At 58.7% G+C, this 56525-nt stretch carries 51 protein-coding genes, 1 tRNA gene, 2 rRNA genes and 2 pseudogenes (2 of these 56 only partly in view); 17 read left to right on the top strand and 39 right to left on the bottom strand.

Going from position 1 to position 56525, the window contains the following annotated elements; genetic code table 11:
* Window positions 1-520, bottom strand: the 5' end (the start) of a protein-coding gene (gene hmgA / locus PZN02_RS08085) for a homogentisate 1,2-dioxygenase (RefSeq protein ID WP_280661061.1). Its footprint begins 842 nt before the window's first position; the window shows 520 of its 1362 coding nt (coding positions 1-520); the start codon lies at window positions 518-520; its stop codon lies off the left edge, out of view.
* Between the two features lie 77 nt (window positions 521-597).
* On the opposite strand from hmgA, the gene PZN02_RS08080 reads away from it, so the two are divergent.
* A complete protein-coding gene (locus tag PZN02_RS08080) occupies window positions 598-1062 on the top strand; it encodes a MarR family winged helix-turn-helix transcriptional regulator (protein ID WP_280661060.1) in 465 nt (154 codons plus the stop codon).
* Here the strand turns inward: PZN02_RS08080 and PZN02_RS08075 are convergent.
* Window positions 1059-1538 (bottom strand): Lrp/AsnC family transcriptional regulator, encoded by a 480-nt coding sequence (locus tag PZN02_RS08075; RefSeq protein ID WP_136508637.1) that lies wholly within the window; start codon window positions 1536-1538, stop codon window positions 1059-1061. The two genes, PZN02_RS08080 and PZN02_RS08075, sit on opposite strands and share 4 nt — an antisense overlap.
* A gap of 132 nt (window positions 1539-1670) precedes the next feature.
* On the opposite strand from PZN02_RS08075, the gene hppD reads away from it, so the two are divergent.
* On the top strand, window positions 1671-2783 hold the full coding sequence (hppD, locus tag PZN02_RS08070; protein WP_280661059.1) for a 4-hydroxyphenylpyruvate dioxygenase: 1113 nt from the start codon (window positions 1671-1673) through the stop codon (window positions 2781-2783).
* A 79-nt stretch (window positions 2784-2862) separates the two neighbouring features.
* On the opposite strand, the gene PZN02_RS08065 is transcribed toward hppD, so the two are convergent.
* Window positions 2863-3651, bottom strand: a complete 789-nt coding sequence (locus tag PZN02_RS08065; protein WP_280661058.1) for a helix-turn-helix transcriptional regulator — start codon at window positions 3649-3651, stop codon at window positions 2863-2865.
* Window positions 3652-4666: 1015 nt separating this feature from the next.
* Here PZN02_RS08065 and PZN02_RS08060 point away from each other — a divergent pair.
* From PZN02_RS08060 to PZN02_RS08040, 5 genes are all read left to right on the top strand, one after another.
* Window positions 4667-5371 carry a fibrinogen-binding protein gene (locus PZN02_RS08060; protein ID WP_280661057.1) on the top strand — a complete coding sequence of 235 codons (705 nt, stop codon included), beginning with the start codon at window positions 4667-4669 and terminating at the stop codon, window positions 5369-5371.
* A 148-nt stretch (window positions 5372-5519) separates the two neighbouring features.
* Complete coding sequence (locus tag PZN02_RS08055; RefSeq protein WP_280661056.1) at window positions 5520-7604, top strand: hypothetical protein; 2085 nt, start codon at window positions 5520-5522, stop codon at window positions 7602-7604.
* A 21-nt stretch (window positions 7605-7625) separates the two neighbouring features.
* A complete protein-coding gene (locus tag PZN02_RS08050) occupies window positions 7626-9716 on the top strand; it encodes a type I secretion system permease/ATPase (protein WP_280661055.1) in 2091 nt (696 codons plus the stop codon).
* Window positions 9713-11062, top strand: coding sequence for an HlyD family type I secretion periplasmic adaptor subunit (locus PZN02_RS08045; protein WP_280661054.1), 1350 nt, complete (start codon window positions 9713-9715; stop codon window positions 11060-11062). Before PZN02_RS08050 ends, PZN02_RS08045 begins: the two co-directional genes overlap by 4 nt.
* Before the next feature lie 11 nt (window positions 11063-11073).
* Window positions 11074-11568 (top strand): hypothetical protein, encoded by a 495-nt coding sequence (locus tag PZN02_RS08040; protein ID WP_280661053.1) that lies wholly within the window; start codon window positions 11074-11076, stop codon window positions 11566-11568.
* A gap of 21 nt (window positions 11569-11589) precedes the next feature.
* On the opposite strand, the gene PZN02_RS08035 is transcribed toward PZN02_RS08040, so the two are convergent.
* The 3 genes from PZN02_RS08035 to PZN02_RS08025 all read right to left on the bottom strand — a co-directional run bounded on the left by PZN02_RS08035 (window position 11590) and on the right by PZN02_RS08025 (window position 13426).
* Complete coding sequence (locus PZN02_RS08035; protein WP_280661425.1) at window positions 11590-12372, bottom strand: bifunctional allantoicase/(S)-ureidoglycine aminohydrolase; 783 nt, start codon at window positions 12370-12372, stop codon at window positions 11590-11592.
* 185 nt (window positions 12373-12557) lie between these two features.
* Window positions 12558-12719 (bottom strand): hypothetical protein, encoded by a 162-nt coding sequence (locus tag PZN02_RS08030; RefSeq protein ID WP_280661052.1) that lies wholly within the window; start codon window positions 12717-12719, stop codon window positions 12558-12560.
* A 203-nt stretch (window positions 12720-12922) separates the two neighbouring features.
* Window positions 12923-13426: a hypothetical protein gene (locus PZN02_RS08025; RefSeq protein ID WP_280661051.1), complete on the bottom strand. Its 504-nt coding sequence runs from the start codon at window positions 13424-13426 to the stop codon at window positions 12923-12925.
* A 308-nt stretch (window positions 13427-13734) separates the two neighbouring features.
* Here PZN02_RS08025 and PZN02_RS08020 point away from each other — a divergent pair, with 308 nt between their 5' ends.
* Entirely contained in the window at window positions 13735-14262 is a 528-nt protein-coding gene (locus tag PZN02_RS08020) for a tetratricopeptide repeat protein (protein ID WP_280661050.1), read from the top strand.
* Window positions 14263-14522: 260 nt separating this feature from the next.
* Here the strand turns inward: PZN02_RS08020 and PZN02_RS08015 are convergent, their stop codons facing one another.
* The 14 genes and pseudogenes from PZN02_RS08015 to PZN02_RS07950 all read right to left on the bottom strand — a co-directional run bounded on the left by PZN02_RS08015 (window position 14523) and on the right by PZN02_RS07950 (window position 27172).
* Window positions 14523-15092, bottom strand: a complete 570-nt coding sequence (locus tag PZN02_RS08015; protein WP_280661049.1) for a hypothetical protein — start codon at window positions 15090-15092, stop codon at window positions 14523-14525.
* Window positions 15093-15211: 119 nt separating this feature from the next.
* On the bottom strand, window positions 15212-16516 hold the full coding sequence (locus PZN02_RS08010) for an ATP-binding protein (protein ID WP_280661048.1): 1305 nt from the start codon (window positions 16514-16516) through the stop codon (window positions 15212-15214).
* Between the two features lie 15 nt (window positions 16517-16531).
* The gene (locus tag PZN02_RS08005) at window positions 16532-17479 is read right to left on the bottom strand and encodes a type II secretion system F family protein (protein ID WP_280661047.1); all 948 of its coding nucleotides are present in this window, start codon (window positions 17477-17479) and stop codon (window positions 16532-16534) included.
* A 7-nt stretch (window positions 17480-17486) separates the two neighbouring features.
* Complete coding sequence (locus PZN02_RS08000; RefSeq protein ID WP_280661046.1) at window positions 17487-18440, bottom strand: type II secretion system F family protein; 954 nt, start codon at window positions 18438-18440, stop codon at window positions 17487-17489.
* A complete protein-coding gene (locus PZN02_RS07995) occupies window positions 18437-19888 on the bottom strand; it encodes a TadA family conjugal transfer-associated ATPase (protein ID WP_280661045.1) in 1452 nt (483 codons plus the stop codon). The genes PZN02_RS08000 and PZN02_RS07995 overlap by 4 nt, the downstream gene beginning before the upstream one ends.
* A pseudogene (locus tag PZN02_RS07990) lies at window positions 19888-19995 on the bottom strand (L,D-transpeptidase family protein); the annotation flags it as partial. The gene PZN02_RS07995 and the pseudogene PZN02_RS07990, both read right to left, overlap by 1 nt.
* A gap of 47 nt (window positions 19996-20042) precedes the next feature.
* Window positions 20043-21185: a pilus assembly protein gene (locus PZN02_RS07985; protein ID WP_280661043.1), complete on the bottom strand. Its 1143-nt coding sequence runs from the start codon at window positions 21183-21185 to the stop codon at window positions 20043-20045.
* A 27-nt stretch (window positions 21186-21212) separates the two neighbouring features.
* Entirely contained in the window at window positions 21213-21833 is a 621-nt protein-coding gene (locus PZN02_RS07980; RefSeq protein WP_280661042.1) for a TadE/TadG family type IV pilus assembly protein, read from the bottom strand.
* Window positions 21827-22309 (bottom strand): TadE/TadG family type IV pilus assembly protein, encoded by a 483-nt coding sequence (locus PZN02_RS07975; protein ID WP_280661041.1) that lies wholly within the window; start codon window positions 22307-22309, stop codon window positions 21827-21829. The genes PZN02_RS07980 and PZN02_RS07975 overlap by 7 nt, the downstream gene beginning before the upstream one ends.
* Complete coding sequence (locus tag PZN02_RS07970) at window positions 22306-23910, bottom strand: TadE/TadG family type IV pilus assembly protein (protein ID WP_425336276.1); 1605 nt, start codon at window positions 23908-23910, stop codon at window positions 22306-22308. The genes PZN02_RS07975 and PZN02_RS07970 overlap by 4 nt, the downstream gene beginning before the upstream one ends.
* Window positions 23911-24000: 90 nt before the next feature.
* The gene (locus PZN02_RS07965; protein ID WP_425336288.1) at window positions 24001-24357 is read right to left on the bottom strand and encodes a pilus assembly protein; all 357 of its coding nucleotides are present in this window, start codon (window positions 24355-24357) and stop codon (window positions 24001-24003) included.
* A complete protein-coding gene (locus PZN02_RS07960; protein WP_280661039.1) occupies window positions 24323-25813 on the bottom strand; it encodes a type II and III secretion system protein family protein in 1491 nt (496 codons plus the stop codon). The genes PZN02_RS07965 and PZN02_RS07960 overlap by 35 nt, the downstream gene beginning before the upstream one ends.
* A 63-nt stretch (window positions 25814-25876) precedes the next feature.
* Complete coding sequence (gene cpaB / locus PZN02_RS07955; protein ID WP_280661038.1) at window positions 25877-26875, bottom strand: Flp pilus assembly protein CpaB; 999 nt, start codon at window positions 26873-26875, stop codon at window positions 25877-25879.
* A 90-nt stretch (window positions 26876-26965) separates the two neighbouring features.
* Window positions 26966-27172 carry a hypothetical protein gene (locus tag PZN02_RS07950; protein ID WP_280661037.1) on the bottom strand — a complete coding sequence of 69 codons (207 nt, stop codon included), beginning with the start codon at window positions 27170-27172 and terminating at the stop codon, window positions 26966-26968.
* Between the two features lie 319 nt (window positions 27173-27491).
* On the opposite strand from PZN02_RS07950, the gene PZN02_RS07945 reads away from it, so the two are divergent.
* The 3 genes from PZN02_RS07945 (at window position 27492) to PZN02_RS07935 (ending at window position 29786) form a co-directional block, all read left to right on the top strand.
* The gene (locus PZN02_RS07945; RefSeq protein WP_280661036.1) at window positions 27492-28013 is read left to right on the top strand and encodes a prepilin peptidase; all 522 of its coding nucleotides are present in this window, start codon (window positions 27492-27494) and stop codon (window positions 28011-28013) included.
* A gap of 316 nt (window positions 28014-28329) precedes the next feature.
* The gene (locus PZN02_RS07940) at window positions 28330-29115 is read left to right on the top strand and encodes a sterol desaturase family protein (protein WP_280661035.1); all 786 of its coding nucleotides are present in this window, start codon (window positions 28330-28332) and stop codon (window positions 29113-29115) included.
* Window positions 29112-29786: a methyltransferase family protein gene (locus PZN02_RS07935; RefSeq protein ID WP_280661034.1), complete on the top strand. Its 675-nt coding sequence runs from the start codon at window positions 29112-29114 to the stop codon at window positions 29784-29786. Before PZN02_RS07940 ends, PZN02_RS07935 begins: the two co-directional genes overlap by 4 nt.
* Before the next feature lie 86 nt (window positions 29787-29872).
* Here PZN02_RS07935 and PZN02_RS07930 read toward each other — a convergent pair whose 3' ends face one another.
* On the bottom strand, window positions 29873-30085 hold the full coding sequence (locus tag PZN02_RS07930; RefSeq protein WP_280661033.1) for a hypothetical protein: 213 nt from the start codon (window positions 30083-30085) through the stop codon (window positions 29873-29875).
* 81 nt (window positions 30086-30166) lie between these two features.
* On the opposite strand from PZN02_RS07930, the gene PZN02_RS07925 reads away from it, so the two are divergent.
* The gene (locus PZN02_RS07925; protein ID WP_280661032.1) at window positions 30167-32728 is read left to right on the top strand and encodes a GcvT family protein; all 2562 of its coding nucleotides are present in this window, start codon (window positions 30167-30169) and stop codon (window positions 32726-32728) included.
* A gap of 76 nt (window positions 32729-32804) precedes the next feature.
* Here the strand turns inward: PZN02_RS07925 and PZN02_RS07920 are convergent, their stop codons facing one another.
* The 3 genes from PZN02_RS07920 to PZN02_RS07910 form a co-directional block, all read right to left on the bottom strand.
* Window positions 32805-32963 carry a hypothetical protein gene (locus PZN02_RS07920; protein WP_280661031.1) on the bottom strand — a complete coding sequence of 53 codons (159 nt, stop codon included), beginning with the start codon at window positions 32961-32963 and terminating at the stop codon, window positions 32805-32807.
* A gap of 107 nt (window positions 32964-33070) precedes the next feature.
* Window positions 33071-33901, bottom strand: a complete 831-nt coding sequence (locus PZN02_RS07915) for a helix-turn-helix domain-containing protein (protein WP_280661030.1) — start codon at window positions 33899-33901, stop codon at window positions 33071-33073.
* A 10-nt stretch (window positions 33902-33911) separates the two neighbouring features.
* Window positions 33912-34163, bottom strand: coding sequence for a DUF1127 domain-containing protein (locus PZN02_RS07910; RefSeq protein WP_280661029.1), 252 nt, complete (start codon window positions 34161-34163; stop codon window positions 33912-33914).
* A 213-nt stretch (window positions 34164-34376) separates the two neighbouring features.
* Here PZN02_RS07910 and PZN02_RS07905 point away from each other — a divergent pair, with 213 nt between their 5' ends.
* Complete coding sequence (locus tag PZN02_RS07905) at window positions 34377-34631, top strand: hypothetical protein (RefSeq protein WP_280661028.1); 255 nt, start codon at window positions 34377-34379, stop codon at window positions 34629-34631.
* Window positions 34632-34702: 71 nt separating this feature from the next.
* On the opposite strand, the gene PZN02_RS07900 is transcribed toward PZN02_RS07905, so the two are convergent.
* Window positions 34703-34945 (bottom strand): hypothetical protein, encoded by a 243-nt coding sequence (locus PZN02_RS07900; RefSeq protein WP_280661027.1) that lies wholly within the window; start codon window positions 34943-34945, stop codon window positions 34703-34705.
* A gap of 126 nt (window positions 34946-35071) precedes the next feature.
* Here PZN02_RS07900 and PZN02_RS07895 point away from each other — a divergent pair, with 126 nt between their 5' ends.
* Window positions 35072-35872 (top strand): alpha/beta hydrolase, encoded by an 801-nt coding sequence (locus PZN02_RS07895; RefSeq protein ID WP_280661026.1) that lies wholly within the window; start codon window positions 35072-35074, stop codon window positions 35870-35872.
* 183 nt (window positions 35873-36055) lie between these two features.
* Here the strand turns inward: PZN02_RS07895 and PZN02_RS07890 are convergent, their stop codons facing one another.
* The 5 genes from PZN02_RS07890 to PZN02_RS07870 form a co-directional block, all read right to left on the bottom strand.
* A complete protein-coding gene (locus PZN02_RS07890; RefSeq protein ID WP_280661025.1) occupies window positions 36056-36553 on the bottom strand; it encodes a cupin domain-containing protein in 498 nt (165 codons plus the stop codon).
* 834 nt (window positions 36554-37387) lie between these two features.
* Window positions 37388-40489 carry an HsdR family type I site-specific deoxyribonuclease gene (locus PZN02_RS07885; RefSeq protein WP_280661024.1) on the bottom strand — a complete coding sequence of 1034 codons (3102 nt, stop codon included), beginning with the start codon at window positions 40487-40489 and terminating at the stop codon, window positions 37388-37390.
* Entirely contained in the window at window positions 40482-41648 is a 1167-nt protein-coding gene (locus tag PZN02_RS07880) for an AAA family ATPase (RefSeq protein ID WP_280661023.1), read from the bottom strand. The genes PZN02_RS07885 and PZN02_RS07880 overlap by 8 nt, the downstream gene beginning before the upstream one ends.
* A 1-nt stretch (window position 41649) precedes the next feature.
* Window positions 41650-42843 (bottom strand): restriction endonuclease subunit S, encoded by a 1194-nt coding sequence (locus tag PZN02_RS07875; RefSeq protein WP_280661022.1) that lies wholly within the window; start codon window positions 42841-42843, stop codon window positions 41650-41652.
* The gene (locus PZN02_RS07870; RefSeq protein WP_280661021.1) at window positions 42840-44381 is read right to left on the bottom strand and encodes a type I restriction-modification system subunit M; all 1542 of its coding nucleotides are present in this window, start codon (window positions 44379-44381) and stop codon (window positions 42840-42842) included. The genes PZN02_RS07875 and PZN02_RS07870 overlap by 4 nt, the downstream gene beginning before the upstream one ends.
* A 586-nt stretch (window positions 44382-44967) precedes the next feature.
* Between PZN02_RS07870 and PZN02_RS07865 the strand changes: the two genes are divergently transcribed.
* Window positions 44968-45219 carry a hypothetical protein gene (locus PZN02_RS07865; RefSeq protein WP_280661020.1) on the top strand — a complete coding sequence of 84 codons (252 nt, stop codon included), beginning with the start codon at window positions 44968-44970 and terminating at the stop codon, window positions 45217-45219.
* Window positions 45220-45884: 665 nt separating this feature from the next.
* Here PZN02_RS07865 and PZN02_RS07860 read toward each other — a convergent pair.
* From PZN02_RS07860 to PZN02_RS07840, 5 genes are all read right to left on the bottom strand, one after another.
* Window positions 45885-46634 carry an ATP-dependent metallopeptidase FtsH/Yme1/Tma family protein gene (locus PZN02_RS07860; RefSeq protein ID WP_280661019.1) on the bottom strand — a complete coding sequence of 250 codons (750 nt, stop codon included), beginning with the start codon at window positions 46632-46634 and terminating at the stop codon, window positions 45885-45887.
* Window positions 46627-48663 (bottom strand): AAA family ATPase, encoded by a 2037-nt coding sequence (locus PZN02_RS07855; RefSeq protein WP_280661018.1) that lies wholly within the window; start codon window positions 48661-48663, stop codon window positions 46627-46629. The genes PZN02_RS07860 and PZN02_RS07855 overlap by 8 nt, the downstream gene beginning before the upstream one ends.
* Window positions 48663-49079 carry a hypothetical protein gene (locus PZN02_RS07850; RefSeq protein WP_280661017.1) on the bottom strand — a complete coding sequence of 139 codons (417 nt, stop codon included), beginning with the start codon at window positions 49077-49079 and terminating at the stop codon, window positions 48663-48665. The genes PZN02_RS07855 and PZN02_RS07850 overlap by 1 nt, the downstream gene beginning before the upstream one ends.
* Window positions 49080-49157: 78 nt before the next feature.
* A complete protein-coding gene (locus PZN02_RS07845) occupies window positions 49158-50069 on the bottom strand; it encodes a hypothetical protein (RefSeq protein WP_280661016.1) in 912 nt (303 codons plus the stop codon).
* Between the two features lie 536 nt (window positions 50070-50605).
* On the bottom strand, window positions 50606-51691 hold the full coding sequence (locus PZN02_RS07840; protein ID WP_280661015.1) for a hypothetical protein: 1086 nt from the start codon (window positions 51689-51691) through the stop codon (window positions 50606-50608).
* 656 nt (window positions 51692-52347) lie between these two features.
* On the opposite strand from PZN02_RS07840, the gene PZN02_RS07835 reads away from it, so the two are divergent.
* Together PZN02_RS07835 and PZN02_RS07830 are read left to right on the top strand one after the other, a co-directional pair.
* A complete protein-coding gene (locus tag PZN02_RS07835; RefSeq protein ID WP_280661014.1) occupies window positions 52348-52866 on the top strand; it encodes a hypothetical protein in 519 nt (172 codons plus the stop codon).
* Between the two features lie 119 nt (window positions 52867-52985).
* Window positions 52986-53798, top strand: a pseudogene (locus PZN02_RS07830) (recombinase family protein); the annotation flags it as partial.
* A 197-nt stretch (window positions 53799-53995) separates the two neighbouring features.
* Here the strand turns inward: PZN02_RS07830 and PZN02_RS07825 are convergent.
* From PZN02_RS07825 to PZN02_RS07810, 4 genes are all read right to left on the bottom strand, one after another.
* Window positions 53996-54283: a hypothetical protein gene (locus tag PZN02_RS07825; protein WP_280661013.1), complete on the bottom strand. Its 288-nt coding sequence runs from the start codon at window positions 54281-54283 to the stop codon at window positions 53996-53998.
* A 536-nt stretch (window positions 54284-54819) separates the two neighbouring features.
* Window positions 54820-54896, bottom strand: a tRNA-Met gene (locus tag PZN02_RS07820).
* Between the two features lie 206 nt (window positions 54897-55102).
* Window positions 55103-55217: ribosomal RNA gene (rrf, locus tag PZN02_RS07815) — 5S ribosomal RNA — on the bottom strand.
* 219 nt (window positions 55218-55436) lie between these two features.
* A 23S ribosomal RNA gene (locus PZN02_RS07810) occupies window positions 55437-56525 on the bottom strand; it runs 1710 nt beyond the window's last position.

Genomic DNA, 56525 nt, shown 5'->3' with positions numbered 1-56525 from the left:
CGGTTTCCGGCACGATCAAAAGTTCGCCGTCGGCATTGAAGAAATAGTCGTCGACCATGTCGGCATTGAAAGTGTAGGTGTGCGCCGCCATCCCCGCCTGCGTGAGGACATCGCCGGCGGTGGTCATGGTACGGATACCTTCCAGGAAGTTCAGCTTCTCCGAAGGCGTCGGCAACGGGCTCCAGCGCAGTTGACCGAGCGCCAGCGAATGCTCGGCAATGTGCGGCGCCGTCTTCCAGTGCGGATAGTCGATCTTCTTGAAACGTCCGGTGTGCCTGACGCTCGGGCGAATGCGGTAAAGCCAGGAACGCTCGTTGGTGCCGCGCGGCGCGGTGAACGGAGAACCGGAAAGCTGCTCCGCGTATAGTCCATATTCGCATTTCTGCGGGCTGTTCTGGCCCTGAGGCAGCGCGCCAGGCAAGCTTTCGGTCTCGAAATCGTTGCCAAATCCGGGCATGTAGGAGAGCGCCCGTTCCGCACCCGTGCCGGCTTCGTGTTGCTTTTCCGCCTTTTCCAACATGACTTGCACCTCCTCTTCTCCTCGCTATATTGGTTGCAATCGTAACTATTGATTTTGTAACTATCAAGGAAGACGCCATGGCGCGGGATGGGTTCGAACTCGAGAACTTCCTGCCGTATCGGCTCAACCGGGCGGCGGAATTCGTGGCCCTGCGCTTTGCCGCGCAGTACAAGGCACGTTACCAGCTTACCCGTCCCGAATGGCGAACGCTCGCCGCGCTCGGGAGTTCCGGCCGCAGCATGACGGCGACCGAAATCGGCGCGCATTCCACCATGCACAAGACGAAGGTTAGCCGCGCCGTCTTCAGCCTCGAACAGCGACGCTGGCTGAAGCGCGAGGAGGACGGTCGCGACCGCCGGTTCGAGCATCTGGCGCTGACGCCCGCAGGTGAGCAGGCCTACAAGGAACTGACCGAACTCGCCAGCCGCTATCAGGCCGAGCTGCTTTCGATGCTCGGAACAGAAGACATGGCGGCGCTTTCCACGGGCCTGCGCGCCGTCGAACGCGCGATGAAGAAATCGGCCGCGCCAGAAGGTGGCTAACCCTTCACCCGCTCCGGTATCGGCAGCCCTTCGAAACTCTTCAGCGTTTCGAGCACGATCGATGTCTTCACGTGCTGGACGCTGTCATGCGGCAGAAGCACGTCGTTGACGAAACGCGAAAGCCCGGCGAGGTCCGGTGTCACGACGCGTAAGTGATAGTCCATCTCCCCCGTCAGCGCGTAGGCCTCCAGCACTTCGGGCAAACCGGACACCAGCTTGCCGAAACGCTTGGCATTGTCGCGATTGTGCGTGGCGAGCGTCACCGAGATCACCACCATCAGATCGAGCCCCAGCTTCTGCCGGTCGATCTGCGCCTGATAGCCGGTGATATAGCCTTCCGCCTCCAATCGCGACCGCCGACGCGAACATTGGGACGGCGAAAGCGCGATGCGCTCGGACAATTCGTTGTTGGTCAGATGCCCATCGCGCTGCAGTTCGCCGAGGATCTTGAGATCAAATCCGTCAAGCTGCTCCATTCATGCGCCCTCGCCCACTCTGCCGCACAATTCATGCGTTGAATCGCCGAATTCACGCAAGAATACAAGCATCATGCATCCGATTTGCGCCATACTCCAGCAAAGTTTGGAAGAATGAAGAGGAGGCTTCCGATGGGCCCGTTCCCGCACGACGCACCACCCCCGAAAATCAGCGCGGACAACCCCGCCGGGACGGACGGTTTCGAGTTCGTCGAATTCGCGCATCCCGAGCCGGAGAAGCTGAACGAGCTTTTCACCCGCATGGGATATATGGCCGTCGCCAAGCACCGGACGAAGGACATCACTGTCTGGCGGCAGGGCGACATCAACTACATCGTCAACGCCGAGCCGGGCTCTCATGCCATGCGCTTCGTCGACAAGCACGGCCCTTGCGCTCCGTCGATGGCCTGGCGCGTCGTCGACGCGAAGCATGCATTCGAGCACGCCGTTTCCAAGGGCGCCGAGCCCTATACCGGAGGCGACAAGTGCCTCGATGTTCCGGCAATCGTCGGCATTGGCGGCTCGCTCCTCTACTTCGTCGAAACATACGGCGAAAAGGGCTCGGCCTATGATGCCGAGTTCGAATGGCTGGGCGAGCGCGATCCGAAGCCCACGGGCGTCGGCTTCTACTATCTCGACCACCTGACCCATAACGTCTATCGCGGCAACATGGACAAGTGGTGGGCGTTCTACCGTGAACTGTTCAACTTCAAACAGATCCACTTCTTCGACATAGACGGCCGCATCACCGGCCTCGTCAGCCGCGCGATCACCTCGCCTTGCGGCAAGATCCGCATCCCCTTGAACGAGTCGAAGGACGACACCAGTCAGATCGAGGAATATCTGAAGAAGTACAAGGGCGAAGGCATTCAGCACATCGCGGTCGGAACCGAAGCAATCTACGACGCGACCGACAAGCTTGCGGAAAATGGTCTCAAATTCATGCCCGGACCACCGGAGACCTACTACGAAATGTCGCGCGAGCGCGTCCACGGCCATGACGAGCCGATCGAGCGGATGAAGAAACACGGCATCCTGATCGATGGCGAAGGCGTGGTGAATGGCGGCATGACGAAGATCCTGCTGCAGATCTTCTCGAGGACCGTCATCGGACCGATCTTCTTCGAGTTCATCCAGCGCAAGGGGGATGAAGGCTTCGGTGAGGGCAATTTCCGCGCCCTGTTCGAATCGATCGAAGCCGATCAGATCCGCCGCGGCGCACTTGGACCGCAGGCGGCCGAATAGGTCTTCGGTATCGAGACAAACAGAAGGGCCCCTCGCCGGCAGCGAGGGGCCCTTTTGTTCGAAAAGCCGCGAACTCTCGTCAGTTCCAGCGCGAACCGAGCCGCGCTTCGGACATACCGCGGTCCGCCTCATGCGTGAAATAGCGGGACGCGGCTTCCGTCCGGTTACGCACGTTCATCTTCTTGTAGATGTTGCGCACATGGACCTTTACGGTGTTTTCCGACAGACCGAGACGATCGGCAATGATCTTGTTCTGTGTCCCCATGCAGATCAGATCGAGAATCTGCACCTCGCGCGCGGTCAGCACACCCATGCGAGCATCGCGCTTCGGCTCCGGGGCAACAAAGGCTTCGACAACCGCTTCCCGCCGGGCGCGAAGGGTCTCGCCGGCGAGTCTTACCGGCGCAAGGCGCCTGACCAGCGCCGCCGGAAAATGTTCACCGCCCTTCATCAGAAGATCGATAACGGTCAAGCAGACGTCCAGATGAAGATTGAGAGGCAGCACGCCGTGGATCAGTCCTTCATCGACAAAGCTGGCGATCGATGAATCGAGCACCTCCGCATCCTCCACCACGAGCCCGATCGCGGCCTTCGGGTGGAATTCATGGATCATCCTGAGAACGGACGGAAACGTCGCCACCGGCAAGCGATAAAGCATCACCAGCGTGACGTCGACGAGGTTGCCGTCAAGCAGGCTGTCGGGATCGGACAGGCTGACGACGTCCTGGCCCTGAAACCGCGCGCCGACCGCCTGCATCAGGCATTCGGCGAACAGATCCACCTTGGCGAGCATTACGATTTTACTTTTCGTGGTTAATACTTTGTTGTTGTCTTCAAAATTGCTCAGGTTCGAGCTCGTACGATACATTTATCCCCTCCTTGGGAATTCCCATTTATTTTAATGGGTGTTCCAACCCCACTTGGAGCAGCCCGCGTTTGAAAATTTCTTCAAATACTGCGCAAAAAAAACGAACAAAAAATTCGCTATAGCTAATGTATCGTAAAGATGGGGGAGGCGAAACCACCCAAAAGGGTTAGATGCTCCTCACCTTCGCGTCTAAATCGTCCGAAAACGAACCAATTTTGGGCCAATCGGCCTCGAAAGGCCCCGGACCAAACACCCCCTGGTTTTCGAGGGGAATTCCAGACGATCGTAGTGACCGCAAAAGCGGGCGATGGGTGCCCGCCTTTGCTCGGCTAGGACGGAGGAGCAAGGGCGAGCCGTCGACATAGCTACAATGGATTATGCGCCACCACATCGAAGGTGGTAGACGTGTTCGGGGCAACCCAAAATTGGCAGGCCACGACTTTTGCCGCGCGCGCACGACGGCGTCGATCGATGCCAATTCCTAACAATTTGAATTAGCCCATGAAATCTTGTTATTCGCTGATCAGCCGTTTAATCGCGGGCGCCGCGGCGAACCGAACCACCTTCAAGCGCACTGCGCCAGATTCGCAAGTATTAACATTATCTTAACCTCATCGATCGGCACGGCTAAAGATTCAAAAAAGCCATTGAATACAAGAGACTAACCACAATTGATGTCTTTCGTTCATCCGCATTCAGGCTCACACTACCATCGTCGCGCTTGAGTTTGCACGACCCACGGACTGCTTTTGTATCATGCGTCGCAGCCGCGGAGTACATATATCGAGCTGCTACTCGACATATGATGTAACCGGTATTTGTAGTACGTAGCAATTTATGTAGAAGTACATACAAGCAATTATACTATGAATACAAAGGGAAAATATCGGAACCCAACAGACGAATTACATTTTATACTGATTCGTCTGAACTTCAAAAGAGAGCCAGCTCCGCAAAAATCCTATAAAAGATGAAAGGGTTTCGGTGCTGGCTCCCTCTGCGAAGGGAGTTGTAGATGACCGATACCCCGTTAAAGGATTTTCGGGCCGACAACAGTATCAACACCGATGACGACTTGAAGATTGGCGTGCTTGCCGACGGGCTTGCGAGTGGCAGCGTCCATGCCAAAAACGTCGACTTCGACGCGACAAGCCATCGCAGCATTGCCGACGGCAACAACATCACCAGCAAGATCGACGCAAAAGAAACCGGTGAGGACAACCATCCTTCCGTCAGCGAGCCTCCGGCACTGGACGACACAAGCGGCTTCGGCAATGTCGGCATCGCCACTGACGTCACCTTCAATCTCGGCGACGACCTTTCCTTCAGCCTGAACCTCGATCGCATCCTCGATCATTCGCTGAGCGCCGTCGGAAACGACACCGGGTTCACCATCGTGCAGGCAAACAGCCTCGCCGATCAGGATCATGCCTATAGCGTCAAGATGAACAACGCCAATCCCGACAACGCTTCGAATGCGGATGGCGGGCATGCGGAGAGCGGCGACGGCATGCACTTCGGCACGAGCTCCGACTGGGATCTCAAGGTCGGTCACGAGGTTGATGCCAGTGCCAAGGCCGATGCATCCGTGACCCTTGCAAGCGGGGAGTTCCATCAGGAGATCGTTCAGGGCGCGAACCTCCTTAGCAACGCCGTCGATGTCAATGTCGTCGGCGGCGACTTGGACGTGACCTCTACTGGGCAGGACAGCGACGGTTGATTGATCCTTGGAGACGAAGAAATGTGCGCTGGCCGGCCGCGCTGGTGCACAGATGGATGGTTGATTTGGGGTCGGTTCAGCGCGCCTTGGCAATCGCCAGTCGGCCCGCCGAGGTCTCCCTTTGCTGCCGGAGGGAAGGATCGGGGTAATGCACGCGGAGAAGGTCAACGAAATCGTTGCGCATTTCCTTGGGCTGTTCGAGACGGCGACCGACGAGGCACGCATAAGGCATCAATATCTGCAAGGCAGTGAAACCCGGAAGCCTGCGCCTGAGGACAGCGGCGGCGACACACCACTACCCGATTTCAAGTGCTCTTTCGAACTGAAAGACTACGATCCGGACATTTCGTATCAACCATCAGGCTACCGCCTCGAGGGCTTCGATATCGTCGGACGCTCGCAATTCTCCGACGACACGTCCCCTGATCCCGTCTCGCTGGACGACTTGACCATCCAGCCCAGGCTTTTCAGCACCGTCGCAGGTCCGTCCGGCATCGCACCGGACCACATGGCGCCGCACCATGCGGCACCGGAGCAGGCGCCGGTCGTCCAGGGGGACGCGGGTTCGGTCAGCGGTCAGATTCTGCAGGTCAATCTCCTTCACGACGACGACGTCCTCGACATGAGCGGTTCACCGACGGCGGCCGGTGACGCGAGCTACGTCACCGAAAAGCTCGCGGAATACGTCGAGGAAGCGACGAACGCCTCACCGCTCGCGCAATTGGGCCAGATCGACAGTTCCGGGGCGCTTGCGGCGCTTGCCGCGCATCTCAAGGCCCTCGCCGCGACTGTGCGCGCCGACGAGCCGCAGCAGTCGGACGACCACGCTACGCCCGTGGACCAGACGTTATCCGCGACAGTCGCTCCGGCCGATTTGCCGGAAGATGACCGCGGCACAGAGGTTCGCGCAGCGGACGACATCGAAGGCGTCCACGTGAACGGCGCGCATGTCGAGGTTCTTCCGGAACTCGCCAACTTTCTGCCCCCCGGCGCGAATGGCGCCATTCAGCCGAACAGCGACAACGGCAGCGCGCTAGAAGTCGAGGCGGGGGCCAACAAGGTCAGCAGCTTCGCAAGCATCGTCAGCGCCAGCGCAACCGCATCGGTCACGGTTGTGATGGGCCACTACCATCAGATCGACGTCATCTCACAATCCTACGTCTACGCCGACAACGACAAGGTGAATGCCTCCTTTGCCGAGGGCGCTTACGAAGCCGTCTCGCAAACCATCGCCATGAACATCGCGAATTTCGAGCGTCATGAGTTCGACGCGCCGGCAGGGGAGATGGCAGGCGCCGCAGATCAATTGTCGGCCTTCCCGACGAGCTGGCGCGTCAACGTCATCGAGGGCGATCTGTCGATCGTCCACTGGATCGAACAGTATAATTACGTCAGCGACAACGACACGGTCTCCATTACGACCAGCGGCGCGGAAACCACCGTGCTCACAGGCGGTAACGTCGCGGTCAATTTCGCCTCGTTCGTCGATTTCGGCAGCCAGTACGACCTTGTAATCGTGGGTGGCCATATCCTGGACATGAACCTCATCAGCCAGGTTTCGGTCCTGTACGACAACGATCAGATCCAGGGGATCTCCGCCGGCAACGGCATCACTCTTGATGAAGGCGGCAATCTCGTCTGGAACGCGGGATCGATCGAGAACATCGGCGACAACGAGCGCTTCGAGAGCGTGCCGGACTACATGCACCAGGTCGTCGACAATATTCGCGAGGGCACGGATGACGTGCCGGAAGCACTGGCGAACGACCAGGACTTCGCAGGGTACTCGAGCCTGCACGTCCTCTACATCACCGGCAATCTCTATGACGTCAACGTCATCAAACAGGTCAGCATTCTCGGTGACGCCGACGCCATCACCTACACGGCCGGCGGCACGCCGGAAGAAGGGCTCGACACCGAGGTGACCGTTCACGTCGGCAGCAATACGGTGGTCAACGTCGCCCAGATCATCGACTACGACAGTTTCGGCCAGACGACCTATGTCGGCGGCGAGGTCTACTCCGACACGATTCTCATTCAGTCCGGGATTGTCGACATCGGCCGTGATGGCGACACGCTGCGCTTCCAGCCGGACGGCCTTGCAAACGAGGTCATTGCATTTGTCGGCGAAGACGATCCGGCACCCACCGGCGAGCGCGTCGGCGATACCGCCAACGGGACATCGTGGAGCGACGGTCAATGGAACGACGTCATGCACACGGTGCTGACATAACGACGATCGCGAGGGAGTGCCATGAACGATCTGTCCAAACGGTATGTCGATGAAGGCAAACCGTTGTCGCGCTCGGCACCGGAGCTGAATCTACCTGGCACGCCCAAGGTTCCGCCAATCTCTACCTTCGAGGAACCCACAACATCCGATCAGGACGCCGAAGGCCCATCGCATCCGGAACAGCCGGGCACCGAAAGGAAAAAGACGCGCGGCAACGAAAGCGGCAAGCGCGACGAGATCAAGAGCCGGCCGGGGCCGCTGTCGCCGACGATCAACAATGAGCCAGGCCCCTTCAGGGAGGGCGAGCGCCGTCCGACCGCGCGTGACGCCGACGGCAGGGACGCAGCCGACAATGGCGGAGAGGGAAAGGACGCATTTCACAAGCGCACGGGACCGGTAAACTTCGCTGCAAGCCTGCAAAACTGCCTGGCGGCCGTCCAGCACAACATGCTGATCGTCGTCGTCTTCACCGTCGCGATCAACGTCCTCGTGCTCGCCATCCCGATCTACCTGTTCCAGATTTCCGACCGGGTTCTGACAAGTCGGTCGCAAGACACTTTGCTGATGCTGACGATCGCCGTCGTCGGGGCGATTGTTCTGCAGGTGGTTCTCGATTCCATTCGCCGCTTCATCCTGATGCGGACCGCCGTCGAGATCGAAGTCCAGCTCGGCGCACCGATCCTCAGCGCCGCCGCGCGAGCATCGCTGCACGGCAGCGGGCGAGACTACCAGGTGCTGAGCGACCTGCAGCAGCTTCGTGCCTTCATCACGTCGGGTACGCTGGTCTCGTTCCTTGACGCACCTCTGACCCCGCTTTTCGTGGTCGTCGTCTACTTGATCCAGCCTCAGCTTGGGCTGATCGTCATCTCGTGCTGCGTCGTTCTTTTCATCATTGCCTATCTCAACCAGAAGGCAACGACGCGATCGTTCAGCGAGGCCAACAGCTACCTCGGCCGCGCCAATTTTCATCTCGATTCGATGTCGCGCAATGCGCAGATCATCAATGCGCTGGCGATGATTCCGGAGGCGGTGAAGATGTGGGGGCACGAGACGGCCGCCTCGCTCAAGGCGCAGGTCTATGCCCAGGACCGCAACATCATGTTCGCCGGCGCCTCGAAGGGCGTGCGGATGTTCACCCAGGTGGCGCTCCTGGGCTGGGGCGCGCATTTGGCGATGATGGGCCAGCTGACGGGTGGCATGGTCATCGCCGCCTCCATCATTGCCGGCCGCGCACTCGCACCGGTCGAAGGTGCGATCGAGGGCTGGAACCAGCTCAATCACTCGCGCGCGGCCTATGGCCGGATCAGGCAACTTCTCCTGGGCTCGCCGCTGAATTTCCCCCGGCTGCGTTTGCCAAACCCGGAGGGCCGACTCGACGTCGAGCGCATTCTCTTCGTGCCGCCGCCGCAGAAACGCGTGATCTTGAACGGCATATCCTTCTCGCTCTCCAAAGGAGAAGCGCTCGCGATCATCGGCAACTCCGGCTCCGGCAAGACGACGCTCGGCAAGATGCTGGTCGGATCGATCCTGCCGACATCCGGCAGCGTCCGGCTCGATCTCATGGACTTGAGAAACTGGGACCAGCGTCAGTTCGGCGAAAGCATCGGCTATCTGCCGCAGGACGTGCAGCTCTTCCCCGGCACGATCAAGGCGAACATCTGTCGCATGCGCGACGATGTCGAGGATGCGATGATCTACGATGCGGCCGTGCTTGCCGACGTGCATGATCTGATCGCCACGTTCCCCCAAGGCTACGAGACAGTGGTCGCTGCGGACGGCGCTCCCCTCTCCGGCGGACAGAAGCAGCGCATTGCACTCGCACGGGCCTTCTTCGGCAATCCCAAATTCGTCGTCCTCGACGAGCCGAATTCCAATCTCGACAGCAATGGCGAGGCAGCGCTTGCCCGCGCGCTTCTCCATGCGAAGAACCAGGGCATCACGACCGTGACCGTCACCCAGCGCCCGGCACTCTTGCAATGCGTCGACAAGATCATGGTGCTCAACGAAGGAACCGTTGCCATGTTCGGCGCGCGAAACGAAGTTCTCGCCGCACTTGGCGCGGCGCCGAACCACGACGGGGCACAGTCACGTATTCGCGGAGGTCGCCAATGAGCAAGCGCAGGAAAAGCGCCGATCCGCACAATGCTGCGGAGTGGTATTCCGAGGTCCCCCGCTCGATCAGGCTCCACAGCTTCGCGGGTCTTGCCCTGATCGCGGCGTCCTTCGGCGGCTTCGGCTATTGGGCCTTTGCCGCACCGCTGGCAGCGGCGATCATCGCCCAGGGAAGTTTCGTCGCCAACGGCAACAACAAGATCATCCAGCACCTCGAAGGCGGCATCATCGAGCAGCTGCTGGTCAACGAAGGAGAGAAGGTAAGAGCCGGAGATATACTGGTGAAACTCGACCAGACCCCGGCGCGCGCCAATGCGCGCATGCTCAACCTCAAGCGCCTTCGCCTGGAAGCGGTGGTCGCGCGACTTCGCGCGGAAGCGATGGGCAGCGACACCTTCAAGGTACCGGATATCGTCGCCGAGCAGGCGGACGATGGAGACGTGCGGGCGATCATCGAAAGCCAGAACGTTATTTTCCAGAGCAAGAAGATCAAGCTGCGGGATCAACTGAACCTCATCGACCAGAACATTCGCTCTCTCGAATTTCGCGCCAGGGGCTACGATCTGCAGCGGGCGTCCTTCAACAAACAGATGGAGATCCTGGCGGAAGAGCGCGAATCCAAGAGCAGGCTGGCCGAACGCGGCCTGATCAGGCGGCCGGAACTCCTGGCGCTAGACCGGGCGATCGCCGACGCGATGGGCGAAATCGGCAGGCTCGAATCGGAGGTGAGAGAGAGCCTCACCCAGATCGATCGCTATCGCCAGGAAGCTGTCATTGCCATCAACACCAACAAGCAGACTGCACTGGACGGTCTGGAAGGGGCCGAAGCCGACCTTGATGCCGTGCGCCAGCAGGTCCGCGAGGCGGCCGAGGTGCTCGACCGTGCCACCATTCGTTCCCCCGTCGACGGGACTGTCGTGCGCAGCTATTTCCATACCGCCGGCGGCGTGATCGCGACGGGCAAACCGATCATGGAGATCCTGCCGGCCAATGTGCCGCTGATCATCGAGGCCCAGGTGCTTCGAACGGCCATCGATCAGCTTAAGGTCGGCGAGGATGCAACGATACGCCTTTCCGCGCTGAACCGCCGCACGACGCCCGTTCTGAAAGGCAAGCTCTTCTATGTCTCGGCCGATTCCATCGAGGAAGTGGCCGGCGGACAGCAACGCGACGTCTACATCGTCCGCGTGGAGGTACCTGCCAGCGAGATCAATCGCATTCATGGTTTTCACCCGGTACCCGGGATGCCGGCCGAGATCCTGATCACCACATCCGAACGAACGTTTTTCGAATACCTGACGAAGCCTATCACCGACAGCATGTCGCGGGCATTCAAGGAGACCTGAGGGGAAGCGTCATGGCGGCAGCTCAGGAAGTGCTTTTGCTGGTTGGTCGCTTGAACTACGTCTGGACCAACACCGAAAGCCTGTTGATTTACATCATCGCGCACCTGCTGAAGGTCGACAAGGAATCGGCCATCATCGTCTTTCTGACACTGAATACCACGCGCGCGCGAATCGACCTCACGGAGCGCCTGGCGAAGCTGCCGGCAACCCCGCCCGAAACGCGCGACAAGGTCCTGTCGATCACCGAGCGGCTGAAACAGCAGTCGAAAATGCGCAACAAGTACAGCCACTGCATCTACTCCTTCGATGAGCAAGGAGAGATATCGAGCACGCAGTTGATGCGCCTGGTCGAAGGCGAGAAGGAGATTCGCTACGGCAAGGTGGAACAACTCGATGCGCGCGAAATGGCGCGTCTGGAAAACGCGATCCGTGAGATCACCGACATCAGCAAGGCGCTCTGGTCGTTCATCCGCTCGCGCCCCAATTTCGACGAGCGGCTGATCTGAGACCGCTCGCCTACTGCCTGCCTATCGCGACAGGCGCATATGCCGATTGACGTCCTTGTAAAGCAGATAGCGGAAGTTGCCCGGGCCTCCGGCGTAGCAGGCCTGCGGGCAGAAGGCGCGCAGCCACATGAAATCGCCCGCCTCGACCTCGACCCAGTCCTGGTTCAGCCGATAGACGGCCTTGCCTTCGAGAACATAGAGCCCGTGCTCCATGACATGGGTTTCCGCGAACGGAATGACCGCACCCGGCTCGAAGGTCACGATGGTCACGTGCATGTCGTGGCGCATATCCGCCGGATCGACGAACCGCGTCGTCGCCCATTTGCCGTCAGTTCCGGGCATGGGCGCGGGCGTGATGTCGGCCTCGTTAGTGAAGAATGCCTCCGGCGCATCGAGCCCTTCGACGGCCTCGTAGGCCTTGCGGATCCAGTGGAACCGCGCGGGCACGTTCCCATGGTTGCGCAGCCGCCAGGCACTTGCCGGGGGAATGAAGGCAAAACCGCCCGGGCGAAGCACATGCGACCTGCCGTCGAGTTCGACGGTAACCTCGCCTTCCATCACGAACAGCGCGCCTTCGGCCGCGGAATCGAGCTCGGGCCGATCACTGCCGCCGCCCGGTCCGACCTCCATGATATATTGCGAGAAAGTTTCGGCGAATCCGGACAGTGGACGCGAGAGGACCCAGAGGCGGGTGTTTTCCCAGAAGGGGAGGTAGCTTGTGACGATATCCATCATCACGCCCTTCGGAATCACCGCATAGGCTTCCGTGAAGACAGCGCGCCCGGTGAGGAGTTCCGTCTGCATGGGCGCGCCGCCCTTCGGTGCGAAGTAGGTCCGTTCAGCCAATTCCTGTCCTCCATGACATTCCATTCGGCGCCTGCTGCATGTTTCCTTAAATCCTAGCCGATTTAAGGAAACATGCAGCAATTCAAAGTGCTACAGCGTCCTTCGCGCGTCTGAATAGACGCACGGCGCTTTGAGGTTCACCGTTACATCTTCCATTGGAGAAATGCGATCGTGATCAGTGTCCTATCCTGAAACAGGCCGATGGATAGCCCCACCATCGGTAGAATCACTTTCTTCAGAACCTGCGGAATGACGATCTTGCGCATGACCTGCCAATAGTGCAGGCGAACGAATAGAGCGCTCATGCGCGGCCGCCGCATCGAACATCTGGATATCGCCGAAATTCCGGACTTAGCCGATCGCGAGCGAGGGATCGCTTCCGAGCGGGCGTGCAGGAGCTTTGGACCGAACCGGGCTCCTACTGGAGATCGAGTCGGCCATCACCCCAGCACGCGGTCCCGCCCATGCTGTCAGACCTAGACTCGCAAGGCGGGGACGCTGACGGTCGCTACCTTACGCGGATGCGCCGAATGATCGCGGCATGAGAGCAGACACATGCAGCGAGGACAAAAAGGAAAAGCACGGTCCCAAGCGGCGAATAGGCGAGCGGCAGGAAGGACCAGTCACCGCGCAGAACCTCGGGCAGCGAGAGCCCCGAAAGACCGGCCTGCATTTGCACCGCCCGTACGGCAGTAAGCGCGGTCGCGATCAGGGCGACATGCGCGTGGACGAAACGCATGCGCTGATATCGTTCTGGCCGGATCGCCAGAAGGATACCGAAAAGCGCTGTGAGTACCAGAATTGCGGCGGCACCCCAAAGCCCAATGCCTGGAACGGCAAGAAGCATGAAGACCGGCTCGCGCATGACCGGGAGTATCGTCATGTAGAGCCACCAGGCGAACTCGCTCGCGGGATAATGGGCGAGCAGAACCATGCTGCACAGAAACATGGCCGCCAAGGCATAGGCGCCACATGGGCCAAGTCGGAGAAACGTTAGAATTAAAGCGCGCATGCGTTGGCATCTCCTTTGCCTGGAGCGCGGCCGCTCTGACACTCTTCTTATATAAGACGACGCTTAACTGGAGCTTACCGATCGTCACTTTTCTGCTTAGACCGGCACGACTGATTTTACCGGCAATTCGGCCGGAACATTGTTCATTTCGATCAGTCGGCAAATGCCGAAGACGGCCGGAGATACACGATGTGTCTCTTTAATGCGACTCGTTGTTTCAATTCTTCATTTATTAGCTTTTTTTCAGGAAGATTTTCCGTGAGCGATTGCATATGCAAAGCTACGCTGCCCAAAAATTGGGGGAATGAATGGCAACTTCTCAGATCAGATCGCAGATCAGATGCCTTACCTTATTGCTCGTGGGCGGGGTTGCGCTGGCGGGCTGTCAATCAGCTGCTTTCGACGACTTGGCAGCCTTCGGCGATAGCGCCAAAACGCTCGAGGATGATTCGGCCGTCGCCTTCTACAAGAACGATGAACTGGTAACCAAGGGAAAGCTGCAGTTCCAGGAAAAGAACTACGGCAAGTCCTACGCCATCTACAAACGGGCCGTTACCGTCTTTCCTAAGGATCCGTCCGCCTGGCTTGGCTTTGCCGCCTCCGCCGACATGATCGGCCGGTTCGATACCTCCGACCGTGCCTACCAGCAACTCTCCGGCATGATCGGTAACACCGCGGTCTACTACAACAATATCGGATACTCGCATCTTCTGCGCGGCGACCTGCCCAAGGCGCGGCGCTACTTTCTGAAGGCATACGAACTCGATCCGACAAACGAGACTACGGCCCGAAATCTCGAACTCATGAAAAACAGCGTGAAGTTCGCGCAGCGATAGGACTGCGCAAAGACAAGCGCTTTACAGCGCCGCGCGTCTTTTCAGACGCGCAAAGGACGCTGTAGCACTTTGAATTTGCTGCATGTTTTTATCCTTAAATCGAGTACGATTTAAGGCAACATGCAGTAGCCGCCGACTGAAGCTTGCGGACCAGCAACGACGGCCCAAGAAAGGGTAACGAAATTTCGCTCCCGCTAATATATCTTTGATGGCTTCGACGCGGCCTTCGCAGAATCCGCCTCCTCGCGAAAATACGAGGCTTAGCGCACCTTCCGCAGAATAAGTTTGCCCTCGGGCGAGACTGATCGTTCGTAATGCGGCAAATCCGCGACGGATACGCCTTCGGCACCGGCCAAGGCGAGGCTGTCATCCGCGACCTGCAGCTCGGCGGCGGCATTGGCTGACGGTTCCAGCCGTTGTGTCGCGCCCTTTCCGGGCGCGCTCATAATCAGGCTTCCGCCGGAGGCAACCAAACCGGAACGCATGCCGGCATCGAAATCGGCGACCTGTTTGCGCAGGCTTTCCAAACGCTGACGAACGATTGCCACGTCCTCGGCCTTAGCGCTTCTGACGATATGCCGCCCCTGTTTGTCGACAAGCTCTTTCAGGCCGTCGATGGAGCGCTTGAGCGCAGCAAGCGTCTCGCGGCTATCCCGTAGGTCGGCCGCATTCTTCGCGGTGTAAAGGAGAATGCCGGCATTCAATGGCAGCAGCAGCAACGCGATCGCAATCAGCGAAGCCCCTTTCGAACGGCTCGGCTCTTTGGCCGGCCGCTCGCCGCGCTGCCGCGCGCCGCCAGGTTCGACATCGATATCCGGAATACTGGTCATCCGCACAACTCCGCCGCAAGCAGGGGTCAAGTCCCCGAAGTCTTCTGCATCAGTATTTCAGGCATTTCTTAATAAGGTGCACACCCGCTTTCTTCCCCCAGTCCAGCGCCTTCCAGCGCCTAGTCCAGCGTGAACACACCCTCCCACGCCCGCTCCAGCATTTCCAGCGAAGCCACCTTCGGCATCGCGTTGAACGTGCAATAGGACCCGATGAAATCCAGCAGGTACTTCGGGTGGTAACAGGACGCCAGCGATGCACCGCTGTACTTACGGTCGCAGAACAGGTGCAAATCACTGACCTTTATGTCTACCGCGACTTCGCGCGCATAAGACTCGAAGATCCGGATATATTCGTCTCGCGACGGGTTATTCACAAATATCTTGTACTTGAGACGCCGCAGACCCGCCTCGTCGGAGAGATCCTTCGGGGCGATATTGGTCGAGAAGACCACAAGTTCGTCGAACGGAACCTTGAACTTCTTGCCCGTATGCAGCGTGAGAAAGTCATATCCGCGCTCGAGCGGCACGATCCAGCGATTGATCAACGCTTGCGGCAACACCTGCTGGCGACCGAAATCGTCGATGATGAAAACGCCGCCGGAAGCCTTGAGGTGCAGCGGGGCCTCGTAGACGTTCGATCCATCGCTGAAGGCGAGATCGAGGAGGTCGAGCGTCAGTTCGCCGCCGGTCTTGATCACCGGCCGCCGGCACTCGACCCATCGCTGATCGGCCTTCGGATACGGATTTCCAGAGGCCTCGCCGACCGGCTGGTGCACGGCCTCGTCGTAGAAGCTGATCACGAAGCCGCCGACCTCGATCGCGTAAGGGACCCAGATCGTCTGGAGAAACAGCCGCGCGGAGCGTTCGGCGATGCTGGTCTTGCCGTTGCCCGGCGGTCCGTAGAGCAGGATCGACTGGCCTGAATTCATCGCCGGGCCAAGCTTTTCGACGAGGGACGGTGACAGCACCAGCCCCTTGAGACTTTCGGTCAATCGTTCCTGGGTCACACGCTCGTGGTGGATCGATTGCAATTCGAGCTGCCGGCAGAAGGCATCGAGCGACACCGGCGCCGGCCCGACATATTGCGATTGCCGCAACGCCGCCTGGGCGTACTCGCGGCCCTTCGTCGAAAGCGCGTAGCGAATGTCGGATTTGACGTCCTCGCCGGCGAGCCCCCTCGCTTCGAGGAAGGCAAGCTTTACCAGTTCCTTGACGAGGAGATTGACCACCGCCTTCGGCAATTTCATCCGGGCGGCCAGATGCGACGGGGTGACGGTATCCTGCTCGGCTGCACACTTTGCTGCCAGGCGCAGCATGAAGGACAGTTCGAGACCGGTTTCTTCCGCACCAGCAGGCGCGAGCGGCATTCGCGGATCGAGCGTGAGCGCGAAATCTTCGCGGCCTTGATCGGGCGAATAGTGCATAAGGACCTCGCTGTTTTATCCGCCGGGCTTGAGGCCGGAGAGAACACTGACAACACGCATGACGATGGGCACGAGCACGATGATGAGGCTCACCGGAAACAGGAAGGCGCCGAGCGGCAGCAGCATCTTGATCGGCAAGGCATTGGCCTTCTCTTCGGCCCGCACGACCCGAAGGTCGCGCATTTCCTTGCTGTAGACGCGCAGCGTCTGGGTCACGCTGGTTCCCAGTTCCTCCGACTGGCGAAAGAGCACGGAAAGCACCCGTGCCTCGTCGATCCGCAACCGCGCGGCAAGATTGGCCAAGGCCTCGCGCAGCCGGCGTCCGCCCCGCACTTCCAGCATCATGATCGAAAGATGCAGGCCGAAATCCTTGCGCTTGTCGACGAATTCCCGGGCGACGCGGTTAGCCGCCGCTTCCAGGCTCATGCCGGCGTCGAGGCAGACGATCAGCATGTCCATGAAATCGGGAAACAGGCGGCGATATTCCCGCTCCTTCGCGTCACCGCGCCGGTCGATATAAATGTTGACCAGGACAAAGGCGATGCCGGCCGCAAACATGGCCATCACCAGGATCGCGAACTGCGACAGCTCGGGAAGGAAGCGGCCGAGAGCCCAGACTGTTACCGCCACGACGCCCAGGCACACGACGGCGCGGATGACCTGAAAGACCGTCACCGCGCTGGCGCTGAAATAGCCGGCACGGATCAGCCGGTTCTGCGTGGAATTCGCGTTCGCGTCGCGTCGGGTGATCTCGAAGTAGCGGCGGATCAGCCGATTTTCAGCCTCGCCGAGATCAGCGATTGCGGCGTCTCCCAGGTGGAACTCCTCGCCGCCCGCCTTCGCACTCGTTTCCGACAGCCGGACGCCGACCTCGCGCCGCCGAAAGATCAGTTCGGACGCTGCGCCTGAAAAGATCAGCACCGAGAAAAAGACGATGAAGTAGATCCCGTACTCGCTCGACATCGCGGCCTCAGTACTCGAAGTTGACCATCTTGTAGAGAATGACGTTGCCGATCGCCATGATGACAAGCAGCACGCTAACGACGATCGTTCCGTAGCCGCTGTCCCAGACGGGATCGAAATAGGTCGGCGAGAGCGTCTTGATCATCGCGTAGAGAAGGAACGGATAGAGCGACATGAAGATCGCGGTGATGCGCCCTTCCGACGAAATCGCCTTGACCTTGGCCTTCAGCATCGACCGGTCACGCAAGGTCTTCGACAGATTCTGCAGGATTTCAACGAGATTGCCGCCCGTTCCAGCCTGCACGCTGAGCGAGATCGCCAGGAGGTTCAGGTCCTCGACACCGACGCGGTCGGAAAGATTGACGAGCGCGTCGTCGAGTGTCACCCCATAGGTCAGTTCATCCGACAGAAGGCCAAACTCGCTGCCGATCGGATCGGGCATTTCGCGCGCGACGAGCGCGATCGCCGCCGGCAGGGGATGCCCAGCCGCAAGGCTTCGATTGGCCACGTCGAGCGCCTCTGGAAGTTTTTCCGTAAATTTGCGCATGCGGCTTGCCCGCGCACGCCAGACGATGAGCACGGGAATAAGGAAGCAGACGGCGAGAAAAACGGGGATCCGGATCAGGTTGCTCGGCACGAGGAACTGGACGACCAGCCAGACGAGGAGTGCCCCGGCGATCGCATAGAGTACGAATCGCTTCGCATCGAACTTGATGCCGGACTGGGTGTAGAGCTGCCTCAGCCGCTGCATCAGGGGAAGCGATCGCCAGTTCTCGCCTGCACCGCGCTCCTTCAGCATGTCGCGGTAGGCCTTGCCGTGATCCTCACTCCCATCGAGGAGGCTCAGGCGACGGTTCACCGCCTTATGGCGTTCGGACGTCTGGAAGTAGCCGCGCAGCAGGGCTTCGGCGGAGACAAGCGCCGCGATGAACACGGCGGCGTAAAGCAGGGTGAGCGTCATGATTGGGCTGGCCCCGTTTGCAATGGTCTGCCGGGCTCGAAGATCGATACAGGCACGGCGATCCCGAGTTCGGCGAATTCCTCCATGAAGCGCGGGCGGAGGCCTGTCGCGCGGAACTCGCCCTGGATGCGGCCATCCTCTCCCGTCCCGGTTTTCTTGAAGCGCATGATCTCCTGCATCTGGACGACTTCGCCCTCCATGCCGGTGATCTCGGAAATCGAGACGATCCTGCGGCTGCCGTCGCTCAGACGCTGCACCTGAACGATGAGCGTAATGGCCGAGGCGATCTGCGAACGGATGCTGAGCTGCGACATCGGCATGCCGGCCATGCCGACCATCTGTTCCAGTCGGCCGACCGCATCGCGCGGGGTGTTGGCATGGATGGTCGTCATCGACCCCTCGTGGCCGGTGTTCATCGCCTGCAGCATGTCGAAAGCCTCCTCGCCGCGCACCTCGCCGACGATGATGCGGTCGGGCCGCATGCGCAGCGCGTTTTTCAGGAGCTCGCGCTGACGAACCTCGTTGCGGCCGTCGAGCGTCGGCGGCCTGGTTTCCATACGGCCGACATGCGGCTGCTGGAGCTGCAGTTCGGCTGCGTCCTCGATGGTGATCAGGCGTTCTGCCGGCGAAATCTGCGACGAAAGCGCATTGAGCAACGTCGTCTTGCCCGAACCGGTGCCGCCCGAAATGATCATCGACACCTTGCCCTTGACCGCGGCACTCAGGAGGATGCGCATGGCGTTCGCCATCGCGCCGTTTTCGACGAGGCGCTCCAGCGTCAGCGGCTTGCGGGTGAACTTGCGGATCGAAACCAGCGGGCCGTCGACGGAGATCGGCCGGATCGCCACGTTGACGCGCGATCCGTCCTTGAGGCGGGCATCGACCATCGGCGTCGATTCATCGACGCGGCGACCGACAGCCGAGACGATCTTGTTGATCACCCGGAGCAGGTGATCCTCGTCCTTGAAGCGGACCGCGGTGCTCTCGAGCTTGCCGCGCCGTTCCACATAGACGCTCTTGTGGCCGTTGATCAGGATGTCGGCGATGGTCTCGTCGGCGAGTAGCGGCTCTATCGGCCCGAGGCCGAGCATCTCGTCGGTGATGTCGCGGATCAGGTCGTTGATTTCCACGGCATTCAGCGGGAAATTGTTGCGCCGGATATAGTCCTTGACGAGCGGCCTGATCTCGGTCGCGATCTCTTCGTTGTCGAGCGTGTCGAGAATGCCGAGGTTGATCCGGTCGAGCAGATAGCGGTGCAGGTTGACCCGTTCGGCGACCATATCCCGGCCGAGCGACGCATCCTCGGCCACGGCAGCCGCCGCGGCGGCTTGGGTCGGGGGAGCCGTGTTTGCGGCCGGGCCGGCCGGAAGGACATCGGCACTTTTCGGCTCTTCGCGCCCCTCCGGCTGCGGCTGCTTGTAGAAACGTCCCATGAACCCGGTTGCCATCAGCCTTTCACTCCGTTCGACTGTTTCACAATCACCGTGGTTCCGACTTTCACCCGGTCGTAAAGATCGATGACGCCGGCATTGCTCATGCGGAAGCATCCGGAGGCCGTGCGCTGCTCCGGCGTTTCTTCGCTGCTCACCCGAACGCGTACGATCATCGGACAAGCGCTCCGAGCTTGTTGACGGCCTTGCAGAAGCCGGAGCGTGCGTTCACCTCGAAGGGCAGCACGCCGCGGTTCAACGCTTCGCTCAGGGTGTCCCAGTCATAGGCAACGATATGCGCGCGTGTGTCCTTGAAGACTTTGTCCACCTGCTGCCGACGCACGCCAAGACTGAAGAGCTTGCTGCGGTATTTGTTGATGACGACAAAGATCGAGTCCGCATTTCCGCGCAACCGCACCACGTTGAGGAAGAGATCCTTGGCCTGGTGAAGCGCCGGGATCGTCATTTCGGTCACGATGTAGACGCTGTTGACCGACGAAAGCACGTCGGCTTTCCACGGCGTCTCATAATGCGGCATGTCGATGACGGTGTGATCGCTCTCGAAGGCAGCGACGTCCAGCATGCGCAACACCAGCTCGGCGCCTTTCGCTGCGAGCAGCACCGACGGCTGCTTGAAAGACAGCAGGGAAAAGCCGCCCGAGTGACGCTTGCGCACCAGGTCGATGAATTCGAGATCGACGCGCGACGGATTGGTGATGACAGGCATCAGATCGTAATCGCTGACAAGGTTGAGATAGTAGCCGAGCGACCCGGAGGAAAAATCCATGTCGAACAGATCGACACGCGGCGCGCCGTTTTTCGTGGGCTGCGCAAGCGCATGGGCAAGCGACGAAGAAATGACGCTGGCGCCCGCGCCGCCGACCGCGGAGACGACCGCGTGAACCCGGCTGTCGGACGCCCCGGTTCCCGGCGCATGCGTCGAGATCATGTCGATCAGCGAGCGGCGCTCCAGCGGTTTTTTGAGCCAGTCGTTGCCGTTCAGGCGGAAGAGCAGCCGCAGCATCTCGTCCGCCAGGTCTTCCGAGACGACGACCAGCGGAATGTCGCGATGGCGTCCGCGGAAGGCAAAGAGCTCCGGACTATTCAGCATTTCGCCGTTGTCGACATCAAGCACGATCAGATTGAACTGCGTCGGATCGAACCGCGCGGCGTCACCCAGCGCCTTCAGCGCCATATGGCGCACCTCGTAACGCGACAGCGAACCGAACGTGTCGAGCATGAAGCTCGCCGCCGCCGCATCGTCGGAAAGGACAAGGATCTTGGTGGATGTTGCGAAGTTCATATGAGCTGTCATCTCGCTTTCCCACGCATTATTAAGGGTTCAGCAGGTTGAGCACGTCTTCAGGTCTTCCGTCGTAATCGTCACCGGATGGGCGGGAACGGTAATGTCGTCGAGCCCGAGCAGGACGCCGAGCACGGGCAGGTCGAAGGTGATGTTGCGAACCTCCATACGCATCGTCAGCACCGCGCCCTCGGGCCGGCCCCAATAGCCGAGACCCGAGCGCTGATAGGTGACCACCAGATTCTCCGGCTGGATGCGCCAGTTGAGATCGCAGATGCCAGGGCGCGGGTCGCCGGCCGCGCAGTCGCCGTCGCTGCCAGTGACGATCCGGGTCAATTCGGCGCTGCAGTTTGCGAGAGCCGGCCCGCAAGTGGAGGAGATCGCCGCATTGTTGGGCGTCGCCGTGCCGTTGTTCAGCGGATCTGCTGCCTCCGCCGGAAACACTGCGTCGAAGTCGCTGGTCAGAGGATCGGAAACGGCAGCCAGTCTCGCGCCGTATTGCAGCGCCTTCACCGTCTGGTTCCATTGCGACATGGCGTAGCCGAACTCGACGAAGGTCGCGAACACCAGGAGTACGATGGGAAAGGTGATCAGCGCCTCGGAAAGCGCAATGCCGCTTTCGTCCTGCTGGAAAGGTATACGTGATCGAGAATTCACCATCCCATATACCTCTCTTCGTGCGAGGCGTTGATGGTGATCGCATCGATGCCGAGCCAGCCAAAGAATAGAGACGCTTCGTAGAGATGCGCCGTCTCTATGGTAAACGTCCCGTCGGCGCCGACCGCATTGACCGTGATGTCGGCAAGATTTGGGCCCCAGCCGGGCACACGCAGCGCCGCGTCCGCCCCCGGGCTTTGCGTGCCGTAGAAGGCGATGAGTTTCGCAGTCGCCTGCGAGCAGGTCGACGTGTAGGTCGGAGACGTCGGCCGGCAGCGCGAGAGATAGCGCCCAGCATCGCGCAGACCGGCGTCGATCTGCATGCGCTCCCAGAAGATATTGCCGAACTCGAGAATACCGGCCGCAAAGAACGTCACGAACGGAATCGCGATAAGCGCCTCGGCCAGCACCGCCCCCTCGTCCCTCGACCAGAAGGAGAAACGGAACCGGCGAAGAATGAAAGCCCTAAGCGCGATCATCGGACCAGCTCCGCCTCTTCACGCAGGAACTCGTCGAGGGTGCCGCGACCGCCCTTGCCGGTGATGTCGATCATTTCGAGCGACAGATAGCGCTCGTTGCCATCCTGGATCGCGGGCTTGGTCAGGAACATGCGGGCGAAGGCGATGGCCTGCGTCTCCTTGTGGCCGTTGAGGTGGCCGACGGCATTTTCGTAACCGCAGTTGACGATGGCGGCGAAAATCTCGCGGCGATCGCCATAGTCACCACTCGTATAGTTTGAAAGGTCCGGCCCGGTGTAGCATTGACCGCCTGTCAAAGGCGCGCCCTTCTCGCCATTTGCCGAGGCGTGGTTGATGAGAGTGGGATTGTTGAGCTCGTAACGATACACGTCATAGGCCGATGGCTGCGATGGCGAGCCAGTGGGCGACGGGTAGCTGGAATGGTTGCTCAGGATCGTCCCGACCGAGGGAGCGGCCGTCCCCTGGGCCACGTTCCAATAGGTCCCGTACTGCCAGTCGTTGCCGCTGCTGACCTTGCCGCCGGCAAGCGGGGTCATGGACGCTCCGTAGCCGAGCGGCACCGCCTGGCTGACGTTGCCGACGGTGCTTCCGGCCATGACCGGATTGTACTCGCCACAGATCTTGTTGGCGCCGCCCGTTTGCGCCTGTGCGGAGCGCACGTTGCGTGCCGGCCTGTAGCGGCCGTCGTCATGCGCGCTCCCGAATGACCCCGAATACAAGCCGAAGCGCGTATTGAGCCCCGCCTCGACCGGTCCGGCCATCGCACCGGTCTTCGTTTCCAGCGCGTGCTGCTTGTAGCAAACGCCCGGCGAACCCGTAGCCAGCGCTTCAGCCAGCACGTTCGCGCCATTGCCGTAGGTCGCCAGAAATCCGAAATTTCCGGGTCCTGGCGCGGACGAGGACGTGCTGTGGAGTTCGATCTGCCGCCCATAAAGATTACCGGTCGCGAAATTCGTGTGCAGCGCCTCGGTCGCCTGTTCGTTTGCGGCAGCGCTGGTGTTGCCAGGCGGCTCGAACGGATTGCAGATATAGATCGGCGTCACGTCGCAGGCGCTTGCCCGGTAGACGGCCACCGCTTCGGCCGAAACATTGACCGTGTCGCGATTGAAACCGACGGGAAGCGGGAAAATCGTCGTCAGCGCCTGGTCCTTTGCGACAACCCGGGCGTAGGATGCCTCGCTCGCTGTCGTCGCCGCCATGGCTGCGGTGATCGGATCGTCGTCGCTCGCGGGAATTTCCTTGAGATATGTGACGGTAACCGTGCTTCCGGCATCATTGCCCGCATCGTAGGTCACGGTGATGTGCGAGCCGAGCGACATGCCGGTGCCGCCGCCGCCGAAGGCAGCGCTGTTGGCGAGTGCTTCGATCGCCGCATCGGCTCGGGTGATCGCGTCGTCGCGGCCGTCGAGCTCGCGGGCGCCGGCAAGCGCCATAGCGTCGACGGCGTTCTGGAGATCGGTGTGGAGATTGCCGGTGCGCCCGACATCGATGACGAGCAGCGAGAAGCCGAGCAGGAGTGGCATGGAAATCAGCGTCAGGGCAATGACGTAGCCACGATGATCGTCCCAGAAGCCCTTGATAGCTTTACGCAACATTGGCATGCCCCTCGGATCGCGGCGGTTCCTCCGCCGTGCTGTTCTGTTACATTCCCTTCCGGCGCCCCCGCCGTTCACTCTCTCTTGCGGCCACCGTCAGTATCCCCCGCCGTTGCCGCCGCCGTTACCGCCACCCGTGCCAGGAGGCAACGTGGCCCCCGGCAGGATCACGGCCGTGGGCGTCGGCGCGGCGCCGCCCTGCCCGCCACCCTGATAGGTGCGGATGACCCGGTTGATCACCTTGCCGTCACTGTGAATGCGCGTGTTGTGCGCCACCCGCGGGAAAGGCTCCTGCGTGTGGATGCCCTTGTTCGCCTCCACCGCGTTTCCAAGTCCGAAGGTGATCGAATCCCTGTGGTTCAGGTAGTCGGCACAGCCGGAAACGAGGCTCGCGGCAGCGATGACCAGCAGTGCGCGTTTATTTTTTCGCAACAGCAACTTGGCCTCCCACATCGAGATCGAGACGGTGGCCATAGGGCCCCTTGACGCCTTCGCCATTCTTGAAGCGGCGCAGCATGTCCTTGTCGACCTCGAGCAGCCCGAGGGCGAAAAGCTCGACGTCGTTCGACGAGCGCGTCTGGTCGAGCGGAGTGTAGAGGTCCTCGCCGGGTGCGGACGGCCGCACGATGTGCGGCGTGACGATGATGACGAGATCGGACTCCCGCTTCAGGAAGCTCGTCGAGCGGAACAGCGCGCCGATCACCGGAACCTGCGACACCCACGGCAATTGTTGCACGTCCTTGGCATTGATCGACTGCAGCAACCCGGCCATGGCGAAGCTCTGGCCGTCGCGCAGCGCCACCGTGGTCTTCGCCGCGCGCGAGATGAAGCCGGGATTGCCGTTGACGTTGATCGAGGTGTCGAGCTCCGAGACTTCCGGCTCGATCCTGAGACTGATGAGCCCGTTGTCGAGCACCACCGGCGTGAAGGTGAGCCTGACGCCGAACGGCCGGTAGTCGGTTTCGGTCGCGACCGTGGCACCGTTGGCGACCGTCGTCTGGATCGGCACCTCGCCGCCGGCATGGAAGCTCGCGGTCTCGCCGCTCATGGCGATCAGGTTCGGCTGCGCCAGCCGGCGCACCAAGCCCTTCTGCTCCAGCGCATTGATGACGATGTCGATCCGACCGCCGGCAATCTCCAGCACCTTGGCGATCAGCTGCCCGAAGGGCTGCATGCCCGTCGCCGCGCCCGCAGCGTCTTCGAGGGTGCGGACGAGATTGCCGTCGTCATCGACGCTGATACCCTGGCTGTGTGTTGCCTTGCCGATGCCGTTCCGGCCGTGGCCGGACCAGCCGATACCGAGGTCGCGGCCGGTCTGGCGCGAGGCCTCGATCACCCGCACCTCCAGCATCACCTGCTGGGAATCGGCGACGCGCAACTGGTTCAGCACCGGCTGTGCGGAATAGGATTGGGCAATCTCGATCACCCGTTGCAACTCGACCGCGTCGCGCACCACACCCGTCAGCCGGATGCGATCGTTGGAATTGAATACCCGGACTTGCGCGGAGGGTGCGGCGGAACGAATGGCCGCCGCCGCTTCGCTGAAATCGCTGGCGACGCGGATGTCGATGACGCCGAGAAGGTTTTTGTCGTCATCATAGACCGAGATATTGGTGGCGCCGATCTGCTTGCCACGGATGAACAGCGACCGGTCGGAGAGCGGTACGACATCGATAAGTTCGGCGCTGCCGATGACCAGATCGCCGAATGGCTTGCCGGTCCTGATCGTCATCGTGTCGTTCGGCGGCAGCGTGACCTGCTGGACGGATCCGCCGAGGTTGATGAACTTTTCCTGGGCATCCGCCTGCCCGGCCGAACCGGGTCCGAGAAGGCCACAGGCCGAAATTGCCGCGACCAGTGCCGCGAGGGACCTGGCTCTCGCCGCCCCCTTCATGCTTCCCCTCAACATTCCTGCCTCAGCCCCTCTCCTCGCAGTCCGGCCCGCCACCCCAGCGGCAGGCCGCATTTGATATCACTGGATCAGTCCCACCCGGTGCTCCTCACGTTTGGTCGTGTTCCAGACACCCACGGTCGCCCACTTTGGCTCCACCGGCAAGACCGGCTCGACCTTGCGCTCGACAATCTGCACCTGTTTCTCGCGAACAGGCTGCTTCATCTTGCCTTCGACGGAGTCGATCCGGCTCCCCAACTCGTCGCCAACCTTGCGCACGAGCTTCTCGATCGTCTCGAATCGCCCGTCGTCAGTATTGTTGGTGAGTTCGGTCGAAATCAAGCCGCCGCCGAGATCGGCAACAGTGATCGGACGGGTCTGTTCGACATTGGAGGAAGCGATATTGCGCAGTGCGAGCGACAAGGTGCCGATTGTGGAGCCGAGCGTCAGGCGCTGCGCCTCGTCGGTCGTCACCTCGAAAGTGACCGTCTTGACGACGGATGGTTCGTCCTTGCGCTCATCCGCTGTCTGGTCCACCGCGAGCACCTTCACACCCTGCAGCAGCACATCGACATAGGTCTGCTCGCTGCCGTTCTGAGCGCGGATGACCCGGGTTAGAAGCACGTCGACGCGGTCGGACGGCCTCACGAAGCCGGCAACGCCGAGGACGTCGTTGACGCGGATCGAAACCGCCTTCATGCCCTGGTCGAGCGCCGCCGACAGAGTGGCGCGCTCGCCTGCTCCGGTAATCTTCGAGGCAAGCACGGGCTCGCCCGGATCGATCGCCTCCATCGCATAGCGCGGAGCGTCATCATTCCCGACGACCATCTCGAGTGTCTGAAACGAGCCATCGGGTCGCTGCTCAGAGGGCCAGGGAATGGTCTTGAGGTTTTCGGGTCGCACGCGGTCCCCGAAGCGCATGGGCTTGGCTGCGACCACGAGCGTTCTCTGTTCGGATTTCGGCGCGTTGGCTGCCGCAAGCCGCGCCTGCTGGTCGGTCAGATAGGTTCTGGTCGCAAAAACCGCGGCAAAGGCAAGTAAAACAGCAACAGCGAGACTAACGATCGTCGAGGAGCGCATCGCCGATACTCCATACGTAATCGAATATACTTTTCGACAATTACTAAAATAAGGGAGAGGAGTTAACAAAAACCCCTCTCCCGGGTCATTTTACGGCGTGGCCGTTGGCGCCTTGTCATCCAGCGTGAGGAAGAAACTGCCCCAGTTATCCCATGCCGTGTCCAGGTTGGTGCCGGCAGTCGTCACAGCAGTAATGACCCCGCCCACGAGCAGACCCAAAAGAATCAGATATTCCGACAGCGCTACGCCATCTTCTTCCCGCGCGAAAGCGGATACTTTAGACACAAAAGCTTTCATCGAGAATTACCTCCAAAATATTTGGCGTACCGCAATTTCCCCCGGCCCGCCTGTCATCGAGACCACCTCTCCGACTGCCATGATTAATAATCTCTTAATTATTATATCGTCAACTGCTTAAATGTAGGCAGTTTCGGCATCTCTATTTTATGGTTAAAATCGAAACCGGCAAGCGGTTGGAATATTTCGCGACTCGTCTGCCGCAATGCGACACACGGAAATATTTCTTGATATTTTCTAATCCGAAAGACTTAGAAGAACTGCGGGTCAATCGCTTTTATTGGTGACATCGCGTAAAGCCGAAGGAGAAAAGCAAAAGATGACACAAACAGTCAGCATTTTTACTGCTCTCTCAGTATTGCTTTTCCTCTATGCCGCCTGGAGCGACTTCCGCAGCTGGAAAATCCCGAATGCCACCGTTCTCGCCCTTGTCGGCCTTTATGCCGTCAACGCCGCAGTGGCGCTGCTGACGGCCGACGATATCGGTGCAGCGCTCTTTTCCTTCGCCGGGATCGGCGGCGATGTCGGCGCCGGTCTCCTGCTCTTTGCGCTGGGCTTCGCCCTCTGGCTCTTCGGCCTCTTCGGCGCCGGCGACGCCAAGCTTTTCCTGCCGATCGGCCTCTTCGTTGGCTGGCTAGGCATGCTGCCCTTCGCGGTCTTCCTTTTGATCGGCGGCATCGTGACTCTCGTGATTCTCAAATTGCCGATGCCGCTGCAACTCGCCCACTTTTCCGTGGTGACGCGGCTTGAGGAAATCCGCACCACCCGCAAGATCCCCTACGGCGTCATCATGGTCGCGGCCACACTTGCCGTGATGGCGTTGCGGCCGGACGTGGCGTGAGGCGCAGGCGTGGGGCTTTCGTGGTCATGAGCAGAGCCAGATACCTCCAAGCCGGCCTCGAGAGGATGTTGCGCGCCGCTCGCCGCAACGATCCAAGTCGACCTTCCTACCACTTTTGGGCTGTATCCTTAATCCTTGACTGCAACTTTGGACGTGAGACCCTACGACCTCTCCGTTGTAGAGCGTCGGGGGTGATCATGAATTCTGCAGCGCCCCCCGGATATGACCGAAGCTGTGATCGGCATCGAGGCGGCCGTTGGCGTAATCTAGTATCTCGTGAGGCGCCATGCTTGAACTCTTAGACCTCAAGGCGATCTTGATCATCGCCATGATCTTCATTCCGCTCGAGCGGCTTCTTCCACTTGATGCTGACCAAAAAGTGCTGCGAAAGCACTGGCTGAATGACGCGATCTATCTCTTCTTCAACGGCATCCTGATCAAGCTCGGTGTCCTCGTCCTGGTTGGCCTGCTGATGATCGCCATCCGTTTCGTGGTCCCGGAAGGCCTGACCGGTGTTGTGCAAGCCCAGCCGATATGGCTGCAGGCGGTCGAGGTCATCCTTGTCGCCGATACGGGTTTTTACCTTGCACACCGCGTCTTCCATGCCGTGCCCTTCCTCTGGAAGTTTCACGCTATCCATCACAGCATTGAAGAAATGGATTGGCTGGCCGCCCATCGTGTTCATCCGGTTGACCAGATCGTCACCATGACCGCCTCTCTGCTTCCGGTTTATGCCCTTGGCTTCTCCGGCACGGCGATCGCGGTCTATGCTTTGGTTTATCAGGGGCAATCGCTTCTGATCCATTCCAACACGCGGATCAGGTTCGGTCCTCTCAAATGGGTGCTAGCCTCTCCACAATTCCATCACTGGCACCATGCCAACGAACGACAGGCTTACGACAAAAACTTCGCCGGCCAACTGCCCTTCATCGATGCCCTGGCGGGCACTCTGTACATGCCTGAGCGGATGCCGAGGGTCTACGGCACCGATGAACCGGTGCCGCCGCTCTACCACCAGCAACTCGCCTATCCGCTCAAGCAGCTTGCCGGCCGAGTACCCGCGGGTGAGCTGTCAGAAGAACCGGGAGACGCGCGCACATGATCAGCAGGCTTGAAGATATTATTGGCAAGCTTTCCCTCATACTTGTTTTCCTTTTCCTGACGCTGCAGCAGATCGCCTCAATCATCTCGATCATTCGGCTTCGCGAAAGCGTGGAATTGTGGCCGCTCGCCCTTTCTTCGCGATTGTTGGGCTTGCTATTCCTGTGCTTGGTTGTCGGCCTAACGGTGATCCGTCTGCCGCCACGGCAGAGCGCGGAGGGAATAGAGCCCCGACTGAGCGCGCTCGCGGGGACGTTTGGGGTGATGGTCCTCGTAGTGCTGCCAAGGGGAACAGTCGGATCGGCGGCGTTGATCGTGTCGACTGTCCTGATCCTCATCGGCACGGCACTGTCGATCTACTGTCTGTTCTGGCTAGGGCGTTCGTTCTCGGTAATGGCGACGGCTCGCAATCTCGTTACCAACGGGCCTTATGCGATCGTCCGCCACCCACTATACGCTGCGGAGGCAATTAGCACCGTTGGGTTCCTGATCGCGAACTGGTCGCTGGCTGCGTTGCTGGTCGGTGTCGTCCACTTCGCATTTCAGTTCAGGCGAATGTTCAACGAGGAGCGCGTCTTGCGCCGCAGCTTCCCCGAATACGCCAGATACGCCAGCAGCGTTCCTATGTTCATTCCAAGGCCGTTGACTCCCGTGGCGAGGGTCGGAAGATGAGAAGTCACTGATCTGGCCTTCGGCGGTATGGAAACTTATTAACAAAATACGTTCGGGGCAGCAGCATTGATCCCCCGGCCTGCCAGCTATCTCCTCGCAAGGGAAGGATCGGCCAGAGGCAACAACCACCAAAGCAGACGTCGCGTTTGGTGGCGCATTCGAACGTTTCCGGATTTTTCTTGCGAGTCGGAATTCTTTTCGCTTCTCTCCGGCGTTTTCGTCACGATATCAGTGACATGCCCGACCCGATATTCGTGCAGCGCCATTTCGTGGCCCGCATCGATCTGGTCGTGCAGCATGATGATTTTGTCGTAGACAGGCTGTAGTCGTGACGCTGCAAGCCCTAATATCCGGCTTCCAAACTAACTAGGGTCGCACTCATGGCAGAGTTTCCGCAAAAGGCGAAGGTCGTAATCATTGGGCTCGGGGGCATCGTTGGCGCGTCGATCGCGCATCACCTGATCGAGCGTGGATGGGATGACATCGTCGGCATCGACAAATCCGGCATCCCGACCGACATCGGCTCGACGGCGCATGCCTCCGACTTCTGCTACGCGACCAGCCACGACTTTCTGTCCTGTTGGACGACGCTCTACTCGGTCGATTTCTACGAGAAGATGGGCCACTACGCCCGCATCGGCGGCCTCGAGGTCGCCCGCGTCGGCGACGACGGCCGCATGGACGAGATCAAGCGCAAAGTGGCCTCCGGCAAGGCCTTCGGCACCCGCGCGCGACTGATCGAGCCGGCGGAGATCAAGGAGAAGTTCCCGCTGATCGAGGAAAGCATGGTGCAGGGCGGGCTCTGGGATCCGGACGCCGGCCTCGTCATCCCTCGCTCGCAGACGGTTGCGGGCAAGCTCGTCGACCAGGCTGTCACCGCCGGTAAGCTCCAGGCATTCGCCAACACACCCGCGCAGTCGCTCATCGTCAAGGACGGCCGCATCAAGGGCGTGGTCACCCACCGCGGCACGATCGAAGCCGATTACGTCATCGTTTGCGCCGGTCTCTGGGGCCGGCTGATCGCGGAAATGGTGGGGGAGGACCTGCCGGTTATGCCGGTCGACCATCCGCTCACCTTCTTCGGCCCCTACAACGAATTCGAGGGCACCGGCAAGGAAATCGGCTGGCCGCTTCTGCGCGACCAGGGCAACTCCGCCTATATGCGTGATACCGGCGACCCCAAGACTGCCGAAGGCGGCCAGATCGAGTGGGGCTATTACGAGGAGACGAACCCGCGGCTCTGCCATCCGCGCGAGCTTCTCGAAAAGCATGAAGCCCGCCTTTCGCCTTCGCAGCGCGACCTGGAAATGGAACAGATCCTGGAGCCGCTGGAGCGGGCGATGGAACTGACCCCGATCCTCGGCGAGCTCGGCTACAATGAAAGCCACTCCTTCAACGGCCTGCTGCAGGTAACGACGGATGGCGGGCCTTCCGTCGGCGAAAGCCAGAAGGTCCGGGGCCTGTGGTACTGCGTCGCCATCTGGGTGAAGGATGGCCCAGGCTTCGGCAAGCTCGTCGCCGACTGGATGACCGACGGACGCACCTCGATCGACCACAACAAGATCGATTATTCGCGCTTCTACCCGCACATGCTTGAGGAGACGTTCATCGAAGGCCGCTGCGGCGAGGCCGCGCGGAAGATCTACAATCCGGCCGTCCATCCGCGCGAACCCTATGACACCGGCCGCGACGTGCGCCGCTCGCCCTTCTGGCAGCGCGAGAAGGAACTCGGTGGCTACTTCATGGAGCTCGGCGGCTGGGAGCGCGCCCACGGCTACGCTGCCAACGAACACCTGCTCGAGAAATACGGCGACCGCGTTCCGGTGCGCGAGAACGAGTGGGACAACCGCCATTTCTGGCGCGTTTCCAATGCCGAGCATCTCGCCATGAGCGAGGATTGCGGCATGGTGAACCTGTCGCACTTCTACATGTTCGATGTGGAAGGCCCTGACCATGTCGAGCTGATGGAGTGGATCTGCGCGGCCAAGATCGGCGGCGACGCCAATATCGGCAAGGGCATCTACACCCACTTCCTCGACGACGAGGGCATGGTGCGCGCCGACCTCACCGTCATCCGCATGGCCGACCGCTGCCGCGTCATCGACGGCGCCGACGCCGGCCCGCGCGACTTCCACTATGTGCGCCGGATCGCCGAGGACAAGGGTTTTGACGTGACGGTCACCGACGTCACCGAGAAATACGTGACGATCGGCCTTTGGGGGCCGAACGCACGCACGACACTGCAGAAGGTCGTCGAGAAACCTGAGGGTCTGGCGCCGGAGAACTTCCCCTTCGCCGCGATCAAGCCGATCCGCATTGCCGGCAAGGACGTGACCGCCTTCCGGATCTCCTATGTCGGCGAACAGGGCTGGGAACTGCACATGGCCTATGGCGATGCGCTCGCGGTCTGGGACGCGCTCCGGGCAACCGGCGTGATGGCCTTCGGCGTCGAAACCTATGCCAACAGCCGCCGCATGGAGAAGAGCCTGCGCCTGCAGAACGCCGATCTCCTCACCGAGTACAACCTTTTGGAAGCCGACCTTGCCCGCCCGAAGGTCAAGGAGGCGGATTTCCGCGGCAAGGCCAAGCATCTCGAACATCGCGCCCGCCCGCATCAGCCGGCGATGCTCTGCACGCTGGTCATGACTGATAATGTCGACTCCAAGGGTGTCGCCCGCTATCCGGTCGGCATCCTGCCGGTCATGGATCCGGAGACCGGCGAAACGCTCGTCGACGAACTCGGCCGCCGGTCGTTCACAACCTCGATCGCCTACGGTCCGACGATCGGCAAGAACATTGCGCTGGCCTATCTTCCCTGGTCCTATTGCCAGGTGGGCCGCAAGCTCAACGTGGAATACTTCGGCGAGACCTATCCGGTCGAAGTCGCCGGTGTCGGCTACAAGCCGCTCTACGACCCGGAGAACCTGAAGCCCCGGACCTGACCTGAGGCTACAGCGTCAGGCAATTGTCGGCGCAATGACGACAAGCGAGCCTGCTCAAGACTGAGCAGGCTCTTTTTTATTTCTCGGCCTTGGCTGACGTTCTCGCCGCTTCGGCTTCGCCAAGTGCCGTGGCGCATTCCTCGCAGCAGACTTCCACCGCCTTGCCGCCGAGCTTGACCTTGATGCTCTGTTGATCAAGCTCGCAATCGCAGGCTGCACAGGTTTTCGGGTTCATGGTGTTCGCCTCCTCTTTCGTCGTTGCTTCGACGCCCGCAAGAAGACCATGCCTGCTTCCTTCGCGCTGTCAGATTTTTTAGCGAATTCGCTTGAAAGTAACGCGCTTCAACGAAGACGAAGCGTGCGTTGGAATTCAGCCGGCGTGCGGCCATAGGCCTGTTTAAAGGCGGAGCTGAAATGGCTGTGGCTTGAAAAACCGAGCTCGAGACCGAGCGCAGTCAGGTCACGATGCGAGCCGAGCAAGTCGAGGGCCCGCGCCAATCGCAGGCGCAGATGATAACGGTAAAGCGGCATGGCCTCGACCTGCTGGAAGACCTGGGTCAGATAGACCGGCGAGACGCCGACCTCTTTCGCGACCTCGCCCAGCGTCCAGCGCCGCCCAGTGTCGGCCGAGAGCACCAGTTTTGCCCGATCGACCAGTTTTTCGCCGCCATAGGTGCCGGCCGCTCCATGCGAAGTTCGTTCGCCGAGGGAGCGCCTGATGAGCGTCAGCGTGAGGGTCTCGGCTTCCAGCGTCTCGGCAATGCCGCGACCAAGGCTATGGCGCAACAATGCGACGAGCGCCTGAGCGCGCGCATCGATTCTCCGGCGCTGGCGCCTGAATGAGACGCTTGCGCCAGAACGCAACTGCTGCGGCGACGCGAGCTCGGCAAGGATTTCGTCGCTGACTTTCACATCGAGACAAGCATCGCCGCCCGCGATCGGATGGCTGATGCGGTATTCTTCGCCGTGATTGAAGAAAATCACCTGGTTGGACTCAGCTACGGTATCGCTCTTACCGACATGCCGCATGAAGACGCCGCGATAGGGATAGACCAGGCTTGTCGAATGCGCGCATTCCTGCGCGCTCTTGCCGCGGCATGATCCGTCGCAGACCACGTCGCGAAACGTGACGGTCGACGTCGCGAGAATCGTCTGGCACGAAAACTGGGACATGGCGGTCCTGCTAATCGCGTTTGTAGAAGTCGTTATAGGCAGCCCCGCGGGACAGGCCAATATCCTTCAACTGATAGTCGGAAAGCTGAAGCAGGTCCAAGCGTCCGCGCCGCGTATCCATCCACCGGGCAAGCCGAGCGAGCAGCCGGAAGGCTAGGCCCCGCCCTTCGAGCGCAGCAAAGGCAGGAACCCTCGGCTGCGGTGGAATGAGTTTTGGCGCGACGTGGGCTTGATTCTCGTAAAGCGAGGTGCTGTCCAACATCGAGTGATCTCCTCTCATCGTCTTCGTGAGAAGAATCTGACGCACCGCCGCGCCTGGCGCTGTCAGATTATTTAGTGATCAGCACAGATTGCGGGCGGAGTGTTCGGCTGCTGGAGTGGTAAGCAGACGGCGGTTGCTTCTTGAGTGCTCAAAGCCACGCAGAGGCGCATAATCAAGCACGGTTGCCAAGCGATCGGACGGAGGAGAGAGCAAATGAACGTCGACCCTGGACCGAGAAAAGTGGACGCTGAATATGCGATTGAGTACCTCCAGGAAAATCCGGAAGCCGGGCTTTGTTGCGAGGACAAGCGCTGCTGGATTACTCCGAATGCAAACGAGACCGATGATGAGGTCCTGCTTCTCGACATGACCGAGGCTGAGCGACTCAAGGATAATCCGCGCCTTCGACTCGTGCCTGGAATCGCTCATGCGGGCCGGTCGCTCTGGGTCGTTCGGAAAATGACCTGAAATTCGGACGCTGAAGATTAAGGGAACCGGTCGGGCTTGGCCTTTCCGGGAGGCGTCCCGATCCGCTGTAGTCACGGGTCGCTGCCTCCCCGTGAATGCGAGCGCTGGTACATCGTCAGCGCCCACTCCGTCGAAATATCGTCCCGATGGAGAATGTAGACGTTGCCGTCGCTGCCCTTGACCTTGAAATATCGGTAGTCGGCACCATGCCACTGATCGATGTTTTCGGTCACTTCGATCTGCCTGCCGTTGAGGCAGAACCGTCGAAGCTTCTCGGCGCCTTCTTCCATATAAGTCTCGACGTGAACTTGCATGGCGTGCTCGCCGTTGCCCTGCGCCGACTGTCCATCGGCCTCCTTGCGCGGCTGATGAGACGCGCCGCGCTGTGGACAGCTTCCCGGTACGATATATGTTTAATCGAGCCGCGGGTGGATGTTGTCGTGACCGCCACAAAACTCCTGCTGATGTTATCCCTGATGGCGGCTTTCGCCTATATGTCGCTGCTCGGCATCATATATGTGTCACAGCGCACCATCCTCTATCCCGGTGCAAGCTGGACACCGGGCCCGGAGCAGGCGAGTTGGGGAGAAAGCGTTTCTATCAGGACGCCCGACGGAGAGACGCTTCACGGGACCTACAGCCGAGGCAAACCCGACAAGGCGTCGATGCTGTTCTTTCTCGGCAATGCCGACCGGATCGGCAACTATGACTTCCTCGCCCAGGCGCTGGAGTCGCGGGGCATCGGCCTGCTCGCAATCTCCTATCGCGGCTATCCCGGATCAACCGGCACCCCGAGCGAGGTCGGACTGCTGACCGACGGCCTTGCCGCCTACGACTGGCTCTCGGGACGCACGGAAGGCAAGATCGTTGTGATCGGTCAGTCGCTGGGAAGCGGCGTCGCCGTGAATACGGCCTGGCAAAGACCGGCTTCCGCCGTCGTTCTGGTTTCGGCCTATCTGTCGGTCCTGTCACTCGCTCAGGCGCAATACCCATTTTTTCCGGTCAGCCTTCTTCTCAAGGATCCCTTCCGTTCGGATTTAAGAATAGCAGAGGTGAGACAACCGAAGCTGTTTATCCACGGTCGGCGCGACGCCATCATCCCGCTGTCCTCGGGCGAGGCTCTCTTTGACATTGCTTCCGAGCCCAAGCAGATGCTGATCTACGACGGCTCTGGCCACAACGACATATGGGACACCCGCATGGTCGGTGACATCATCCGCTTTGTGGAGGCGCTGGAATGACGCTCTTGCGCCACTACAGCGCCGCGCGTCTTATCAGACGCGCAAAGGACGCTGTAACACTTTGAACTGCTGCACGTTTTATCCTTAAATCGGATACGATTTAAGGAAACATGCAGTAGCGGCTCGGGCCACTGGTCCAACCGTTCGGAGAATAGGGCATCCTTCAGGTCCGTTCGGAAGCGATCAACCCGGACGCTTGTGGATCGGATCGACCCAATAGACTTCCTCCGGCTTTTCCACCGGATCGACATCAGTGATGTTGACCACCACGGCCTCGTTGTCGGATCGAACCAGGACACATTCGAGCACGTGGTCGGGATCCGCATTGATTTCCTGGTGCGGAACATAGGGCGGCACGTAGATGAAGTCGCCTGGGCCTGCCTCCGCCACATATTCGAGCCTGTCGCCCCAACGCATGCGCGCCTTGCCGCGAAGAACGAATATCACGCTTTCAAGCGGACCATGGTGATGCACGCCGGTCTTGGCATTCGGTTCGATGGCCACGGTGCCCGCCCAGATCTTCTGAGCACCGACACGGGCATGGTTGATGGCCGCCTGCCGGTACATGCCAGGCGTCTGGGGCGTGTTGTCATCAAGTTGGTCGCCCTTGATGACGCGAACGCCGTTATGCTTCCACCGGTCCCCTTCGTCGTCGCGGTCATGATGATGGTTGTCCGACATTCTGTGTCTCCGTCTCGTGGCATTGGAGCGCCGCCCTCTGACGGCGGCACAATACCTGAGTTATTGAGCAAATCCGCATCGGCCGGAGCCAGCCGGTCCGCCACCCTTGGTGCGGTCAGCCTCCACGACTCGGTCCTCGATCGCAAACCTGCTGCAGCATGATCTCGCGTTCGGAAACCAGTTGGCAGCAATCGGATGCGCCTCAGGAGTTCCTCGTCGTCGGCCTCAATATAGCGAAGCTACGGTCTCAGGTCGCCAGCTTATTGCGAATGGAATCGACGCTGAAATGAGTACAGAGGAATCTCCGAGTGACCGGACCAACCCGGAAATCCGGGAACGAAGCCGGCAAGCGCCGCTTTCGCACCGACAAATCTGGCGCTTACTAGACCCAAGCCATCGCCGGGCTCCGGGCACCAGCGTGCCCGCAAGTCCATGGCGGATGGCGGGCGTTCAGGCGGCGACGGGGCCGACGATGTCCTGGGGAAGCCGCTGCCCCGCTGGGAAGCGGCACGCGTATCTGGAGCGGCGGACGATCGGCTCATCGGGGCGCGCCGGCGTGGTTGCAGCTTGAGCGGCGGCTTCGGCCGGGCTGGCCTCAGAACGCAAAAAGGCTCCGAGTTTCCTCGGAGCCTTTTGATATTGTGCGTGAATTTGGTTGCGGGGGCCTGAGCACACAGAGACTTGTAGACATAAGACAGATGCGACCTGACGCGGAAATAATTTCCTTCAGCCGCAACGACTTTTCCGGGCATCGGCTCATTATAAGTGATCCACACCATGGCCGGTTTGTGTTTGTAGGCAATACCTAAATCATCGAACCGGCTCACTCAATCTTTAAATTTGTCCTCCAACACCTTTGAACTTCTCGACGAACAGCACGATCTTTTGGAAAACGGTCTGTTTTTTGGTCAGGTACTGCGGATTTAGCGGGCTCATTTTTGGCAGAATAGCGTTCAGTTCAGTGCCATTATCACTGGCGAATTCACGCTTGATCGAATTCGTTATGTAGCGCTTTGCAGCTTCGACATTCAGGCCTTCAGCGCTAATCAAGTCTTCAGCCTCACGCTGTTGCTCGGCTTGGGCGAAAGTGAAAAAGGCATCAATCACGCTGGCCTTGTCGCCGATCTTATCCAGATCAGTTTGATTGATAAAATCGACCAACAGGCTTTCTTTTGCGCGATTGCCGAGGCTGGCTCTGATCATGCGTCGCACATCGTCAACAAGTGCGGCTTTGTCTTTCACCTTTTTATTGTTTTCAAAAATCTGCTCCAGAATGTAGTCGAGATTGATCTCTTGGGACTTTAGCAGGTCCACCTCAAACACAACATCATCCCAATCAACGGTGGACTTGTCTGCCTCGTTGGCTGCTTTCTCTCTACGTAACCAATCTCGGATGTCGTTGTAAATTGATCGATAGTCTTGAATTTTGCGCTCTGCCGGCACTCTAATCGCCTTTAGCACAGCGATATCATCATCGCTCAAATGGTGCTCGGCTTTGAAAGCTTCAACTGCCTCCGGGTTACTCGTGTCTACGCTCTGCAGGGCTTTCAAGCTTGCAAATTCATCGTAGTTTTGCAGCACGTTTTCCACGCGCAAATATTCGCCAAAGAGTTTGGCAAAGGCCTTTTTGTCGCTTTCTTTAATGATTTCATCAGGATTGGGGAAGCGCAGCTCCAGCTCGGTTACCACATCTACAAAACCGCGCCGTGCCTCACCGGTCACGACATCAGTGAAGCCCTCCATATATTCCTGATAGCTTTTTTCGAGCACCACGTTTTTGGTGTTCGTATCACCAAACAGGGTAATGGCGTTGACAGTTGCCTCCTCCAAATCACGGAACGTGACAATATTACCAAAGGTTTTAGTCGCATCGAAAATGCGATTGGTACGCGAATAGGCTTGAATCAAGCCGTGATAGCGCAGGTTTTTATCCACGAACAGCGTATTGAGTGTAGGAGCATCGAAGCCGGTCAGAAACATGCCGACCACAATCAGCAAATCGACTTCTTTGGATTTAACGCGCTGCGCCAGATCGCGGTAGTAGTTTTGGAAACCGTTACCATCCACGCTGAAGTTGGTCCTAAAAAACGTATTATAGTCAGCGATAGCGGCGCTTAAAAACTCCTTGGCGCTGCTATTCATGGCCGATACATCAAAACTTTCATCCTGAATGTCACCAACAGCGTCCTGCTCTTCATTGGCAGCATAGGAAAATATAGTCGCGATTCTAAGCGGCTTCCCGCTATTCGCCTGAAGCTTGTTCAGGGTCTCATAATACTGCTTCGCGGCTTCCACGCCGCTCACGGCGAACATGGCATTAAAGCCTTTGTTTCCCCCTTGCAGGCGGTGAGTCTTCTGGCGAAAGTTATTCAGAATATATTGAGAAATTTCGCGGATTCGCTCCGGGTGCAACAGGGCTCTTTTGTTTTCCGCTGCATTGAGCTTTTTCTCATCTTGCTCGGTTTCGATGGCTTTGAACTGGGGGCGAACATCGTTGTAGTCCACCTTGAATTTCAGCACCTTTTCATCACGAATGGCATCTGTGATGACATAGGAATGTAGCTCGCGGCCAAACACACTTGCAGTGGTTTCTGCGCCCGAAGCGTTCTGAGGGAAGATCGGCGTGCCGGTAAAACCAAACTGATAGAAGCGCTTAAACTTCCTCTTCAAATTCTTCTGCGCTTCACCAAATTGGCTGCGGTGGCATTCATCAAAAATGAAGACCACCTGCTTGTGGTAAATGGGCAGATCGCCTTCGCTCTTCATCAGGTTATTGAGCTTCTGGATCGTGGTGACGATGATCTTATTGTCGTCTTTTTCCAGATTACGCTTGAGTCCGGCAGTGCTGTCGGAGCCATTAACACTGTCCGGCGAGAAGCGCTGGTATTCCTTCATTGTCTGATAATCGAGGTCTTTTCTGTCCACGACAAAAAACACCTTGTCGATGAAATCAAGTTCAGTCGCCAGACGCGCCGCCTTAAAGCTGGTTAGTGTTTTGCCAGAACCGGTAGTGTGCCAGATATATCCCCCGCTTTCCGGTTTGCTCCAGTTTTTGGCTTCAAATGAACTCTTAATTTTCCATAGAATTCGCTCGGTGGCGGCAATCTGGTAAGGCCTCATCACCAACAAAGTGTCGCTCACATCGAAAACCGAATAATGTAGCAGCACGTTCAGCAAAGTGTTTTTTTGGAAAAACGTCGCCGTAAAGTCTTTTAAGTCTCTAATCAGACCGTTATCAGACTTTGCCCAGTTCATGGTGAAGTCAAAGCTGTTTTTGTTGCGCTGCGTGGTGTTAGCGAAGTAACGGCTATCCGTACCATTGGAAATGACAAATAGCTGCACATATCTAAAAAGAGAACTGTTGCTGTTAAAGCTCTCTTTGCTGTAACGGTGTATCTGATTGAAGGCTTCGCGAATGGAGACGCCGCGCTTTTTCAGCTCAATCTGCACCAGCGGCAAGCCGTTGACCAAGATGGTAACGTCGTAGCGATTGGCGTGCGTGCCGGTTTGTTCAAATTGCTTGATCACTTGCACTTTGTTGCGGGCAATGTTCTTTTTATCAAGCAGAAAGATATTCTGGATATGGCCATCATCAAAAACGAAGTCATGAATATAATCATCGTGAATTTTACGCGTTTTATCAACGATGCTATCGCTGGGCCTGTCCAGGTAGCTCTCCACAAACCGCAGCCATTCGCTGTCAGCAAATTGCACGTCGTTCAAGGTTTGCAGCTGCAGACGAACATTGGCCAGCATGGCTTCAGCGGTGTTGAGCTTGGCCACGAATTCATAGCCCTGATTAACTAGGTCCTGAACAAGCTCACGTTCCAGATCACCTTCGCTCTGGTAACCATCGTACGCCCCCCATTCCTTGGCATATCTATCCAAAACGATGAAGCGGTTTGATTCCGCGATAGGTATGGTCTGTTCAACCATTTTGCCCCTCCGGTCGCTGGAAACGATAATCCCTAATCAATTCATTGACCAAATAGCCTAAGACACGCTTGTCATCTTCGGTAAGGTCAGCGACCTCTTCTCCCGCATGCTTTGAGTGGCTGGAGATATTTATTATCCTAGACATGTAGGGGGCTGACGTTCCGTCATTGGTTTTTGGCAAAAGATCGCCCCATTTTTTATAACCGAGGAATGTGGAGGTTTTCTCCAGTATATTTCTCAAGAAATTGAAATGATATTTTCTGATTTGACCGCTGCTCGTGGCGCTGAGCAGCTCATTCATCAAGAACAGATGATATGAAAATGGGGAATCGTTACTCTGTTCCTCCAGATGAAACGTGCCGTCCTCTATTTTATCTAGCCTATACTTACCGAAGAATTTCGACTTGTAGTTTAATGTTTTTTCATCGCTCGCCAGCTCATTGAAAAGCACGTTATAGAAAAGCGGGTTGTGCGTGGTGATGATAAACTTCAAGCCCGATTGGTTAGACTTAATCAGACGCGCCAAATTGACCGCCAGCTCGATCAGATGGTTCTCATCCAGCGAGCTGACAGGGTCATCAATAAATACATATTCCAGCCGGTTAAACTGATCTGTCTCGCGCTCACTCACCTCGGAGACATTGAGAATGGTAATCACCTGGTCCAGAAGCGTGTAAAAAATGCTCCAGATGAAATTGCTTTCTTCACCCTTTGAGATTTTTAAATTCCCTGAACGCTCATCCGTCCCGCGCTCAATAGAAAATGTGACTTCACTGAAATCCTCACTAAAATGCGGGGTCAGCCTGTTATCGGCGTAGCGCTGAAAATTGCTGATGACGTATTGGTCTTGCCCCTGATCTCTCAAAATCCAGTCGGTAAAGGTATTGGGCTGAATTTTTAGCTTAGGCTCGGCATCCAGCGTCAAGTCGTTATCCCAATAAAACAGGTCTTCCGTGAAAGCGTTATAATAGAGGATTTTAGTGCGCGACAATTTTGCTTCCGCTTCATCACCGCCAGCATCGCCATTTTTGGGCGCAACAAGGTTTTTGAATTCCCGCGAGAGACGGGTCTTGCCCGTTCCATTAAAGGCATAGATTAACTGCACCGTTTTGTTGGTGCGCTTGAGCTCTTCAGCGACCTCCTTCAGCGTCTTGCTCATCTTACGCAACCATCCCTTCAGACTTGCGGAAGCTCAGCAGCAAGTCGCGGTAATATTTATATTGCTTATGGCGCAGCGCAATTTCACGCGGCAAGCCTTCCTGAGACGAGTTGGTAAGGGCATCGAATTTATCGAGGATGGCGACGATGCGGGCCTGTTCTTCAATGGATGGTAGAGGCACTGGAAATCCGACCAAATCTTTTTTGTTCAGCGCGGGAACTCCTGCCATATTCGCTAGCCCTACTATGTCCTCCATGCGACTGGCCATGACATAGTATAAAAACCGTGTACTAAAATTTTTACTTGCACTGCGAATTCTGTAGCATAGCGGACCACACCAAAATCGCGTTTTTTGATAGCCCACATATCCAATTCCGCCCTGTCCCCGGGAAGGAGTTGTAATTGTGTCTGCGTCCGTATTGTAGGCAGAAAGATAACCTGATGGCGTTGTTCCTGCATTGACGAACGGATACTCGCCTATTTCATCAATCTCCGGCGATTGCCCTACACTAATGCTACATAAATCCCCCAAAACCCTCCATTCCACTTCACGGTCATCAAACGTGAGTAGTTGGTCACGATAATGGTTATATTGTTTTTTGCGGGCGGTAAGCTCTGCTGTAAGCTCTGCGGTAAGCTCGGTAAATGCGTCTAAAATGCGCACAATCTCCGCCTGAATCGCCAGCGATTTTTCCGGGCTTTTTGGGCATGGGATGGGGATATTAGCTTGACCCAAGCCTCTCGCGTTTATTGAGGATATCTTTCCACTAGAGATTTTACTTTTAATTTGTTCCTTAAATATTTCCGTTCTCAAGAAATATGAGACATATTTCGGGTTCAGTTGGCTTTTAAACGAGAAACAGGCATCGTGAATTACTACGTCATCGGTACCCAGCCACGCCGTGCCGTTACCAATATCTTCTATGGTCTCACCCGCAGCAACAATGACAACATCGCCGGGATTTGCGGCTCTCAACTTCGAGGCTAAGTTTTCATTTAGAAATGCTTTAGCTTCTTTTATCCAAACGCCGTAACGGGTGTAAATGTCGCCGTAATGAATGCACGGGATTCCGACCGAACCCATATCGCTTCTTACAAACCTCTTGCCTCTTTGAAACGTCCCTACCTTCTCTAAAGGCTTCCACTCCACCCCAGCTCCATCCAGAAGCTTTTCCAAATAACCCAGCTTGCTCATGCTTCAATCTCCGCAACGATGGCCTCAATCTCCGCCCGCAACTGGTCAATTCTAGTAACCGTCGTTTTCAATTCGGTATTCAGCTCGGCGATATCCACCACTTCTCGGTTGTTTTTGGATTCTACATAGGAGCTGACCGAAAGGTTGTAATCGTTCGCAGCGATGGCCTCAATGGGAATGGATTTGGCAAAATGCTCAAAATTCGCCTTGCTATCGAAGACCTGCATGATTTCTTCGATATGTTTATCGGTCAGAAAATTGTTGTTGGCCCCTCTTTTAAATAGGCCGCTCGCGTCGATAAATTGCGTGTTGGTATCGGTCTTGTGTTTGGAAAGGACCAGAATATTCACGGCAATGGTGGTGCCAAAAAATAGGTTGGGAGCCAATGAAATCACGGTTTCCACGAAGTTGTTATCCACCAGATATTGCCGAATTTTCTGTTCAGCACCGCTACGGTAGAAAATACCTGGAAAGCAAACAATGGCAGCGCGACCCTTGCTGGAGAGGTAGCTAAGCGTGTGCAGTACGAAAGCGAAATCCGCTTTGGATTTTGGTGCAAGTACACCCGCAGGGGCATAGCGATCGTCGTTGATCAGTGTCGGGTCATCGGAGCCTACCCATTTCACCGAATAAGGCGGGTTGGAAACGATGGCATCAAACGGCTTGTCATCACCAAAATGCGGTTCGATCAGCGTATTGCCCAACCCGATATTGAACTTGTCGTAGTTGATGTTATGCAAAAACATGTTCATGCGGGCGAGGTTATAGGTCGTATGGTTGATCTCCTGACCGAAAAAACCCTCCTCCACGATATGTGCGTCAAAGTGCTTTTTGGCCTGCAACAGCAGGGACCCTGAACCACACGCCGGATCATAAATCTTGTTGACGCTGGTTTGCTTGTGCATGGCAAGCTTCGCAATCAACTTCGACACATGTTGCGGTGTAAAAAACTCCCCGCCGGACTTCCCAGCAGTGGCGGCGTAATTGGAGATAAGGAATTCGTAGGCATCACCGAAAAGGTCGATCTGGCTGCCGTTAAAATCGCCGAAATTCAGCTCTGCCACGCCTTTGATTACAGCGGCCAAACGGGCATTCTTATCTTTCACCGTGTTGCCAAGGCGGTTGCTGGTTGTATCAAAGTCGGCAAACAGACCCTTGATGTCAGCTTCAGATGGATAGCCGTTGGCTGATGCTTCGATGTCCCCGAAGATTTTTGCCAGGTCGGTATTCAGGCTCTCGTTGGTGTTGGCTTTCTTTGCGACATTGGCAAATAGCTGGCCAGGATAGATGAAATACCCTTTGGTTTTGATCGCATCATCTTTGATTTCTGGCGTAATAACGCCATCGGGCAATTCCGCATAATTGATGCTGTCGTCATCGGCTTCGATGTAGCTCGCAAAATTTTCGCTGATAAAGCGGTAGAACAGGGTGCCAAGCACGTATTGCTTGAAGTCCCAGCCATCAACCGCGCCTCGCACATCATTGGCGATCTGCCAGATTCGGCGTTGTAGCTCGGCGCGTTGTTCAGCGCTTGTCATGCTCTATTCCTTCTTGCTTCCGCTTTTGCCAGCTGGTTCCGCGCTCGATCCCCTCTTTATGAAAATCGCCACAACCCGCCGACTTTGAAACTTGCCGATTCGCTCCCTGAGCCTAGTCTATAAGCCGTTTCGTCTGTAGGTTTCAAATGCTCGGCTGTTAGAACACCGGCTGTCTAAACCTCAACTCCGGAGCGGCCCAATTCCAGCCTCGATGGTTTTGCCACGGGCGACTTAATCTGCCGAAATAGCACCCTTCGCCGAATGAGATTGGAATGCGCGCGTAGCCTCCTCAATCCGTGGTGGCATCAGATCGACCGAAGTCACAACTCACCGGAATGGTGGCCATCGGGCACAGAACTCCCTCGGATGCTGAGTTTTCCGATTCCCACGCAAACGTCGTGATCAGGAGTAATGGGGGGAAGGCGTAGGGATCGGATGGAACGCCGTTTGCGGAATGGTACCCAGGAGCACCAGACGAAGAGCGAGGGAACAGAACGGTATCAAGCCATTACTGCCTTGGCCCAGAAGCTACCGATTGAGACTTCAGGTGCCGCTTTGGCCGGAACGGAGGCAGGCCATCCGAGTAATGGTCAGCCAAGTCGTCGAAGACATTCTCGCTTTCCCGGACATCAAAACCCTGGCGTTCCAGCTCGCCGACGATGGCTTCGCTGAGTTTTTCCAGGGCAATCCGCGCATCGGCCCGTCCCTGGGCCGCCGTGATCATCTGCCAGAGCAGCACCCTCGCGAGATCGTCACGCGACGGCCGGCGTCGGGCCTTGGCCGCATCCCTCACATTCTGCTGGCGAACTGCCTGTTCTGCATTGCGTTGTTTCTTTGATTTCCGGGGCATTGCCTGTCTCCTTGTTGTGGAGCCTCAGCCTCGGGGCCGGCCATGCAAGGAACAAGCGCGACTGCCTGTGTTGACATTTCGGACAGGAAGGGCTGGATCGTCTCCAATCGCCAGCCAGACGACCTCCGGCCTGCAAACGCGGTTTGCCGGAATCGGCGATCAGGATTTTGGCAACGACAAAATTGGAACAGGAATCGCGGAAGGGTAAATTGAGATGATGTTTTTCGAGTTGCCCGGAACGTAGACCAAGGCATGGTGCTTTGATCTGATGGGAATTGATTTGCAGAAGACTTGATCCGGCGTGAAGCGCATTGCCGCCACGTTGAGATGCCGCCTTCGGGGGTGGACAGCATCACAACTCTCGACAACGTACCCTGAAGCCTTTCCCACCACCTTTCCGACTATATTGTGGTGGGGCATCGACCGGGTCACTCCATGCACCGCGTCATCGTCTTCTTGTAGCCTTCACCACCTCGGACGGCTGCCGATGGCAGGTCACCCGAACTCATCCCAACGGTGCCGGTACCGGGGCGGGAATCGAACTTCCGCAGATCGGAATCGATTTCCGCGGCTTTGGAATCGGCGTTTGGGATGTGTGAATCGGAGTGGCGCCGGTCGGAATCGCGGTTTGGGAGCCGCCCCGTTGGATTTCGTCAGGTCCGTGGACCGGGAGACGCGATGAGCAGGCGCGTGATCTCCTCGCCCGTCATGACCCCGACATCCTTCAACCGCATGGCGATGGCGACCAGCACGTCCCGTCGGTTCTCCAGTAGAGTGCGAGCCATCGCTTCGGCTTCCATCAGGCGACTGTTGACCCGGTCAGCCAGATGCCGGTCGAGACTGAGTTCGTTGATGCTTCCCGCCGCAGATCGATAGAGCAGCGGCTGATGATCGGAGAAGCCAAGTCGGGTTTCGGCGGCAACCGCATATGCGGTTGCCTTGGCCAGATCGCTGTCATCGTATCCACCTGCCCCGGCCACCGCCTCGCCAAACATCAACAGCTCTGCCGTCCGCCCGGCCAGCATGCATGCGATGGTTCTCATCAGCCAGTCCTGCGTCTGCCGCAAATGGTTATGCTGCCGGCTGACAACCTGTCCCATTCCTCCGATCCCGATGCTTACGGTGATGACCTCGGCGATCCCCATGTCATGGAAGGCGATCGTATGACCGACCTCGTGGATGGCGGTGCGCCAGCGCACATCGTCCGAGAGTTTCATCTGGTCGGCAAGCAAGGCATGCTCGAGATCGCTCCAGGTCGGCGACCGCTGCTGCCTTCTGGTTTTCCGGCGAACGTCACGAACAAGTCGTTCGATGTCGGCTCCGGTACTGCCGGTCGCCAGCAACGCCAGTTGCCGAAGATCGGGGTGATGCTCAGGTGTGGATGTGAGGGTGGCTTCAGACATCTTGGGAAACTCCTCGATTGTATTGGTCAATGACGTCTGCATCACTGCCAGCATAGGCCTGGTTCTGCCGTGCTGTTTCGATCGTTTTGGGGCTGCCCGACGGCGCAGACGCCAACACACCAGCCAGATCAGCTCCGAGATGATGAGCGAGGATGCCGGTAAGCGCCTCCATATCCGGCATGGAGATCGCGACATGCTTTTCCAACCGCCCGGATCGCAACAGGGCCGGATCGATCTTTTCGGGGAGGTTCGTTGCCGCCACGACGATCACGCCCTCGGTCTTCGAAGTCCCGTCGAGAAGCTCGAGAAGACGGTTAATCAGCGAGCGCCAATAGTCGTCATGCTGCTCCCGTCGACCTGCGGACCGGTTTCCGATGTTATCGACTTCGTCGATGAACAGGATGACCGGAGCGTTTTCCCGTGCCACTTCGAAGGCCTTGGACATGCGCTTGAGGACGTCGCCGAGATAACCGGGTTCAAGCCAGGACGCCACCGACGTCACCAGCAGCGGAACCTGCAAACTATTGCAAAGCGCGCGGGCATAGGTCGTCTTGCCGGTGCCGGGCGGTCCCGACAGGATCAGTTTCGTACTCATCTCGCTCCAGGCCAGCCCACCGTCGCGCCAAAGCTGAAGGTCTGTCTTGAGGTCGAGCGCCCAGTCGCGTGCGTCGCCATAGCCCGAGAGTGTCTCGACCCGCAACTGACGCAGCCGGCTGTGTTCCGGATTGGCTGGATCAACGGATGCGCTGCCGCTGCTCTCCTTCCCAGATGTCTCCGCCGGCTTCTCCGGCTGAACGACATCGATCCCATCCACGGATTTTGGTAGGTCATCACCGTCCTTGATCAAAAACCGGCTCTTGACCTTCGGCCGCCCAGACCGATCGCTGCTGCGCCCGGAGCCGCGGCCATCATCGTCGTCATCGTCCGACTTGTCGGAGGAGCGCGCCCGTTCGCCGAGGACTTCGAGGATCGACAGAATGTGTTCGAGACCGCGTCCGGGACGAACAGCCAGCGCCAGCGCATCGATCGAGAGGCCCTCAAGATCAAGCGCTATCTTCTCCATCTGCCGTAGCGACTGCTTCGGCGCGATGTCGCAACACATCTGCAGGAGTTCCGCCATCAGTTCGTGATCGAGACCACCGCACTCAAGCAAAAGGTCGGGCGTCATGGACACAAAAGGCGGAAGGGCGGTTTTTGTCTCATCGGCAAGGACCACGGGCGCTGACCGCTCCAGCAGTACATCCACAAGGAACCGGCTCAACGACCGCTCGACCGCCTTCGGCACATCTGTCCCGGCAAGTGTCTTGATCGTCTTGCGGGTCTTTCCACGACGGCGCTCTCCGTAACCATCCGAGAGCGGGCTGCTGCGATGGACGTCTTCTAGCTTGGTCCAGTAAGGAACGATCAGGCCGTCCTCGAGCATAAGGCCGAAGCGGCGTTCGAAACGGCCAACCGGCGCTTTGATCAGCACGAAGGCTCCAGGGTTCCGAAGGACGGCTGACAGTGCCGATAATCCGGGAACGCTTGAACCAACGGCACGGGCGACCAGGAGGGCGACGGCGACATGGGCGACGCTGGGCGGAGCAATGTGCTCCCGAAGCAGCGCCAGGAATTCGCTGGACGCCGATGGCGTCTTCTCCGGAACCTGAGCGGCAACGACCGGTCCCGATTTCAGGCGGCCCGCGGCAAGGTTTTCCCGATCGGTCCTGCCCTTCGGGGCAGAACGAAGTTTTCCATGGACGGGCTCTGCGGGGAGGTCCTGGATCAGCACGTCGATCGCCGTCGTCTTGTGCGGTGCCTTTCCGAGACGTCGCGTGATTTCCGCCTGCGCCTTGACCGGATCGGCATGGAGCAGACGCAAGGATTGCTCCGGGACACGCCAGACCGTCCCGGTCGTTTCGTCGCCGGCGACGATGAAGTCCGCCTCCAGCAATCCGGCAACGGCGGCGCGCTCGTAAAGATCGAGGATGGCCAGGCGGCGGATGCGGGCAAGCAGGTAGCGCGTGATGCGATCAGTCAGGGTTTCCATCAAGCACCCTCCCCCGTTCCATGGGCCCCACGAGGTGTGAGCATCCCATCGATGACCAGCAGCTGGCGATTGCCATCGAGCCAGTCGCGTAACATCAGCGCCGTCGGATCGCCGGCCGCACACAGCGCAAGAAGTTGCGCGCGGAAGATTTTCGGGATGCTGGACATGGCGATGCCCTTGCGTCGGGCAAAGCCGATCACGACCTGGGCGACGATCGCCGGATCGGGCAAGGCATCGGACGTTGCCGCGCAAACGGCCATGGCCTGAGGAATGGCCAGCGATCGGGCTGCGCCGCGGCTCGTCACCTCTTCCAGCTTCGCCAGTCGCTTCGGCCGACTGGATGGCTTCGGAGTCGAAGGTGCCTGGTGCGCAGGGTTGTTGGGGAAAGGGATCACGTTGGCAGTGTGTCGGCTCATGACAGACGTCTCCTGTCGCCGAACGTGCTTGTTCGGCGTGAACGATGGAACGGAAAGCGGAAAGAAGTCGGTGGGCGGTCAGCCCGTGCCGATCCGTGGGATGCGGGCAAAACCGACACGGATTTGGCCACGACCGGCCGGCTGATGGAATTCGGTGATCGAGCCAGCGCCTGGGTCGCACGTCTCGTTTCCGTTCGCGTCTGCGATGTCCGCCGAGGCACCGCGACGAGCCCATTCCTCCTTTGGCCCGGCAAAGGCATTCCGAGCCAGTTTCCAGTTCTCGTCGATCCGGCCATGGAAGCGATCGCGCAGCATGCCGATCGCCTTCCCCGCCCCGCCGACCTCGATGAGATGATCGAGATCGCTGAGCGGCCAGACGCCACCGGCAATGTCGGAGCGCTGGTTTTCCGCATTGAGGATGACGACGCGGACTTCTTCGGCCACCAGCCGATGATGGTCGCGGTAGAGGAGATCGGGAACGACGAGCGCCGCCGCCAGCATACGGCTCTTCAGCTCGTTGATACGGGAGACTTCGTAAGAGCCGAGGCTGCGCTTGACGTCGATGACGTGCGCGAGCTTCGTCTTTCGGTTCACGATGATCAGGTCCGGCGTATACGTTTTGCGCCCGCCGTTGTCCGCATCGAGCGTCAGGGACCGAAAGTGTTTCGGATCGTTTTTCTCGACCAGCTCGAGCGCCGTCTTCGTGACCGGCAGCCGCAGATTTTGCGTCAGCACCACGAGGTCCGGGTTAAGGTCGGCGATGATCCCAATGCCGCGCTCGAGCAGCCGCCCTTCCTGAATCGGAATGGCACGAAGCACCGCGGCGGCTTCAGAGACACCGCCGGCAAGCGCCTTGGAAAGCGCGCCGGCGGAGAAGGGTTGCAACGAAAGCTCGTCGATGAGGACTTCGAAGCGCGGCTCAAGGACTTCGAGATCGACGGCATGCGGATAGGCTGGCGCGCCAGGCGCACCGGAAAGAATGGTCGTCATTGGTACTGCTCCTGCTGACGATGGCGACCGGCCGGCAAACTTCAGGCGCACGACGTCCGACGCGGAAATGATTTCCGCATCAGGTGGCCGGCGGGCTTCAAACGAAGCCGTGTCCGAAGTCAGGGACGATCAGCTGTTGGAATCAGGCGAGTGCCAGCCCAGAGGCGCACGGGATCGTGAAGCACGCCAACCGGCGCCGCGGCGACGCACGATCGTCAACAGGATCAGGAGACGAGAAAGCTTCCCGTTCGGAAGCGAAGCAGATATGGGTCGACATAGCCCAAGTCCTTCTACGACAAGGTTGCGGGTCAGGTCCTCGTTGGTGTTACCAGCACCGGCGGGGGCCGCTAAGTGTCTGCAGATATTTGATTTCTGCTGACCCCGTCGACATAGCCCGGAGAATCGGGTCCGGCAAGCCGGTTGGAACACATCCGGAACGACAGAGCTCCGGCATGGTTAACGGGACACGCGGCAGCCAGCGGCCAAAAAAATAGCCCCGCGCAAGCGGGGCCATGGGTGTCGCCTTGCCGGGATCACTACGCCGCGACGGCCGAGGGCACGGACCGGCGCTTCTGGGAGTTGCCCGCCGGCGCCGGCGCGATAAATCCGTTGAACACGCTGTTGATCTGAGCCAGCGTCGCCTCTTCTCCCCTTTGCACCCGGTCGTTGGCCTCTACCGGTTCCTGCGATGCAAGCTGATCACTCGCATCGGCGATCTCCGGTTTCTCCTCCGTCGAGGTCAGCGCCTCCCCATGAACCACGAAGCGCAGCGCCGGAATGACCTCGTCCTGAAGCCAGCCGACAAACTCGGTCCGATCCGGCCAACCGTCGACGCCGCCCATACGGTGAAGCAACGCCTGTACCGTACGCCATGCGCTGCCTGTGGGCAGATGAGCTGGCCGCCAATTCACATGTGCAACCATTTCCGCCTTCATAGGCGCGGCGATGCTGTTGAGAAGATCGTGGGCGTGACGGCAATCGTACACAATCGCCTCCTGGAGCATCCCCTTCTTCACCGCCCTGCCCTTGGCGATCGGCTCCATGGCCTTCTCAACTCGCTTGAGGACGGCGGACATTAGCCCGTGGAACTGAGTAACGTCCTGCGTGGTCTTCAACTCGGCAGCCTTACGCAAGCCGGCGAGGCCGCCAACATTGAGAGCATCGTCAGTGGTAGCCGACTTTCGCTTTGCCTCGACGCCCACCATCGCCTTGACCTGGGCCACGGTCAGCTGCTCGCCGGTCTCGATCGCCGAGATGACCCGTTCGACGTCCGGCTGTTCGGCGTGAGCCAGAACGAACAGGACTGTCGGAGCAACCGCCGCTGCCTCGAGCCGCTCTTTATATTCCGCCAGGTTCGCGTGGACCGCCATGTAGTTGCGACCGGTCTTCGGCGTGAACTTGCACACCGTCTTGATCCATGCGCCCAGCGCCTTCTCCGGGAGAATGGACTTTGCGCGCACGAGGTAGCCGCCGATCTCGAAGGCCTGCGCTGTCGTCCGGCGTCCGAGCGACTGGAACGCGTCCCGTAGCCACTTCAGTTCGTCCTCCTGGGCAGGGGTGATGGTCGGCCCAAGCTTGGTCTGGGCAACAGCCGCCCTCTTCTTATGAGTGTATTTCGCCATTCGTTCCTTGTCTCCGTTTTCATCCGGTCTTCATCAGCGACCGTGAGACAATGGTGACATGGATTTCGGAAAGGCGTTACAACCGCAATTGTCATCCCTATGTTATTTAACGCCTTTTCGCCTACTATCGGGATTCCGGCCGACCGGTCACCGCAAATTTCTCAATGGATTCAGTGAGGCAAAATTTTTTAGTTCGCATTTTAATTATGTCAAAGCTAAATCAACCTATGATTTATTTCAGGTGAATGAAAGAGGACGATTTTGGGCCCGTTCCGCTATCGATACAGCGATGCTTTTCAACACCTCATCCATGATCCAGACGGACGCCGATCGCCGGGAGTGACGGTTGCGATAGGTTGATAAGCGTCGGCAAGTCGGTCGTGACCGAGCAGCCGAAAGGTTAACGAACGAGGCTGCTTCCTTAACCAAGCCGCGAGATCACCGCACACTCGCCCCCTATCCCACTTGTTATTTCGGCAGTCCCGGCTATTTGAACGATCACGACAGTGTCGTCCCGGTCGTGTGTGGAGCGTGAAGGGATCACCGACCTGTCGTCAGAGAGCCAGCGGCGGACAAGATCGGCTCCCACGGTCCCGCCATCGTTTTTTCCGACATCCTTGAAGATCAAACGATGCGCCACGCGCGGGGAGACCATAATGACCAACGCTTTGAACTTCGACTGCCAAAATCAAATGGCCTCCGATCCCTATCTCGAACAGCTTGTCGCGTTCATTCGGATGAATGCGGAGATGGAGCGTGGCTTCGGACCGGCAGGCGCTTTGCTGCGATACGGGAAGACCTTCGAGCCGGCGGACACCAACCCCATCTGGTTCACCCGCCGCCCCGCGAAGCAATGCTTCGACAACGCAACGCAGGTTCTGATCTCACGTTTGGCGGCGGGTGATACCACCGTCCGTTACGCCGAGGGCTACGCGATGGACGCCGAACTGGCGATTCCGATGCAGCACGCATGGCTTGTCGACGCCGATGACAAGGTCATTGACCCGACCTGGCGCGACGCAGCTGACAATCTGTATTTCGGAATCGTGTTCGAGACGAGTTTCGTGCTCGACCTGCTGCGGATCAAGAAGAGCGCCGGTATTCTGGTTGATGCGGTCGGAATGCGCCGGCACTACGCGACAACAGAACTCTTCGAGCCCGGGCTCTCTCGCTGAGCGACCGTTTGATCAATCGGTCATGTCCAAGCCGGCACGCAACAAATTTCGCGCACCGGCTTGGAAAGGGAAAATTTCCCACTAGGTTTTGTCGACCCTGATTCCGCGTAGAGCCATTTATGACCAAAAACGTCCTCTTCTATGCCCGTTATTCGACCGACCGCCAGGATGAACAGTCCATCGAGACGCAGGTAGCGCTCGGCCGGGAATTCGCCCGAGAGCGCGGCTGGACAATCGTCGAGATTTACGAAGATCGAGCGATCAGCGGAACCAAGCTGAAGTCGCGTCCCGGCATCCAGAGCGTCCTGCGCCGCATCAAGCGCGGCGACATCCACGTTCTGCTCTGTGTCTCCGTCGACCGCATCTCCCGCGACATGGAACACAGCTCCGGTATTCTGAAGCAATTGCGCCATGAGGGCGTCGAACTCTGGACCGTGCAGGCCAAGGCAGCCGTGACGGATATGGAACTTGGGTTGCGGTCGATCCTCAGCCACGAGATGATCGAGCAGACACGCTATCGGACACGCGAGGGCATGAAGACCTCGGTCACGAAAGGACGGGCTGCCGGCGGAATTGCCTATGGGTATCGTGCAAAGCTGGTCTATGACGCCAAGGGCAATCGCATTCCCGGCGAACGGGAGATCGACCAAGAACAGGCCGAGATCGTCCGGTGGATTTTCGAGCAATACGCGCTCGGCAAGTCACCGAAGGAACTGGCCGTCGAACTCAACGGCCGCTTGCCCCCAGTGCCCGGCCCGCGCGGGCTCAAATGGCGCGACACCGCGATCCGCGGCCATCGGGATCGGGGTGCCGGCATTCTCAACAACGAGACCTATATCGGCCGGCTCGTATTCAACCGGCGCAATTTCCGCAAGAACCCGGAGACGGAGAACCGCGAAGCGCGGATGAATGACAAGAGCGAGTGGGTGGTAGGCGAGGTGCCGGAGCTGAGGATTGTTTCCGACGAGCTGTGGGCGAAGGTCAAGAAGCGCCAGCTGGCAGTAGAGGCAAGCTTCAGCCACACGACAACCAACCGGCTCAACCGTGCTCATCGGCCGCAATATCTGTTGAGTGGTCTGCTCGAATGCGACCATTGCTGCGGCCCCTATGCCATCATGGCCAAGGACCGTTACGGCTGCACGAACCGGCAGAAGAAACTGCCGATCGACGATCTCGGCGGGATCGTCTGCACCAATGCCAAGACCATCAGCCGCCAGGAATTGGAATCGCGGGTGCTGGACGCAATTCCGACCAACCTTCTGACGCCGGCGCGCACCACCTCCTTCCAGGAGGAAATCAATCGCCAGGTCCAACAGGCCGCGGCTGCGAGCGCCAAGGCCGCTGAGACGATCGAGGCCAAACTGAATGCGATCTCGTCCAAACAGAAGCTGATCGCCGAGCAGATGACCGAACGCATGCTTGCGGGCCAGATGAAGATTGCAGCCTTTGACCAGATGCTCGACGATTTGGAGAAAGAGCGTACGCGCCTGGCGCTCGAGCTGGAAGCGGCCACGCCAATTTCACTGAGACGGAAGAAGAGCGATAGCGCCGGTCTCCGTAATCCGGACGACTCGATCGTTGTGAGCCCGGCAATGTTCCAGTCGGTTCTGGACGCCATGACGACGGCACTGAAGGGTGCCGGGGATGGCAACGACACGCTTGTGGGTTACGGCCAGTTTGTCCGTTCCCTCCTTCAGAAGGTGGTGATTGCGCCCTCCCCCGACAATCGCCGTGCAGACCTGACCATTCATGGCCGGCTGGCGTCGATCCTCGCATCGATGGAAGCGTTTCAGGACTACAGCGCGAGAATGCGCGAGCATTATCACCGGGACTACAGCACCCGTGTGAAGGCCGGCGAGTTCAGTGATGTAAAGGGGAAAGCTTACTACCTGAGCCGCTTCCAGGCTATTCTCAAGGAGAAGGAAGCCGATTGGAAGCGGTTACAAGTCTCGGTGGTTGCGGGGGCAGGATTTGAACCTGCGGCCTTCAGGTTATGAGCCTGACGAGCTACCGGGCTGCTCCACCCCGCGTTACCTGTTTTGCCGGGCGTGGCGGCCCGGTTGATTGTTGTTTTGCCGGTCCTCGGCTGCGCCTGCGGTCCGGCGGGGGCTGCTCCACCCCGCGTTATGGTTTTTCCGTTCAAAGCACAAGGGCCGCTTGGTTGCGGCCCTTTTGATTTCGGCTTGGGCCGCGTTTTGTGAGGAGAAGATGTTTTGTTTTTGCTTGCGATTTGCAGACCTGGCAGCGACCTACTCTCCCGCGTCTTAAGACGAAGTACCATCGGCGCTGGGGCGTTTCACGGCCGTGTTCGGAATGGGAACGGGTGCAGCCACCCCGCCAGAACCACCAGGTCGGCAAAGCGCAAGCGTTGCTCCTTGCGGAGCAAACTTTAATCGAGAAGCTGGTGAAGTTTTCACTTCTTTTGTTTTGAACACGTCTTGCGTCTTATCCGGATATTTCCAGCAGCCGGCAGAGCCGAGCCGCCGGACGTCCGGCGCGCCGTCCGCAGCGCTACGCGCGTGAGGACAAAGAATTGCGATGCTCATCTATGATGAGCATGAGCAATGGGAACGATCAAGCCGATCGAACGATTAGTACCGGTAAGCTTCATGCGTTGCCGCACTTCCACACCCGGCCTATCAACGTGGTCGTCTTCCACGGTTCTCAAGGGAATACTCGTTTTCAGGTGGGTTTCCCGCTTAGATGCCTTCAGCGGTTATCCCTTCCATATATAGCTACCCTGCTATGCCCTTGGCAGGACAACAGGTCCACCAGAGATATGTCCATCCCGGTCCTCTCGTACTAGGGACAGATCCTGTCAATATTCCTACACCCACGGCAGATAGGGACCGAACTGTCTCACGACGTTCTGAACCCAGCTCACGTACCGCTTTAATTGGCGAACAGCCAAACCCTTGGGACCTGCTCCAGCCCCAGGATGCGATGAGCCGACATCGAGGTGCCAAACAACCCCGTCGATATGGACTCTTGGGGGTCATCAGCCTGTTATCCCCGGCGTACCTTTTATCCGTTGAGCGATGGCCCTTCCACGCGGGACCACCGGATCACTATGACCGACTTTCGTCTCTGCTCGACTTGTCAGTCTCGCAGTCAGGCGGGCTTATGCCATTGCACTCGACGAGCGATTTCCGACCGCTCTGAGCCCACCATCGCGCGCCTCCGTTACTCTTTCGGAGGCGACCGCCCCAGTCAAACTACCCACCATACACTGTCCCGGATCCGGATGACGGACCGCGGTTAGACATCCATGACGATAAGGGTGGTATTTCAAGGATGGCTCCACGAGAACTGGCGTCCCCGCTTCAAAGCCTACCACCTATCCTACACATGCCGACACGAATGCCAGTGTAAAGCTATAGTAAAGGTGCACGGGGTCTTTCCGTCTGACCGCAGGAACCCCGCATCTTCACGGGGAATTCAATTTCACTGAGTCTATGTTGGAGACAGCGGGGAAGTCGTTACGCCATTCGTGCAGGTCGGAACTTACCCGACAAGGAATTTCGCTACCTTAGGACCGTTATAGTTACGGCCGCCGTTTACTGGGGCTTCGATTCAGAGCTTGCACCCCTCCTCTTAACCTTCCAGCACCGGGCAGGCGTCAGACCCTATACGTCGTCTTGCGACTTCGCAGAGCCCTG

Source organism: Sinorhizobium garamanticum, from assembly GCF_029892065.1.
Taxonomy (GTDB): domain Bacteria; phylum Pseudomonadota; class Alphaproteobacteria; order Rhizobiales; family Rhizobiaceae; genus Sinorhizobium; species Sinorhizobium garamanticum.
The sequence above is the reverse complement of the archived record's forward strand: the minus strand, read 5'-3'. Positions and strand labels throughout refer to the sequence as shown.

Excerpts from the sequence above, each read along its gene's own strand:
- PZN02_RS08080 (WP_280661060.1), top strand. The coding sequence starts at position 598 with ATGGCGCGGGATGGGTTCGAACTCGAGAACTTCCTGCCGTATCGGCTC.
- PZN02_RS08075 (WP_136508637.1), bottom strand. The coding sequence starts at position 1,538 with ATGGAGCAGCTTGACGGATTTGATCTCAAGATCCTCGGCGAACTGCAG.
- hppD (WP_280661059.1), top strand. The coding sequence starts at position 1,671 with ATGGGCCCGTTCCCGCACGACGCACCACCCCCGAAAATCAGCGCGGAC.
- PZN02_RS08065 (WP_280661058.1), bottom strand. The coding sequence starts at position 3,651 with ATGTATCGTACGAGCTCGAACCTGAGCAATTTTGAAGACAACAACAAA.
- PZN02_RS08060 (WP_280661057.1), top strand. The coding sequence starts at position 4,667 with ATGACCGATACCCCGTTAAAGGATTTTCGGGCCGACAACAGTATCAAC.
- PZN02_RS08055 (WP_280661056.1), top strand. The coding sequence starts at position 5,520 with ATGCACGCGGAGAAGGTCAACGAAATCGTTGCGCATTTCCTTGGGCTG.
- PZN02_RS08050 (WP_280661055.1), top strand. The coding sequence starts at position 7,626 with ATGAACGATCTGTCCAAACGGTATGTCGATGAAGGCAAACCGTTGTCG.
- PZN02_RS08045 (WP_280661054.1), top strand. The coding sequence starts at position 9,713 with ATGAGCAAGCGCAGGAAAAGCGCCGATCCGCACAATGCTGCGGAGTGG.
- PZN02_RS08040 (WP_280661053.1), top strand. The coding sequence starts at position 11,074 with ATGGCGGCAGCTCAGGAAGTGCTTTTGCTGGTTGGTCGCTTGAACTAC.
- PZN02_RS08035 (WP_280661425.1), bottom strand. The coding sequence starts at position 12,372 with ATGCAGACGGAACTCCTCACCGGGCGCGCTGTCTTCACGGAAGCCTAT.
- PZN02_RS08030 (WP_280661052.1), bottom strand. The coding sequence starts at position 12,719 with ATGAGCGCTCTATTCGTTCGCCTGCACTATTGGCAGGTCATGCGCAAG.
- PZN02_RS08025 (WP_280661051.1), bottom strand. The coding sequence starts at position 13,426 with ATGCGCGCTTTAATTCTAACGTTTCTCCGACTTGGCCCATGTGGCGCC.
- PZN02_RS08020 (WP_280661050.1), top strand. The coding sequence starts at position 13,735 with ATGGCAACTTCTCAGATCAGATCGCAGATCAGATGCCTTACCTTATTG.
- PZN02_RS08015 (WP_280661049.1), bottom strand. The coding sequence starts at position 15,092 with ATGACCAGTATTCCGGATATCGATGTCGAACCTGGCGGCGCGCGGCAG.
- PZN02_RS08010 (WP_280661048.1), bottom strand. The coding sequence starts at position 16,516 with ATGCACTATTCGCCCGATCAAGGCCGCGAAGATTTCGCGCTCACGCTC.
- PZN02_RS08005 (WP_280661047.1), bottom strand. The coding sequence starts at position 17,479 with ATGTCGAGCGAGTACGGGATCTACTTCATCGTCTTTTTCTCGGTGCTG.
- PZN02_RS08000 (WP_280661046.1), bottom strand. The coding sequence starts at position 18,440 with ATGACGCTCACCCTGCTTTACGCCGCCGTGTTCATCGCGGCGCTTGTC.
- PZN02_RS07995 (WP_280661045.1), bottom strand. The coding sequence starts at position 19,888 with ATGGCAACCGGGTTCATGGGACGTTTCTACAAGCAGCCGCAGCCGGAG.
- PZN02_RS07985 (WP_280661043.1), bottom strand. The coding sequence starts at position 21,185 with ATGACAGCTCATATGAACTTCGCAACATCCACCAAGATCCTTGTCCTT.
- PZN02_RS07980 (WP_280661042.1), bottom strand. The coding sequence starts at position 21,833 with ATGGTGAATTCTCGATCACGTATACCTTTCCAGCAGGACGAAAGCGGC.
- PZN02_RS07975 (WP_280661041.1), bottom strand. The coding sequence starts at position 22,309 with ATGATCGCGCTTAGGGCTTTCATTCTTCGCCGGTTCCGTTTCTCCTTC.
- PZN02_RS07970 (WP_425336276.1), bottom strand. The coding sequence starts at position 23,910 with ATGCCAATGTTGCGTAAAGCTATCAAGGGCTTCTGGGACGATCATCGT.
- PZN02_RS07965 (WP_425336288.1), bottom strand. The coding sequence starts at position 24,357 with ATGTGGGAGGCCAAGTTGCTGTTGCGAAAAAATAAACGCGCACTGCTG.
- PZN02_RS07960 (WP_280661039.1), bottom strand. The coding sequence starts at position 25,813 with ATGTTGAGGGGAAGCATGAAGGGGGCGGCGAGAGCCAGGTCCCTCGCG.
- cpaB (WP_280661038.1), bottom strand. The coding sequence starts at position 26,875 with ATGCGCTCCTCGACGATCGTTAGTCTCGCTGTTGCTGTTTTACTTGCC.
- PZN02_RS07950 (WP_280661037.1), bottom strand. The coding sequence starts at position 27,172 with ATGAAAGCTTTTGTGTCTAAAGTATCCGCTTTCGCGCGGGAAGAAGAT.
- PZN02_RS07945 (WP_280661036.1), top strand. The coding sequence starts at position 27,492 with ATGACACAAACAGTCAGCATTTTTACTGCTCTCTCAGTATTGCTTTTC.
- PZN02_RS07935 (WP_280661034.1), top strand. The coding sequence starts at position 29,112 with ATGATCAGCAGGCTTGAAGATATTATTGGCAAGCTTTCCCTCATACTT.
- PZN02_RS07930 (WP_280661033.1), bottom strand. The coding sequence starts at position 30,085 with ATGCTGCACGACCAGATCGATGCGGGCCACGAAATGGCGCTGCACGAA.
- PZN02_RS07925 (WP_280661032.1), top strand. The coding sequence starts at position 30,167 with ATGGCAGAGTTTCCGCAAAAGGCGAAGGTCGTAATCATTGGGCTCGGG.
- PZN02_RS07920 (WP_280661031.1), bottom strand. The coding sequence starts at position 32,963 with ATGAACCCGAAAACCTGTGCAGCCTGCGATTGCGAGCTTGATCAACAG.
- PZN02_RS07915 (WP_280661030.1), bottom strand. The coding sequence starts at position 33,901 with ATGTCCCAGTTTTCGTGCCAGACGATTCTCGCGACGTCGACCGTCACG.
- PZN02_RS07910 (WP_280661029.1), bottom strand. The coding sequence starts at position 34,163 with ATGTTGGACAGCACCTCGCTTTACGAGAATCAAGCCCACGTCGCGCCA.
- PZN02_RS07905 (WP_280661028.1), top strand. The coding sequence starts at position 34,377 with ATGAACGTCGACCCTGGACCGAGAAAAGTGGACGCTGAATATGCGATT.
- PZN02_RS07900 (WP_280661027.1), bottom strand. The coding sequence starts at position 34,945 with ATGCAAGTTCACGTCGAGACTTATATGGAAGAAGGCGCCGAGAAGCTT.
- PZN02_RS07890 (WP_280661025.1), bottom strand. The coding sequence starts at position 36,553 with ATGTCGGACAACCATCATCATGACCGCGACGACGAAGGGGACCGGTGG.
- PZN02_RS07885 (WP_280661024.1), bottom strand. The coding sequence starts at position 40,489 with ATGGTTGAACAGACCATACCTATCGCGGAATCAAACCGCTTCATCGTT.
- PZN02_RS07880 (WP_280661023.1), bottom strand. The coding sequence starts at position 41,648 with ATGAGCAAGACGCTGAAGGAGGTCGCTGAAGAGCTCAAGCGCACCAAC.
- PZN02_RS07875 (WP_280661022.1), bottom strand. The coding sequence starts at position 42,843 with ATGAGCAAGCTGGGTTATTTGGAAAAGCTTCTGGATGGAGCTGGGGTG.
- PZN02_RS07870 (WP_280661021.1), bottom strand. The coding sequence starts at position 44,381 with ATGACAAGCGCTGAACAACGCGCCGAGCTACAACGCCGAATCTGGCAG.
- PZN02_RS07865 (WP_280661020.1), top strand. The coding sequence starts at position 44,968 with ATGGTCAGCCAAGTCGTCGAAGACATTCTCGCTTTCCCGGACATCAAA.
- PZN02_RS07860 (WP_280661019.1), bottom strand. The coding sequence starts at position 46,634 with ATGTCTGAAGCCACCCTCACATCCACACCTGAGCATCACCCCGATCTT.
- PZN02_RS07855 (WP_280661018.1), bottom strand. The coding sequence starts at position 48,663 with ATGGAAACCCTGACTGATCGCATCACGCGCTACCTGCTTGCCCGCATC.
- PZN02_RS07850 (WP_280661017.1), bottom strand. The coding sequence starts at position 49,079 with ATGAGCCGACACACTGCCAACGTGATCCCTTTCCCCAACAACCCTGCG.
- PZN02_RS07845 (WP_280661016.1), bottom strand. The coding sequence starts at position 50,069 with ATGACGACCATTCTTTCCGGTGCGCCTGGCGCGCCAGCCTATCCGCAT.
- PZN02_RS07840 (WP_280661015.1), bottom strand. The coding sequence starts at position 51,691 with ATGGCGAAATACACTCATAAGAAGAGGGCGGCTGTTGCCCAGACCAAG.
- PZN02_RS07835 (WP_280661014.1), top strand. The coding sequence starts at position 52,348 with ATGACCAACGCTTTGAACTTCGACTGCCAAAATCAAATGGCCTCCGAT.
- PZN02_RS07825 (WP_280661013.1), bottom strand. The coding sequence starts at position 54,283 with ATGCGTTCGGTCATCTGCTCGGCGATCAGCTTCTGTTTGGACGAGATC.